This is a genomic window from Mycobacterium sp. E787 (assembly GCF_001668725.1).
Taxonomy (GTDB): Bacteria; Actinomycetota; Actinomycetes; order Mycobacteriales; family Mycobacteriaceae; genus Mycobacterium.
In genome coordinates, this window is record NZ_LZKL01000055.1 from 1 (window position 1) to 56,859 (window position 56,859).

A 56,859-nucleotide genomic window follows, 5' to 3' on the forward strand; every position below is an offset into this window, starting at 1 on the left:
CGCGGGCGTGGCGGCTGCCCTGGCCCGACGGCACGACGGTGTACGAACTCGACCAGCCCCGGGTGCTGGAGTTCAAGCTGGCGACGCTGACCGAGCACGACGCCCAGCCCGCGTGCGACCGGGTCGCCGTCGCGGTGGATCTGCGCCAGGACTGGCCGAAGGCGTTGCGGCGGGCGGGATTTGACCCGTCGGCGCCCAGCGTCTGGTCGGCGGAGGGGCTGATGCCCTACCTGCCCGCCGCGGCCCAGGAACTGCTGTTCGAACGCATCCAGGAGCTCACCGCCGCGGGCAGTAGGGTCGCCGTCGAGGCCCTGGGACCGAAGTTCCTCGACCCCGAGCTACGCGCCCGGCGGCGCGATCGGATGGAGCGGATTCGCGCGCTGATGGCCAAGATAGACCCCGGCCGCGAGATTCCCCGCACCGACGAGCTGTGGTACTTCGAGGAGCGCGAGGACGTCGGCGACTGGTTCCGCCGCCACGGGTGGGACGTGACGGTGACGCCATCCGACGAGCTGATGGCCGGCTACGGCCGCAAGGCCGCCAAAGAGGTCGAGGACCAGGTGCCGGGGAACCTCTTCGTCGCGGCGCAGCGGACGGGGAGCTAGCCGGCGAGGCGACACACTGTGCCGACGCCGGCGCCGGCCGGCTGAACGTCAGCGCGTGCCGCGGGCCTGCTCGCGCCATTTCCGCAACCCGCGCCGCGCCGCGAACGCCCCGACGATGGCGCTCACGCACCACACCGCAATCGCCGCATACGCCAGCGGCGAGGACAGGTGCCTGATGGAGGCGCCCAGCGCGGTGTAGGCGAACGCCCGCGGCGCCGAACCGATCAGGGAGCCAAAGGCCATCTGCCACAACGGGACCCCGAACGCCCCGAACGCATACGAGGCCAGCGCATCGGAGATCCCGGGGACGAACCGTTGGCCCACGACGCCCCACAGCCCGCGCCGTTCGATCAGCCCGTCGATGCGGTCGGCGCGCCGGGTCCCCAGCAGGGCCCGCGCGCTGTCCCGGCCGGCCCGGCGGCCGATGCGGCTGGCAACCATGGCGGTGCCGACCGTCGCGCCCAGCGTCACGAAGAGGCCCAAGAGCGGACCGAACAGCATTCCGCTGCCGGCGGCCAGGATCGAGCCGGGCACGAACAGCGTGCCCAGGATGGCCGACACCGCGACGTAGGTCAGGGGCGCCGCCGGCCCGGTCGCGGAGACCGCGCGCCGTATCGCGTCGATGTCGATGACCCGCGCCACGGCCACCAGGTAGAACATCACGGCCAGGAAGGCGGCGAACACCGCGAGCCGCGCGATGTGTCGCCGCCGGGATACGGGCGCGGGTTCTTCGTCGTCTGCCATGGTGACCGCGATTCTAGGGCCGCCGAGCGTGGGGCCTACGTATGTGATCGGCCTCGATTTCGTACCTGGGCCCCACGCTCGGCGGCATCAGACACCTGCAACCGCTGCCGCAGGCCGCTCGCGCGCAGCGCCCGCCGCCCGATCGCGGCGCGCACCGACGCCTCGGATCCGACGACCCGCACCTTGGCCTTGGCGCGGGTCACCGCGGTGTAGAACAGCTCCCGGGTCAGCAGCCGCGAATCCTCCGGTGGCATGAGGACGGTCACCTCGACGGCCTGGCTGCCCTGGCTCTTGTGGATGGTCATCGCGTGCATGGTCTCGACGTCGGACAGCCGGCTCGTCGAAAAGTCCAGCGGCCCTGCGGCACTGGCGATGACGGCGCGCAGCCCCTCAGGGCCGGCGACCGTCACGCCGGTGTCGCCGTTGTACACCCGCAGCCCGTAGTCGTTGGCCGTCACCAGCAGCGGCCGCCCCGGGTACCACTCCGACCACGATGGCTGGCCGGTTTCTTCGGAGAGCCAGATCTCCGCCTGCCGGTTCCAGTGCCGCACCCCGAACGGCCCCTTGCGGTGCGCGCACAGCAGCCGGTGCTCGTCCAACGCCGCCACGGCCTCGTCGACCGCCCCCAACAGCGCCGCCTGCCGAAGCCGAAGCGCGTGCGGCATCAGGACCGAGCGCAGCCGATCGGTCGGGTCCTCCGCCTCGACGAACTCGATGTGTTCATCGCCGGACCGCAGCAGCCTCAAGGCGGCCTCGGTGTCGCCGACCCGAATCGCCTCGGCCAGGGCACCGATCGACTTCCCGAAGCGGTGCGATGTGTGCAACGCCGCCACCCGCACGTCCGCGCGCGCCGACAGGCCGTCCACCAGGTCGGCCAGCACGGCGCCGGCTTCCACCGACGCCAACTGGTCGGCGTCGCCGACCAGAACCAGCCGGGTGCCGGGGCGTACCGCTTCGAGCAGCCGCGCCATCATCGTCAACGACACCATCGACGTCTCGTCGACCACGATCACGTCGTGCGGCAACCGATTTGCGCGATCGTGCCGAAACCGCGAGGACGAGCCCGGCCTGCGGCCCAGCAGCCGGTGCAGCGTCATCGCCTCCAGCCCGTCCAGCCGCGCGCGGTCGGCCGCGTCGAGCCGGGCCACCTCCAGCTGCACGGCCTCGGCCAGCCGGGCCGCCGCCTTGCCCGTCGGCGCCGCCAACGCGATCCGCGGCCGGGCCGATCCGGCGAGCTCCGCCTGCTCGGCCACCAGCGCGAGCAGGCGCGCGACCGTTGTCGTCTTGCCGGTGCCGGGACCGCCCGTGAGCACCGTAACACCCTGTGAGAGAGCGATTTCCGCGGCCTTGCGCTGCTCCTGGTAGTCCGGCGGGAAAAGCCGCCCCGGGACGGGCGCCGTGGTCGCCGGCCTCGCCGCCAGCAGGGCGAGCAGGTCGTCGCACACCTGCTTTTCCTCGCGCCAATACCTGTCCAGGTAGAGCAACCGCTCGTCGTAGAGGCGCAGCACCGGCGGGTCGCGCAGCAGCACGCTCGCCCGCACGGCGGTCTGCCACCGCACCGGCTCCGGCCACGGCAGCGCATCCGGGCCGACAGCCTCCGCGATCGTCGCCAGGTCGACGCACACCGAACCGGCCCGCAGCGCGCGCACCAGCAGTGCCACCGCCAGTGCCACCCGCTCGTCGGGCTCCCGCGCCAACTCGCAAACCCGTTCGGCCACATGCACATCCGCGAGGTCCAGCACGCCCGCCTCGTTGAACGCCAGCAGCACGCCGGCGGCTCCCACGGCGACCTCGACCTCGGAGACCGTCATGCTGCTCGCCCTCCCTCGTCGAGCAGATCCGAGATCGCCACCACCAACGGCGCCGGCGGCCGCCAGCTGAACACCCCGCACGGCCGGCCGTCGATCACCGGCGTGCCGGAACCGCACATGCCGCGCACGAACAGATAGAGCACCCCGCCGAGATGCCGCGCCGGGTCATACTCGGGCAGCCGCCACCGCAGGAACCGGTGCAGCACAACGGTGTACAACATGGCCTGCAGCGGATAATCCGAATGCAGCATGGCCTCGGTCAACCGGTCGCGGCAGTAATCGGCCGCCGTGTCGCCGAGATAATTGGTCTTGTAGTCCACCACGAGGAAGCGCCGGTCGGGCAAGCGCAGCACCGCGTCGATCGACCCGGCCAGATATCCGCGCAGCGGCTGGCCGCCCATTCCGGGCGATGTCAGCCGCTCGGCGTATGCGGCCAGCGGGTCACCCGAAGGCAGCTGCGCCCGCAGCAACCGGCCCACGTCGGACAGCGACACGTCCGGGGCGGCCCCGCGCACGTCGCCGCCGGCCAGCGGGATCTCGAAGTCCAGTTCCCGCAGGCGATCCCGCAGGCCGATCCGGCGCAGCGTCATGCCGGGCGCGAGCGGTCCCAACGGCGTGTCGAACATCGGGACCAGCGCGACGGCCAGCTCGGGCGCGGTGACGCCGACCGGCCACCACGCCAGGGCGCGCCGCACCTGCTCTTCGAGCTCGGCGGCCAGGTCGGCGGCGCCTGGGTCGGCGGTCTCGAGCACCGCGTGCACCAACGAGCCGAACGCCGCGCCCGCCGGCAGCGCCGCCATCGGCGAGACGACCGTCGCGTCGGGGCTGGGTGTCGTGACTGCGGTGTCCACCTCGTCGTCGCGCGTGCCGACCTCCGGCTCGCTTTCCACCCCGGCCGCCTCGCCGCCCGTTTCCATGCCGCGGACCAGCGCCGAGTACGAGGTCCGCCGCCACCGGGTGTCGATCGCCCGATGAAAGTGCCGCACGCCGAAATCGGCCGATTCGCTAATTGTTTCGACCGCGGCGGGGGCGACGACGGCCGATTCCTCCACCGCGGGCCCGCCGGCGTCCTCCCATCCCTTGAACACCGCCCAGGCGTCCTCGTCGGTGAGGGTGGCCGCGTCGCACCTGCCGGGCACCCCGGCCTCGTCCGCGCCGCGGCCGCGCAACAGCCGCGACAGGCCGCCGTTGCGCTCGTCCCACGACGGCGCCCACCAGGCGACCACCTGCGACTCGGCGCGGGTCAGCGCCACATACGTGACCCGAATGTTGTTGCGGGCCTCTTCGGTTCGGTGCAATTCGTCGGCGCGGCGACGGTCGCGGTCGTTCTTGGCGCCGAGGTAGAGGCAGCGCTGTTCGTCCTCGTCGTGATAGAGCAGGATGTCGTCTTTGCGGATGTTGCGGTTGAACGCGAACGGCAGGTACACGATCGGGAACTGCAGGCCCTTGGCCACATAGACCGTCATGATCTGCACGGCGGCGGCATCGCTGTCCAGGCGGCGGTTGTGTTCGGTGGCGCCGTTGCGGCGGTCGCATTGGCGGCGCAGCCAATCGCGCAACGACGGCAGGCCGTAGTGCTCGCGATGGGCGGTGTCGTGCAGCAGTTGCGCGATGTGCGCCAGGTCGGTCATGTGCCGCTCGCCGCCGAACTGCGAGAGCACCCGACGACCCATGCCGCCCAGCTGCGCGGCCTCGAACACCGCCGCGATGCCGCGCTGCCGCGCGTAGTTCGCCCATTCCCGCAGCGTGTCCGCGACCCGGTCGGTGAGTACATCCCCTTCGGCGGCCAGGGTTTCGGCGGTGGCGCCGAAGAACATGGTGCAGGCGGCGGCGCGGACCAGCCCGCTGCGGTGCGGCGCGTCGAACGCTTCGAGCAGGCACAGCCAGTCTTTGGCGGCCTGGGATTCGAACACGTCCGTGTCGCCCGTGTAGATCGCCGCAATGCCGGCCGCCGCCAACGCATCACGGCATGCCCGCGCTTCCTCGTGCCGTTCGACGATCACCGCGATGTCACCGGCGCCGACCGCGGAGCCGTCATGGGTGGCACCGCTCGCCAGCAGCGCCCCGATATCGGCGGCCAGGTCGGCGGGGATGTGGCGCCGCAGCACCCCGATCGGGATGGTGTCGGTGCCGGCGAAGCCGAGCCCGGCCCGCTTGACCACGCGCAGCCGAAACGGCGCATTGTGCGGCGCACCGGCCAGTCGATGTCCGTCGTGGTGGGCCTTGATGTCGCGTACGACGATCTCGGGATGGCCCAGCGCCGCGCCCCGCAGGACCGTCTGCAGCCGCGAGACCAACGCGCTGTCGCTGCGCCAGTTGACGCTCAGCGTGTACCGGGCATCGGCGCTGCGGGCCGCCTCCAGGTAGGTGAAGATGTCGCCGCCGCGGAAACCGTAGATGGCCTGTTTCGGATCGCCGATCAGAACCAGCGTCGAGTGGCCGCTGAACGCGCAGTTGAGCACCCGCCACTGGATGGGGTCCGTGTCCTGGAACTCGTCCACCATCACGATCCGCCAGCGACCCCGCATTCGCTCGCGGGCCGGGGAGCCTTCCTGCTCAAGGGCTTTGGCGAGCCGGGTGAGCAGGTCGTTGAAGCCGAGGATGCGTAGCCGGCGCTTGCGGTGCTCGAGTTCCTCGCGGACCGCCGCGGCGAAGCGCAACCGCACCCCGGCCTCGCTGTCCGGGTCGGGGTCCAGCGGCCGCCAGTCGGCGCAGGGGTCGTTGACGACGGCGCGGGACAGTTCGAGTGCCTGCCGGTAGCTCAACACCGGGTCGCCTTCTTCTCGCCCGAACCGGGCGAGGTAGCGGTCGTCGACGATCTCGGTGACCAGGTCGTCGAGGTCTTCCTCCAGCCTGACGTCGGAGCCGGTGTCGCCGGCCACGCCCAGCGACCGCAGCACCGACCCGCAGAACTCGTGCGTCGTGGCGATGGTGGCCGCGTCGAAATTCGCCAGCGCATCCCGCAGCCTGGCCCGTCGGCAACGGCGTTCCTCGGCGCTGCCGCGCAGCAAGTGCTCGACCAACTCGGAGCCGGCCGGGGCGCGGCCCTCCAGCGCCGCCACCGCGGCGACGATCTGACCGCGGACGCGCTCGCGCAACTCCCGACTTGCGTTGCGGTTGAACGTGATCAGCAGCATCTCGCCGAGCGTCACGCCGGTCTCGGCGAGAAACCGGGTGACCAGACCGGCCAGCGCGAACGTCTTACCGGTGCCGGCGCTGGCTTCCAGCACGGTGGTCGAGCCGTGTCGGGGCAGCGGGCCCAGGAGGTCGAAGCGATCCATCAGCCGAGGTGTCCCTCGGCCGCCAGCACCGGCGACCACAGCCGTGCGGCCAGCGCGCCCAACCGGGTGTCCTCCCCGGGCATTTCCTCGCCCGGTCGGGGTGGCCGCAACAGCACGGACAGCGGTGCGCGTTCCCCCCAGACCCGCACGTGCGCACGGTCGGCGTCGTCACCGGGACTGAACTTGCTGCCCGCCCACCTGGCCTGCGCGGCCGCGCGCGGGTCCTCGCCGTTCCGGCGGGCCTCGGCCCAGGCATACGAGGTTTTCAGCGGCAGCGGCAGCGGCTCGCGGCGGCCCGCGTCGTACAGCGCCACCAAGCCCTGCAACACCGTGAGCGGATCCGGCGGCGGCGCGAAAACCCGTTGTGCGATTCGGTTTTGGCTCTGGCCGCGGCCGATGCACAGCGCCGTCCAGGGGTGGCCGGGCATTCCGGCGGCCAGCGCGACCAAGCAGATCCACGATGCCAGCACATGCTTGGGCGCCAGCTTCGAGTAGCTCACCGACACCGTCCGCTCGGCGAACACCGGGGTGACCGTGCCGGTGAGCCGCCGACCGGCGCCGAGGTCGATCGCCAGGTCGTGCGCTTCGCCGTCGACGGTGCGGTGCCGCAGCGCGGTCAGCGCGAGTTCGCGTGCGCGGTCGCGGATGTCCTTCGCCTTGCGCACGCCGAGCCGCCCGGGCGGCAGCGTCCCGCGGCGCCACTCGGCGTTGGCGGCGGTGTCCGGGTGCATGCCGCCGAGCATGTCGTGCAGCATCCGGTCGCCGACGGCCCAGGCCTCCAGGGCGTCGATCTCCACCGGCATCGCGTCGCTGATCTCGTCGACGTCCCACGGCAGTGTGCAATCCAGCGCGCGGAAGAAGCCCTTGACCGGGTCTTTGAAGAAGTCGAGCAGATCGGCGAGGGCCACGTCCGTCTTGGGCGGCGGCGGCAGCAGGTCGGTGATGAAAGGCGCCGGGGGGCAACGTTTCCCGGTCGCGGCCCGGGCGGCGGCCAGCGCGGTCGGGTCGAAGGTGAACGGCTTGCCGGGCACCACGACGCCCGGGGTGACGTTGCGGCGGTCGAACGGCTGCAACGGGTGCTCGGTCACCACGTGGGAGCGCACCGGGACCGGCGTCGTCTGGTCCAGCGCATCGAGCAACTCGTCGAGCGGCACCGCGGGCGGGCGCGGGTAGCCGGCGTACGGGTCGGCGCCGGTGTAGGTGATCACCAGCGTCTCGGTGGCCGCGCACACCGCGTCGAGCAGCAATTGCCGGTCCTCCGAACGGACGTCGCGGTCACCGGTCATCGGGTGGCGCGCCAGCGCGTCGTCACCGTCTGCGACCAGCAGGCGCGGGAACACGCCGTCGTCCAGGCCGACCAGGCACACCACCCGGTGCGGCACCGAGCGCATGGGCACCATCGTGCACACCGTGAGCGTCCCCGTGCGGAAATTCGCGCGGGTGGGCCGCCCCGCCAGGTGGGCGGAAAGCAGCGCCCGCACGTCGGGCAGCCGCAGCGGCGTGGAGCTGCGCGCGCCGGCCTGCTCGACGACCTTGGCGAACTCCCGCTGCAGCTGCGCCTCCTGCCAGGCGTCGTCGGAGTGGGTCAATCCCGCGACGCCCTCCGCCAACGTCGACAGCCATTCGGTCAAAGGCTTTGCACCGCCGAGATTTTGGACGACGCCGTGCAGCCGGGCCACGTATTCGGCCAGCCGCCCGGCCAGTTGCACCTTGTCGCTGCCGACGTCGTCGAGCGGCAGCGCGGTGTCCAGCCAGGCCCGCGAGTCGTCGGACATCGCAACGCCGGTGAGGATGCGGTCCAGGCCGAAGCGCCAGGTGTTGTGGACGATGTGGTCCAGCCCGTACGGCGCGCGATCCTCCTTGTCGAAGCCCCATCGGATGTTGGCCTCCCGGACCCAGTCGGTGATCGCCTCCAGGTCGTCGTCGCTGAACCGGAAGCGGGACCGGATCGGGGCGGCCTGCGCGAGGTTGAGCACCTGGCTGGCGGTGGCGCGGGTTCCGGCCAGCGAAAGCAATTCGGCCGCCACCGCGAGCAGCGGGTTGGTCTGCGTGAGCGCCCGGTCGGCCAGGCGAACCCGCAGCTGGTGCGCCGGATGGCTGTCGCCCGCGGTCTCGCCGAGCCCGAACCCGGCGACGATCAACGAGGCGTAGGTCTCGATGTCGGGGCACATCACCACGATGTCGCGTGGCTCCAGCGTCGGGTCGTCCTGCAGCAGTCCGAGCAGAACCTCGCGCAGCACGTCGATCTGGCGGGCCGGCCCGTGACAGCTGTGCACCTGCACCGAGCGGTCGCCGGGCGCGAGCGCGCGTCCTTCGGGCCGCACCGCGTTGGCGGCGATGTCCGATTGCAGCCAGCCCAGCAGCGTGCCGGGAGTGCTTGCGCGCGTGAGGTATTCGTCGCTGGCGGGGTGGGCGGGCAGCATGCGTTGCAGCTCGCGAAGGTCGCGGCCCAGGGTTTCCAGCAACGGGTGACGGGCGGCGTGGCGGCTGCCGTCCTCGTCGCGGGGGACCGCGCCGTGCAGATTGGCGAGCGCCTGCCACAGGTCGTCGCTGGGGTGCGGCAGCCACAGGTGCAGATCGTGGTGGGTGGCCAGCGCGTCGAGCAGTTCCACCTCGGTCCGGGCCAGCCGGGTGTGCCCGAACAGCGACAGCCGCGACGGCAGCTCGGTCGGGCCCTCGCGCAGCCGGGTCACGGTCTTCTCGTGCCGGACATGCGGTGGATCGGCGTCGACGCGTTCGACCAGCGCGCGCCACAGCTGCGGCTGCCAGTCCAGGTCGGCGTCGAGGCCGCCCTCCCGGCCGTCCAGCCAGTCGGCCAGCAGGTGCGGGCGTTGCCGGGCGTAGGAGGCGAACAGCCCGGCCAGCCGGCGGGCCACCGAGTAGCGCCGCCCGCGGCGCAACTCGGCTTCCAGATCGCCCAGGCCGTGACCCAAATGCGTTGCCAGCGTTGCACACCACGGCTCGTCGAGGCTGCAGTCGATGACCTCCAGCAGCGGCCACGTCATCGCCTCCGGCGACCAGGGATCCTCGTCGGCCGTGCCGGTGATTTCGGCGATCAACGAGGCCGGGCTGCGGAACGCCACCCCCGCACACACCCCGTCGCCGGCGCCGGGCCGGCGGCCCAGGACGTGTGAGAGCCGCTGGCTGAGCCAGCGTTCCACGCCGCGCGCCGGGACCAGCACCAGCTCCTCGGCGAACGGGTCGGCGAGCGGGTTGGCCAACAGCGCGCCGAGACCGGCGGCGAGTAGGTCGGTGCGTTCGGCACGGTGGAGATGGAGGGCCATTGCGCTGCCACCATAGAACGCCGCACCGACAGGCGGGGATGATTCCGCGCCGACATGCCGTTCGGTGGTGGTGGCAGCATGGGCAGAAAACAAAGGAACGGGGCGAACATATGGAAGCGTGGGACGCGATCTGTGCGCGGCGCAATGTGCGGCAATACCAGCCGGAGCCGGTGCCCGAGGCCGACCTCGACCGCATCGCCGAGGCCGGCTGGCGGGCGCCGTCGGCGAAAAACCGGCAGCCGTGGGACTTTGTGATCGTCACCGACCGGGCCCAGCTTCAAGAGCTGTCGACGGTCTGGCGAGGCGCCGGCCACATCGCCGCGGCCGCGGCCGCGATCGCGATCGTGGTGCCGGTGCCGCCGGATGAGCGTCGGCTCGTCACCGACAACTACGACGTCGGCCAGGCCACGATGGCGATGATGATCGCCGCGACCGACTTGGGCATCGGGACGGGCCATTCCTCGGTGGGGGACCAGGAGAAGGCGCGCGCCATCCTGGGTGTGCCCGACGGCCACCAGGTCGCTTTCCTGCTGGGGATCGGCTACCCCGCCGACCGTCCGCTCGCCCCGATCCGCAAGCCGGATCGGCGGCCGTTTTCCGAGGTCGTGCATCACGGAGGGTGGTGACCTCCGTGCATGATCACCGCGGCGACTACGGGACCGACGGCTCGTTCAAGACCATCTCGGCACGCGGGCAGGCGATCGGCATCGTCGCCCAGGCGGCCGCCCTGGCGGCGTGGGCCGGGCTCAGCTGGGCGCGCGGCAGGCGGGTGACGGCCGCGCTGACCGCGGGATGGGCCATTGCGCTGCTCGCCGCGCTGGCGTCCTACGTCTATGCGACGCGCTCGGGCAAGTTCGTCGTGTGGGACCGGGTGCTCGACGAGCTGCGGCTGCGCGGTGACGAAACGGTGCTCGACATGGGCTGCGGACGCGGCGCGGTGTTGCTGGCCGCGGCCAAGCGGTTGCCGCGGGGCCGCGCGATCGGTGTCGACCTCTGGCACGCCGACCAGACCGGCAACTCCCGGGACGCCACGCTGGCCAACGCCGCGCTGGAGAACGTTGCCGACCGCATCGAGGTGCGCACCGCCGACATGACGGCCCTGCCGCTGGCCGACGAGAGCGTGGACGTGGTCGTCAGCAACCTCGCCATCCACAACATCCCGACCCGCGCCGGCCGGCGGCAGGCGCTGATCGAAGCGGCTCGCGTGCTGCGGCCGGGTGGCCGCCTTGCCATCGCCGACCTGTGGGAGACCCGGCAGCACGCCGCCCGGCTGCGGGAGATGGGATGGCGAAACGTGAAGCGCCGCAACGTCGGATGGCGGATGTGGTACGGCGGTCCGTGGTTTTCGACGCGCCTGGTCACGGCGACGAAACCGGCGTGAGGCCCGCGCCCGGCGCCGACGGCCCGGCGGTGCCATGCTGTTCGCATGACGAGAAACGAACTCACCGAACAGATCGTCGTCGCACGGCTGGCGAAAGGGCTGACCTGGCAGGAGTTGGCCGACGCGATCGGCAGGCCGGTGCTGTGGACCACGTCGGCGTTGCTGGGTCAGCACCCGGTACCCGCCGAGCTCGGCAAGGTTCTCGTCGAGATGCTCGGCCTCGACGAGTCGGCGGTGCCCGTGCTGGCGGCGCCGCCCATGCGCGGTGGCCTGCCGACGGCCGTCCCGACGGATCCGACCATCTACCGCTTCTACGAAGCGCTGCAGGTGTACGCCGGCGCCATCAAGGAACTGATCCACGAGCAGTTCGGCGACGGCATCATGAGCGCGATCAACTTCAGCGTCGACCTGCAGAAGAAGCCGCACGAGTCGGGCGACCGCGTCGTGGTGACGTTCGACGGGAAGTTCCTCCCCTACCAATGGGTCTCGGCAGAAGGGTGAAGTGACCGCACCCCGCGTGCGTGTCACACTGGCCACGAGGAGGCGAGCAACGCGGTGGCCAGGGACTTTTCCCGGTCACCGCGTTCGCACGATCAGCGCCCGAACTCGGCCTCCAGCCCGTCGATTCCGGCACGGATCGCCTTCAGCGCGTCGGCCCGGGCGCGCAGCTTGGTCGCGGCGTGGGCGTGCTGGTGCAGGCCGGCGAATTCGCGCGCGGCCTCCTCGGCGCGGTCGACGACCATCTCGGGCAACACGATCTCGTCGACAAAGCCTGCGGCAAGCGCGGTTTCACCGAAGAACGTCTTGGCCAGCCCGACGGCCTGCTGGTACGCCGACTGCGTCAGGCGCAGCTTCATGATCTCCAGCGCGGCGTACGGGATCACCATCCCGATCGCCACCTCGTTGGCCTGGATGTTGTAGGCGTGCGCGGCCACCCGGTGGTCGCCCGACGACAACAGGAACGCCCCCATCGCGATGGCGTGGCCGGTACAGGCCATCACCACCGGTTTGGGATGGGACAACAGCCGGTAAGCCAGCTCGAAGCCGCCCCGCAGCATGTCGATCGCGGGTTGCACCTCGCCGGAGGTGAGGATCTTCAGGTCGAATCCGCCGCTGAAAACCCGCTCGTTGCCGGTGATCACCAACGCACCGGCGTTGTCGCTGTCGGCCCGGTCGATCGCCTCGCCCAGGGCCTGCTGCATCGTCGGGCCCAACGCGTTGACCTTGCCGTCGTCCATCCTGATGACCGCGATCGAGTCCTTCAGGGTGTAGGCGACCGGGCCGCTCATAGTTGCTCCTTCGATCCTGGGTCAGACGTGCTGGCTGCGGTGCTTGGCCAGGTCGGCTTCGGCGTTGCCCCAGCGCAGGCTGACGTCGGTGGGCTGGTCGAGCAGCCGGGTGCGCCACCGGTCCTGCGTCTCCTGCACGGCGCCGTTGATCCGTTCGATCTCGCTGCGGAACACATCGGGGCGCGTTTCCTTGCTCGCGTAGTGGAAGTAGGTGAGCAGCCCCCGCAACAGCTCCAGCTTCTGCTTTTCCCGCTTCGCCAAGTCGTGGGTGGTCATCAACTCGATGCGCTGAACGGGCGGCAGCGCGTCCCAGTCCAGCACCACGTTGGTCTGCAGCACGGGCCGGTCGCCCTGCCAGAACCGCCAGCCGCGCGGCTTGTCGGGACGGTCGTGATAGATCACCGACCCGGTGAAGCGCGACTCGATGCCCGTTCCGATCTCGGCGCGATCCAGCGCCGAGTCCCACACCATGCGCCATTCCTGGCCGGGCGCCAGCACCGGCAACTCGCGCGGAAGCTGCAGTTCGACGACGTCGGCGTAGCCGTCGGCGGCGTTCTCGTATTCGGCCACCGTCGGCGGGTTGGGAAACGCGAACCGGATGTCATACGCCGCGGTCTGCCCGAAATTTCGGACGACGAGTTCGATCACGTGCCAGTCGGCGGGATGCGGCTCCATGAACATCGCGACTTGGGGCCTCGTTCGCTCGGCGGCCAGCCGGCGATTGAGTCCGAGTTGCCGGCTGATGAAGATCAGCGTGACGACACCCAGCAAAATCGCGGCCCACGCCGCCCACGCCAACCAGGTGTCGGACCCAACATGGGTGACCCCCTGCCAGGCGCTCTGGATCCACCCCATGAGACCCACCCTTCCGCTCATATCACAGCGGGCTTCCGCAGAGATTCGCTGGCCCGATACTAAAGGCGTGCGGCGCTTGTCGCCGACCCGGGACTATTCAGCGGTAACTGAGCGGAAATGGCCGCCGAGTCGCTTAGCCGCCCATCAACATTCGCCACTGATCGAGATCGGCGGCGCGATACACGTAGTTCGAGCGCTTGACCTCCGATAGCGAAGCGCTCGGCTCGGCCGAATACCAATGTCCGGGAAACACGGTCGGGTCACCCGGCAGCGCGGCGAGCCGCTGCAGGCTGCGATACATCTCATCGGAGTCGCCACCGGGGAAATCGGTGCGTCCGCAGCCGTCGAGAAACAGCGTGTCACCGGCCACCAGGCGGTCCCCCAGCAGGAAGCACTGGCTGCCCGGCGTATGGCCGGGGGTGTGCAGCAGCTCGATTTCGATGTCCCCGACGCTGACCTTGTCGTGGCCTTCATGGGTGGTGAGATCACCCATGCCGATTCCGGTGACCCGCGAAACCCAAAGGGCCTCATGCGTGTTCACATGGACGGGCACGGGTGCTCGCTCGAGCAACTCCGCCAGGCCCTTCAGCTGGAAGCCCATCATCGAACCGCCCACGTGGTCGGGGTGATGATGCGTCACCAGCACCCCGGACAGGTGCATGCCGTCGGCCTCGAGCGCGTCGAGCAGATCGCCGGCGGCGTAGGCGGGATCGACCACGAGGCAGTCCCCGGTTTGCCGGTCCCCGATGAGATAGGAAAAGTTGCGCATCTGCGTCGCGAACATGTCGCCGGCGGCGAAATCGCGACCGGACAGCAGCTGGCGGAAGTACAGCCGGTCCTCAGGCACCCGACCAGACTAGTGCCGATCGCGAGCGCGGCGTAGCCGGGCGATGCGGGTCGGCACCGTCGGGTCGGGTGCCGATCGCGAGCGCGGCGTAGCCGGGCCCCAGTTTGCCGGGGGGCCGTCGCGCATCGGTTGGGCCCCTGCCTGATGGGTATTGTTGGCCCATGAAGAAGAGGGTCGAGATCGAGATCGACGACGATCTGGTCCAAGAAATAATTCGTCGGTTTCATGTGGCCGACACGCGCGAGGCCGTACATCTCGCGTTGCGGACGTTGGTGGGCGAGTCGGACGCGGCGGACGAGCAAGGTGACGAGTACGACGAGTTCAGCGATCTCAGCGCGTGGCAACCCCGCCATGACGAAAACTAGTCGAGGAGCGGAGCCGCCCCGGGTCACTCCGTGGTTTGGTGACGTTGTGCGCCAGGTTGTACCCTCTTTTAGGCCCGCGGCACGACTGTCGCTTGGCTGAACGGCCCCCTTAGCTCAGTCGGTAGAGCGTTTCCATGGTAAGGAAAAGGTCAACGGTTCGATTCCGTTAGGGGGCTCGGCGGACGCCGAGCTGGCAGGCGGCGCGTAGCAGAGGCGATGTAGCTCAGTCGGTTAGAGCGAACGACTCATAATCGTTAGGTCGCCGGTTCGAGTCCGGCCATCGCTACAGCACAACAACGTGAGTTTTACAGAGCAGAGAGAACGGACATGGCTTCCAGTACCGACGTGCGGCCGAAGATCACCTTGGCATGCGAGGTGTGCAAGCACCGTAACTACATCACCAAGAAGAATCGCCGCAACGACCCCGACCGGATGGAGCTGAAGAAGTTCTGCCCGAATTGCGGCAAGCACCAGCCGCACCGGGAGACCCGCTAGGCGCGTCCCGCCGGCAGTTATCGAGACCGACTAGGTAGGTTCAAAAGCCGTGTCGTTGAGCGCGAACATCGTTGGGATGCACTATCGCTATCCCGACCATTACGAGGTGGAACGGGAGAAGATCCGCGAGTACGCGGTGGCCGTGCAAAACGACGACCCTTACTTCTTCGAGGAGGACGCGGCGGCCGAGCTGGGCAACAAGGGTCTGCTGGCCCCGCTGACGTTCATCTGCGTGTTCGGCTACCAGGCGCAGTCGGCGTTCTTCAAGCACGCCAAGATAGCCGTCGAGGACGCGAAGATCGTCCAGGTCGACCAGGTGCTGAAGTTTATGAAGCCGATCGTGGCGGGCGACAAGCTGTACTGCGACGTGTGGGTGGACTCGATGCGTGAGTCGCACGGCACCCAGATCATCGTGACCAAGAACATCATCACCGACGAGTCCGGTGACGTTGTACAGGAGACCTACACGACCCTGGCGGGCCGTGCCGGCGAGGATGGAGAAAAGGGATTTTCTGATGCCACTGCGTGAGTTCAGTTCGGTCAAGGTGGGCGACAAGCTGCCGGAGAAGACTTATCCGCTGACCCGTCAGGATCTGGTGAACTACGCGGGGGTGTCCGGCGACCTGAACCCGATCCACTGGGACGACGAGATCGCCAAGGTGGTCGGGCTGGATACCGCGATCGCCCACGGCATGCTGACCATGGGGCTGGGCGGCGGCTACGTCACCTCGTGGGTCGGCGACCCCGGCGCGGTGACCGAGTACAACGTGCGGTTCACCGCCGTGGTGCCGGTTCCGAACGACGGCAAGGGCGCCGAGCTGGTGTTCAGCGGACGGGTGAAGTCGGTCGATCCCGACAGCAAGTCGGTGACCATCGCGCTGACGGCGACCACCGGCGGCAAGAAGATTTTCGGACGGGCGATCGCGTCGGCAAAACTGGCGTAGGCGGGGGCTTGCTTTTATGGCTTTGAAAACCGACATCCGCGGGATGATCTGGCGGTACCCGGACTACTTCGTCGTGGGCCGCGAACAGCTCCGCGAGTTCGCCCGCGCCATCAAATGTGACCATCCCGCCTATTTCGACGAGGACGCTGCCGCCGAGCTCGGCTACGACGCGATAGTCGCGCCGCTGACGTTCGTGACGATCCTCGCCAAGTACGTGCAGCTGGATTTCTTCCGGAACGTTGACGTGGGCATGGAAACGATGCAGATCGTCCAGGTCGACCAGCAGTTCCTCTTCCACAAGCCGGTGCTGGCCGGCGACAAGCTGTGGGCCCGGATGGACATCCACTCGGTGAGCGAGCGCTTCGGCGCTGACATCGTCGTCACGAAGAACATCTGCCACAACGACGACGGCGAACTCGTGCTGGAGTCCTACACCACGCTGATGGGCCAGCAGGGCGAAGAATCCGCCAGGCTCAAGTGGGACAAAGAGTCGGGGCAGGTCATCAGGACGTCGTGATCAGCGTCGGGATTTCTGCCCTCGAGGGGTATCGAGTACACTCGAACCTCGGGGTTTTCCCAGCATCAGCGCGCTTTCCGGGATTCGAAACAATCGGGGAGCGCGCGTGTCATGTAAGCCCCGGCAGGTAAGCGCAGGTTGGCCTGCCAACCGCGAAGGGGCGTAGCTCAACTGGCAGAGCAGCGGTCTCCAAAACCGCAGGTTGCAGGTTCAAGTCCTGTCGCCCCTGCAGAGACGGACCATCGAGGTGGTGCCATGGTGGACACTAGAAGAAGTGCACGATCCACAGTGGGACGGCTCGCGGGACACTAGCAAACAAAGGAGCATGCGGTGAGCGACGAGGGCGACGCAGCCAACGACGCCGCACGCGACGGCGGCGACACCGAGGAGAGCCGCGACAGCGGCGGTCGGACGGCCCTGGTGACCAAGCCGGCGCGGCCGACAGGCAAGCGGTCGCGGCTGCGCGTGGCCGAGGCCGACGACGACGTCGAGGCGGAGTCGCCGGACGAGGTCGAGGCCGCCGAGGAGGACAAGGGCAAGAAGGGTCGCGCCGCCAGGAAGGCCAAGGCCGGCAAGAAGCCGCGGAAGCCCGGCGACCGCTCGGCCAACCCGTTCGTGTTCGTCTACAACTACCTCAAGCAGGTGGTTGCGGAGATGCGGAAGGTGATCTGGCCGAACCGCAAGCAGATGCTCACCTACACCTCGGTGGTGCTGGCGTTTCTCGCCTTCATGGTGGCGCTTGTCGGCCTGGCGGACTTCGGCCTGGCCAAGCTCGTGCTGCTGGTGTTCGGCTGAGCTTTGACAGTGATAGAGAGGACTGAAAACCGTGACTACCTTCGACGGTGACACGTCCGCGGGTGAAGCGGTCGACGTGCAAGAGGTCACTGAAACCTCAGAGACCCCGGAGACCACCGAGATCGCGGTGCAGGCGGAACCGGCCGAGCAGGTGGAACCGGCCGAGGAGGTCGATCCCGCCGCCGCGCTCAAGGCGGAGCTGCGCAGCAAGCCCGGCGACTGGTACGTCATCCACTCGTACGCGGGATACGAGAACAAGGTGAAGGCCAACCTGGAAACGCGCGTGCAGAACCTGGACGTCGGCGACTACATCTTCCAGGTCGAGGTGCCCACCGAAGAGGTCACCGAGATCAAGAACGGCCAGCGCAAGCAGGTCAACCGCAAGGTGCTGCCCGGCTACATCCTGGTGCGCATGGACCTGACCGACGATTCGTGGTCCGCGGTGCGCAACACCCCGGGGGTCACCGGCTTCGTCGGCGCGACGTCGCGCCCGTCGGCGCTGGCCCTCGACGACGTGGTGAAGTTCCTGCTGCCGCGGGGGGCGGCGAAGAAGGCCGCCAAGGGCGCGGCCAGCACCGCGGCCGTCGCCGAGGCGGGCGGCCTGGAACGTCCGACCGTCGAGGTCGACTACGAGGTCGGCGAGTCGGTGACGGTGATGGACGGACCGTTCGCCACGCTGCCCGCCACCATCAACGAGGTCAACGCCGAACAGCAGAAGCTCAAGGTGCTGGTGTCGATCTTCGGCCGCGAAACCCCCGTCGAGCTGACCTTCAGCCAAGTCTCCAAGATCTAGTCCCCTTTAACCCCCAAGAGAAGGAACCGCAACATCTCATGGCCCCGAAGAAGAAAGTCGTCGGGCTGATCAAGCTCCAGATCCAGGCCGGGCAGGCCAACCCTGCCCCGCCCGTCGGGCCTGCCCTCGGCCAGCACGGCGTGAACATCATGGAGTTCTGCAAGGCCTACAACGCCGCCACGGAAAACCAGCGCGGCAACGTGATCCCGGTGGAGATCACGGTCTACGAGGACCGCAGCTTCACCTTCGCGCTCAAGACACCGCCGGCCGCCAAGCTGCTGCTCAAGGCAGCCGGCGTGGGCAAGGGCTCCGCGGAGCCGCACAAGACCAAGGTCGCCAAGGTCAGCTGGGATCAGGTTCGCGAGATCGCCGAGACGAAGAAGGCCGACCTCAACGCCAACGACATCGACGCCGCCGCGAAGATCATCGCCGGCACCGCGCGGTCGATGGGCATCACCGTCGAATAGCAAGTCAAGCCGTGGGAGGGCCAGCTTCGGCCCGCCGACAACCACGACCCCAACATCGGATTGGATGAATCAATGAGCAAGAACAGCAAGGCATTCCGCGCCGCCGCCGAGAAGGTGGACCGCAGCAACCTGTACACCCCGCTGCAGGCGGCCAAGCTCGCCAAGGAGACCTCGTCGACCAAGCAGGACGCGACCGTCGAGGTGGCGATCCGGCTCGGTGTCGACCCGCGCAAGGCCGACCAGATGGTCCGCGGCACGGTCAACCTGCCGCACGGCACCGGCAAGACGGCCCGGGTGGCGGTGTTCGCCGTGGGCGACAAGGCCGAGCAGGCGCAGGCCGCCGGCGCCGACATCGTCGGCAGCGACGACCTGATCGAGAAGATTCAGGGCGGGTTCCTGGACTTCGACGCGGCGATCGCCACCCCGGACCAGATGGCCAAGGTCGGTCGCATCGCCCGCATCCTGGGCCCGCGCGGCCTGATGCCGAACCCGAAGACGGGCACCGTCACCCCCGACGTCGCCAAGGCCGTGTCCGACATCAAGGGCGGCAAGATCAACTTCCGGGTGGACAAGCAGGCCAATCTGCACTTCGTCATCGGCAAGGCGTCGTTCGACGAGAAGAGCCTGGCGGAGAACTACGGCGCCGCGATCGACGAGGTGCTGCGGCTCAAGCCGTCGTCGTCGAAGGGCCGCTACCTGAAGAAGATCACGGTGTCGACGACCACTGGGCCCGGCATTCCGGTGGACCCGGCCGTCACCCGCAACTTCGCCGAGGCCTAGTCCCGGGCTGTCACCCCCCGCACTCGGCGATGCGCCGCCGCAGGAATTCGCGGCCGGGCTCGGAGCCGTTGGACTCCAACGCCATGCGGTACCACCCCGCCGCCTCCCCGGGCCGCCCGGCGCGCCGCAACAGGTCGGCGCGCACCGTCGCGACGAGGTTCGACCGACCCAGCCGGGGGTCGTGCGCGACCATGTCCAGGGCGGCCAGGCCGGCGTCGGGTCCGTCGCGGAAGCCGAGCGCCAGCGCCCGGTTGGCGCGCACCACCGGCGAGTCGGTGATCTCCACCAGCCGGTCATAGGCCGCGCAGATGGTGGCCCAGTCCGTCTGCTCCCAGGACGGCGCGGTGGCGTGCAGCGCGGCGATCACCGCCTGCGGCAGATAGGGGCCCGGGGATCCCTGGGCCTGCCGCAGCCGGTCCAGCCCACGGGCGATGCGGCCGCGGTCCCAGCGGCGACGGTCCTGTTCGTCGAGGGGCACCAGCATCCCCTCGGCGTCCACCCGGGTCGCGCGCCGCGAATCGTGCAACAGCACAAGGGCGGCCAACGCGTGGGCCTCCCGCTCGTGCGGCATCAGCCCGCACAGCTCCTGCGCCAACCGGACCCCCTCATCGCACAGTTCGTCCCGGATCGCCGACGGCCCCGCCGTCGACCAATAGCCCTCGGTGAACACCGAGTAGATGCAACTGAGCACGTGCGGTGTGCGTTCGGGCAGCAGCTCGGGTGGTGGCACCCGCAGCGGGATGTTGGCGTGGCGAACCTTGTTCTTGGCGCGCGTGATTCGCTGCCCGACGGCCGCCTCGCTCTGCAGCAGCGCACGGGCGATCTCGCCGACGGTCAACCCGGACACCAGCCGCAGCGTGAGCGCCAGTTGCGACGGGCGGTCGAGCGCCGGGTGCGCGCAGGTGAACATCATCCGCAGCTCGTCGTCGCGAACCGGATGCGGGTCGGTGCCGTCGGTGCGCGCCAGGATATCGTCCATCACGGCCGCCAATTCCTTTCCGGGGCGCACGGATTCGCGGCGCAGCCGGTCGCGGGCGCGGTTGCGCGCGACGGTCACCAGCCACCCGCCGGGACTGTCCGGCACACCATCGCGAGACCAGGTGCGCAACGCCTCGGCGCAGGCCTCCTGGACGGCGTCCTCCGCGATCGTGAGGTCGCCGGACCACCGCGCGAGCGCGGCGACCGCGGGGCCCCACTCCCGACGGAAGACGCCGTCCAGGTCGGTCATTCGCGCATCTAGAGCGCGGAGACCCCGGCCAGGTGCCGCAACTCCACGGCCGAGGCGGGGATCATCGCGGCCACCTTGACGGCCTCGTCGCGATCCGTGGCGCCGAGCAGATAGAAGCCGGTGGCCACCTCCGCACCCTCCGCGTAGGGGCCGTCCGTGATGAGGGCCTCGCCGTCGCGCACCCGTACCGTCGTCGCCGTGGACCGGTCGTGCAGGGCGGCGCCGCCGAGCAAGTGATCGCCCGCCGCGGCCATGAACTCCCCGTGGCGCCCGGCCATCGCCTCCCACTCCGGCGTGCCCGGCGTGTGCGCGGACGCGGGGGGCTCGAGCAGCAGCGCGAGCCAGTCGTCGCCGGTGAGCTTGCGCGACGGTTCAAACGAGTGGAACATCGGCCAGACCTCCACGGCCCCGTACTGCGCCACCGGGACGCCACGCGCCAGCGCCAGCGCCTCGTCGAGGTTCTCGGCCTCGAACACGTAGTAACCGCACGCCACCTCGGCGGCCTCGGCGAACGGGCCGTCGGTGGTCACCGGCGCGTCCGGGCCCCCGCTGATGCGCACCGCGGAACCGGGCTGAGCCGTCGGGAGCAGGGCGTCGCCGGCGCGGATCGCCGACTCCGCCTTCGCGTGGAACTCCTCGAAGGCCGTCATGACCTCAGCCCGCTCGTCGGGCGTGAGGTCGCGGTCGCTTTCCCTGCTGATCAATAGGGCGAAGTACTGCATTTGTCGTCACCTCCGGTAGTGAGCGAAACCTGCTGTTCCACTCTCTACCGATTCGACGAACGGCGCAGCCCCGATCCGACAGTCAGGCCGCGCCCGGCTTGAGGTAGGTCACCAGGCGCACGTCAAGCATCTCGTCGGTGAAGTAGTGCTCGCAGCCGCGCAGGTACTTCATGTACCGCTCGTAGACCTCTTCGGAGGTGACCTCGATGGCTTTCTCCTTATTGGCTTCCAGCGCGTCGCCCCAGATGTGCAGCGTCTTGATGTAGTGCGGCCGCAGCGAAAGTGATTCGGGGACAACAAAACCCGCTTTTTCACCATGCTCGATCATCATCTCGGCGGACGGCAGGCGCCCGCCGGGGAAGATCTCGGTGATGATGAACTTGATGAAGCGCGCCGTCTCGAAGCTCAGCTTCTTTCCGCGGGCGGCCATGTCGAAGGGGTGGTAGCCGACGCTGCTCTGAATGGTCATCCGGCCGTCGTCGGGCATGATGTCGAAGCACCGCTTGAAGAAGTCGTCGTAGTTCTCGTGCCCGAAGTGCTCGAAGGCCTCGATCGACACGATCCGGTCGACCGGCTCGTTGAAGTCCTCCCAGCCGTGCAGGCGGATCTCGTGTGAGCGGCCGGTGTCGAGCGCCCCCAGCACCTGCTCGCAGCGGGCCCGCTGATTTTTGGACAGCGTCAGGCCGATGACGTTGACGTCGAACCGCTCCACGGCGCGTTTCATCGTGGTGCCCCACCCGCAGCCGATGTCCAGCAGCGTCATGCCCGGCTTGAGGTCGAGCTTGTCCAGGTTCAGGTCGATCTTGGCGTACTGGGCCTCTTCCAGCGAGATGTCCCACGGCTCGAAATACGCGCAGCTGTAGGTGCGGGTCGGATCCTGGAACAGCGCGAAGAAATCGTCGGAGACGTCATAGTGCGCCTGGATGTCTTCGAATTGGCGCGTCCGCGTCTTCGTCGGGCCAGTCGGTTGATCAGCCATTTTCCGTCTTGTTCTCCTGGAAGTTCACTGCGGCGATAACGCGGGCACACGTCGTCGCGATAACTGACGTACCACCGTACCGAAGTTCACTTCTCCAACGTGAACTGGTTGCAGTCGATGTAGCCCATGCGGAACGCCTTGGCGCAGCCGGTCAGGAACTTCATGTACCGCTCGTAGACCTCTTCGGACTGGATCGCGACGGCCTCGTCCCGGTGGGCCTCGAGCGCCTCGGCCCAGAAGTCCAGGGTCTTGCCGAAGTCCTGCCGCAGCGACTGTATGCGGGTGACCTTGAAGCCGACCTTCTCCGAGTGTTCCTCGACGGTCTCGATCATCGGCAGCCGCCCACCCGGGAAGATCTCGGTCACGATGAACCGGATGAACTTGGCCATCTCCATCGTCAGGGGGATGCCGCGCTCCATGACCTGCTTCACGTGCAGCCCGGTGATCGCGTGCAGCGCCATCACCCCGTCCGCGGGCATCGCCTCGTAGGCGAACTTGAAGAAGTCGTCGTAGCGGTGGAAGCCGAAGTGCTCCAACGCCTCGATGACGACGATGCGGTCCACCGGATCGCTGAACTCGGCCCAGTCGCGCAGCAACACCCGGCGCGAGCGCGGGCTGTCGACCCCGTCGAGCACCTGCTGGCAATAGGCGTGCTGGTTGCGCGACAGGGTCAGCCCGACGACGTTGACGTCGTAACGCTCGATGGCCCGCTTCATCACCGAGCCCCAGCCGCAGCCGACGTCGAGCAGCGTCATCCCGGGCTGCAGTCCGAGCTTGTCCAATGTGAGGTCGATCTTGGCGACCTGGGCCTCCTGCAGGGTCATCCCCTCGCGCGGGAAGTAGGCGCAGCTGTAGGTGCGGGTCGGATCCACGAACAGCGCGAAGAACTCGTTCGACAGGTCATAGTGCGCCCGCACGTTGTCGGAATCAGACCGCATCCGCGTGGCCCCCACTCGATTTTCAGCCATGTGTCCTCCCGACTGGACAGGCACCTGCACCAGGTGGCCATCCCCGGCACCCTACACGGGGCGGGACGCATCCTATGCATTTAAGGTCGCATGCCCCTGGGTTTTTCGGTCGAGTCCCCCACCTCAGTGTGACGGGTGCTACCGCTATTTCTCCAGGGTGAACTGATTGACGTCGATGTAGCCGGTCCGGAACGCGTCGGCACAGCCGGTCAGGTACTTCATGTACCGCTCGTAGACCTCTTCGGATTGGATCGCGACGGCCTGGTCCCGGTGCGCCTGCAGGGCCTGCGCCCACAGGTCGAGCGTCCTGGCGTAGTGCGGCTGCAGCGACTGCCTGCGGGTCAGCGTGAAACCCGCCTTCGCCGAGTGGTCCTGCACCATCTCGATCGACGGCAGCCGGCCCCCCGGGAAGATCTCGGTGACGATGAACTTGATGAACCGGGCCATCTCGAACGTCAGCGGTATGCCGCGCTCGATACATTGCGGCCCCGTCAGCCCGGTGATGGTGTGCAGCAGCATCACTCCTGGATCGGGCCGGCCGGGCAGGATGCGCCGCGCCATCGCGAAGAAGTCGTCGTAGCGATCGTGGCCGAAGTGCTCGAACGCGCCGATCGACACGATGCGGTCGACCGGCTCGTCGAACTGTTCCCAGCCGGCCAGCAACACCCGCTTGGTGCGGGGGCCGCCCATCGCGTCGAAGGACTTCTGCACGTGGGCGGCCTGGTTCTTCGACAGCGTCAGGCCGACGACGTTGACGTCGTAGCGTTCGACCGCCCGGCGCATCGTGGCACCCCAGCCGCAGCCGACGTCGAGCAGCGTCATGCCGGCCCGCAGCCCAAGCTTGCCCAGCGCCAGGTCGATCTTGGCGAGCTGCGCCTCCTCCAAGGTCATGTCGTCGCGCTCGAAGTACGCGCAGCTGTAGGTCTGGGTGGGGTCCAAAAACAGGCGGAAAAAGTCGTCGGACAGGTCGTAGTGCGCCTGCACGTCGTCGAAGTGCGGCGTCAGATCCTTGGCCATGGCCAGGTAGCCTCCCTCGGCCGTGTCACTTCGTGAGGGTGAATTGCGCGACGTTGATCAGCCCTCGGCGGAACCGCACGGCGCACCCGGTGAGGTAGTGGATGAAGTTGTTGTAGACCTCTTCGGACTGGATGGCGATGGCCCGATCCCGGTTGGCCTCCAGGTTGGCGGCCCAGGTGTCCAGGGTTCGCGCGTAGTGCTGCTGCATCAGCTGGATCTGCCCGACGGAGAACCCCGCGGCGCGCGCGTTGTCGACGATGTCGGGCTCGGAGGGCAGTTCACCCCCGGGGAAGATCGACTCGCGCAGGAACTTCAGGAAGCGCAGGTCGCTCATCGTCAGCGCGATGCCCTGCTCGTGCAACCAGCGACGGTCGTAGGTGAACAAGCTGTGCAACAGCATCCGGCCGTCGCCGGGCAGGATGTCGTAAGACCGTTCGAAGAACGCGCCGTACCGCTCCTTGTGGAAGGCGTCGAAGGCCTCGAACGAGACGATCCGGTCGACCTTCTCCTCGAACTCCTCCCAGCCCTGCAGCCGAGCCTCGGCGCGCCGGCTCGTATCGAGCGCGGCCAGCCTGACTTTGCTGCGCTCATAGTGGTTGCGGCTCAAGGTAAGTCCGACGACGTTGACGTCGTACTTCTCGACCGCGCGCACCAGCGCACCGCCCCAGCCGCACCCGACGTCGAGCAGCGTCATGCCGGGCTCGAGCTCCAATTTGTCCAGCGCCAAATCCAATTTGGCGAGTTGCGCCTCTTCCAGCGTCATGTCGTCGCGCTCGAAGTAGGCGCACGTGTAGACCCAGGTCGGGTCGAGAAAGAGGCCGAAGAAGTCGTCCGAAATGTCGTACGCCGCTTGCGAGTCCTCGTAATAGGGTTTCAGCTCGGCCATTATTAGACATCCTCCCAACGCCAACCGTACAACGCGGCAAGTGCTCCGTGAAATCGACAGGGTGCTGAAGAAAGCCGCCCGACGCTGGCCTCAGCCGGCCTCGGCGAAGTTGCCGGTCAGCACGTTGATCAACCGATCCCACAGTTGCTGGGGCAGGTCGTGGCCCATGCCGTCGAATAAGAATAGTCGAGCGCCGTCGATGGCGCGTGCGACTGCGCGTCCGCCCGAGGGACGCATCAGTTTATCGGCCCGGCCGTGCAGGACCACGGTCGGTGCGACCGTCCGCCTGTTGTAGCCGAGCAGGCTGCCGCTCGCCATGATCGCGCTGAAGTGCCGGGCGACGCCCCACGGGTAGTAGCAGCGTTCGTAGCCCTCGATGGCCTCGGCGCGGACCTGCTGCTCGGGCGCCCGGTAGCGCGGGCTGCCGGTGATCTCGGTGACGCGCACGACGTTGTCGACGATCACGTCGCGCGGCGATCCGGGCGGCGGGCCTTTGAGGACCGCCAGCAGGGCGCGCGGCGCCGGCGGCGGCAGGAACGGGCGGTTGTTGCTGGAGAAGATGACCGCCAGGCTCCTGGTCCGCTCGGCGAAACGCCCCGCGAAGACCTGCGCGATCATGCCGCCCATCGACGCCCCGACGATGTGCGCGCGTTCGATGCCCAGGTGATCGAGCACCGCGGCGGCGTCGTCGGCCAGGTCCTCCAGCGCGTAAGCCGCCTCGCCGCGCAGCCCGAACCAGAACCGCAGCAGCCGCGGGACCATGGGCTGGCCGGCGCCCGCCTTGGGGGTCTTGCTGGACAGGCCGACGTCGCGGTTGTCGTAGCGGATGACCCGCAGGCCCTGGGCGACGAGCTTCTCGCAGAACCCCGTCCGCCACAGCAGCAGCTGGGCGCCCAAACCCATGATCAGCAGGACGGGCGGGTGGTCGACGTCGCCCATGTCCTCGTAATACAGCTTCAGGTCGCCCGAGATGGCATGCCCGTTACGGATTTCCATCGGGGCGCCCCTAGACCTCCACGTCGCTTTGGTGCTCGCGGCTGACCTCGACCATGAAATTGGCGAAGTAACCCGTCAGCTGCGGGTCCGACATCATCTGCCACTTCGGTGCCAGCAGCTTCATGTACCGCTCGACGTAGAGGAACTGCTTGCCGATCAACACCAGCTCCCGGGGCAGCTTGACGTCGTAGGCGTCGGCGAGCGCCGACAGCTGCCGCCCGATGTCGGCGTAGGACATGTCGCCCAGCGTCTGCATGGTCAGCGGGGTGGCGAACTTTTCCAGGTCCTTGGCGGCCTCGGCCTCTGGCCTCATGGTGCCGACGGCGCCCATCAGCACGACGATCTTGCCGGCCGAGGCGTGGTCCTTCTTCACCAGCAGCGCATACACCAGCTCGCGCAGCAGCCAGCGGGTGCGGGGGTCGATGCGGCCCATGATGCCGAAGTCGAAGAACACGATGCGGCCCTCGTCGTCGACGTACAGGTTCCCGGCGTGCAGGTCGCCGTGGAAGAGCCCGTGTCGCAGCCCGCCCTCGAAAAGCGAGAACAGCAGCGCCTTGACCAGCTCGGTGCCGTCGAAGCCGGCCTGGCGGATGGCCTTGACGTCGTCGATGCGGATGCCGTGCACCCGCTCCATCGTCAGCACCCGGTCGCTGGTGAAGTCCCAGAACACCTGCGGCACCCGGATGTTCTTGCCCAGCGGCGAGGCGTGCAGGTGGGAGACCCAGGCCTCCATCGACTGGGCCTCGAGGCGGAAATTCAGCTCCTCGGCCAGGTTGTCGGAGAAGTCGGCGACCACGTCCTGCGCCGACAGGCGGCGTCCCAGCTTGGCCAGCTCGACGGCCTGGGCGAACCGCTTGAGGATCTGCAGGTCGGCGGCGACCCGGCGCCGGATACCCGGGCGCTGGATCTTGACGACGACCTCCTCGCCGCTGTGCAGGGTCGCGTAGTGCACCTGCGCGATGGACGCCGACGCGAACGGAGTTTCGTCCCACTTGGCGAACAGGTCGGCGGGGTCGCCGCCGAGCTCCTCGACGAAGAGCTTGTGCACCTCTTTCGGGTCGGCGGGCGGCACCCGGTCGAGCAGCCCGCGAAATTCGCGGGACAGCGACTCGCCGAACGCGCCGGGACTCGAGGCGATGATCTGTCCGAATTTCACGTACGTCGGCCCGAGGTCGGCGAACGTGTCCGGGAGCTGCTTGATCACCTTCTGCTGCCACGGCCCCCTGCCGGGCAGCTTGGTGACGACGCGGGCGGCGGCGCGGGTGACCTGCCAACCGGTGGCTGCTACCCGGGCCGCTTCGACCGGCAGCGGCACCCGGTCGAGCTTGGCCACCTCGCGGTGTTTGGTAGTAGTCATTCCAGCAGTCTGCCAAATCGTGGCTGTCAAGTCCCAATTGCTGTGAGCGCGCTCACCGGGCCCCGGCGAGGGCGAAGTGCGCGGTCCGCTACTTCTTCCAGGGCCGGACCCATCCTTCGATCTCCCAGTTCTCCAGACCGGCGATCAACTCGTACATGGTGGCGCCGTCGATGGTCTCCCGGACGATGTCGGCGTGCCCGGCGTGGCGCGCCAGCTCGTTGATCACGTGCAGGATCACCCAGCGCACCGACCAGGCCTTCTGATTCTTGGGGAACCAGGGGATGTCCTGGGGAACGGGCACCGCGGCGTCGAGGTCGGCGGTGTCGACCAGCCGCAGCGATTCGGCGTTCTGGGCCTCGAAGGCGGCCAGCAGCCCGGCCAGCGTCTCGTCGGGCCGCATCACGTGCTGGTCGCCGAATTCCTTGGTGATCTCGTCGAACGGCCGCGGGTCCTTCGGCGGCGCCTCCGGTGCGGCGGCGACCCGCGCCATCCAGTTGCGCTGCATGGCGGTGACGTGCTTGATCAACCCGCCGACCGAGAGCGCGCTGGCCGACGGCGTCGAGCGGGCCTGTTCGTCGGTGAGGCCGTAAGAGACGGCGAAATAAGCGCTTTGGTGGAACGCCAGGAATTCGCGCAGGGCGTTGCGTTCGTCGGTGACGGGCGGGGCGAGGGCGGGCATGACCAGATCCTAGGTCCAGATGCCGACACCGCCGCCCCTCGCGTCGTAAGGTGCGGGGGTGCAGGTGATTTCGGCGGGCTCGACCGAGCTTTTCGTCGGGCCGCCGGACGCGCCGCTGCAGCTGGCGCGCGTGGACGTGGCGGGCTGCGCCGAGCCGACCCCGATCCGCATCGACGGCGACGGCCTGAGCGGCGAGGCGGTGGCCCCGGCCGGGGCCGGGGTCGTCGAGGTGCCGGTCACGGTCGACGGTGCGGCCGTCGGTCAGCGCCGGGCCGCGCGGGTGCGAGCCGGTTCGGTCACCGCGCCATTCGAGTTCACGGTCGCCGAGCCGGGGTGGACCATGTTCATGGTCAGCCACTTCCACTACGACCCGGTCTGGTGGAACACCCAGGGCGCCTACACCAGCGAGTGGGCCGAAGACCCGCCGGGGCGGCAGACCAACGGCTTCGAGCTGGTCCACGCGCACCTGGAGATGGCGCGCCGCGAGCCCGAATACAAGTTCGTGCTGGCCGAGGTGGACTACCTCAAGCCGTACTGGGACACCCACCCCGAGGACCGTGCCGACCTGCGCCGGTTCCTGGCCGAGGGCCGCGTCGAGGTGATGGGCGGCACCTACAACGAACCCAACACCAACCTCACGGGACCGGAAACCACCATCCGGAACCTGGTGCACGGCAGCGGGTTTCAGCGCCGCGTGCTGGGCGCCGACCCGGCCACCGCGTGGCAGCTCGACGTGTTCGGCCACGACCCGCAGTTCCCCGGCATGGCCGCCGACGCCGGCCTGACGTCGAGCTCGTGGGCCCGCGGGCCGCACCACCAATGGGGCCCGGGCGGCGGCATCGAACGCATGCAGTTCTGCAGCGAGTTCGAGTGGATCGCGCCGTCGGGTCGCGGCCTGCTCACCCACTACATGCCCGCGCACTACGGGGCCGGGTGGGGGATGGACGAGTCGGCCTCGCTCGCCGAGGCCGAGGCCGCCACCTTCGCGCTGTTCGATCGGCTCAAGAAGGTGGCCCTGACGCGCAACGTGCTGCTGCCCGTGGGTACCGACTACACCCCGCCGAACAAGTGGGTGACCGCCATCCACCGCGACTGGGCCGCGCGCTACACCTGGCCGCGGTTCGTGTGCGCGCTGCCGCGCGAGTTCTTCGCCGCGGTGCGCGCCGAGCTGGCGCAGCGCGGGCGCGAGCCGTCGCCGCAAACCCGCGACATGAACCCGATCTACACGGGCAAGGACGTGTCCTACATCGACACCAAGCAGGCCAACCGGGCCGCCGAGAACGCTGTGCTTGCCGGCGAGCGGTTCGCCGTGTTCGCCGCGCTTATGACGGGCGCCGAGTATCCGCAGCCCGCGTTCGCCAAGGCGTGGGTGCAGCTGGCCTACGGCGCGCACCACGACGCCATCACCGGCTCGGAGTCCGACCAGGTCTACCTGGACCTGCTGACCGGCTGGCGCGACGCCTGGGAGCTGGGGCGGGCGGCCCGCGACAACTCGCTGGCGCGCTTGTCGGCCCTGGTGGTCGGTCAGGTCCTTGGTGACCTCGTGGTGTGGAACCCCCTGGCGCACAGGCGCTCCGACGTCGTGACCGCCCGCCTCGACCCGTCGCCGGCCGCCGGGGTTCGGGTGCTCGACCCCGACGGTGTCGAGGTGCCCGCGCACGTCGAACACGACGGGCGCTCGGTCACCTGGCTGGCGCGCGACGTGCCGTCGCTGGGCTGGCGCGCCTACCGGCTGGCGCCTGCCGACCACGCGAACGGCTGGGAATCCATGGCGGGCACGGCGATCGGCAACGAGCACTACCGGCTGGAGGTCGACCCGCGCCGCGGCGGAGGGGTGGTGTCCCTGGTGCGGGAGGGCCGGCAGCTCATCGCCGCCGGCCGGGTGGGCAACGAGCTGGCGCTCTACGAGGAGTACCCGGCGCACCCGCAGCAGGGGGAGGGGCCGTGGCACCTGCTGCCCAAGGGCCCGGTCGTCTGCTCGTCGGAAGTGCCGGCGCGGGTGCGGGCGTACCGCGGCCCGCTCGGTCAGCGACTGGTGGTGCGCGGCCGCGTCGGCGGACTGCTGCGTTACACCCAAACCCTCACGCTGTGGCACGGGGTGGACCGGCTGGACTGCCGCACCGCCATCGACGAATTCACCGGTGCAGACACCTTGCTGCGGCTGCGCTGGCCGTGTCCGGTGCCGGGCGCCATGCCGGTCAGCGAGGTGGGCGACGCCGTCGTCGGGCGGGGCTTCGCGTTGCTGCATGACGGGGACCGCTCCGTGGACACCGCACAGCACCCGTGGACGCTGGACAACCCGGCCTACGGGTGGTTCGGGCTGTCCTCGGCGGTGCGCGTTCGGGTCGGCGACGACGTGCGGGCGGTGTCGGTGGCCGAGGTGGTGACGCCGGCCGAGTCGGTGTCCGGGCCGCTGGCCCGCGAGCTGATGGTCGCGCTGGTCCGCGCCGGCGTCACGGCCACCTGCAGCGGCGCCGACCGGCCGCGCTACGGCTGTCTCGACGTCGACTCCAACCTGCCCGACGTCCGGATCGCGCTAGGCGGCCCCGCCCGCAACTCCTTCGCCAAAGCCGTTCTGGCACAAGCAGATCCGCAATATACCGCCGAGCTCGATCGTCAGCTGGCGGCGACGGGTCGGGCCCGGGTCTGGGTGCCGGCCGAGGCCCCGCTGGCGGCGGCCTGGGTGCCCGGCGCGGACCTTCGATCGCCGCGGGCGCTGCCCGTCCTCGTGGTCGACGGTGACCCGGGGCTCCCCGACGACGGCCTGGCCGCCGCGATCGCGTCGGTGGTCGACGACCTCGGCGACTTCGAGATCGTGGTCGCCCAGGACCCGCGGCGGGCGCCGCCGGGCATGCAACGCTTCGAATCCCACACCGTCGCGCTGCTCAACCGCGGGGTGCCGAGCTTCGCCGTGGACACCGACGGCACCCTGCACACCGCGCTGATGCGGTCTTGCACCGGCTGGCCGTCGGGCACCTGGATCGACGATCCGCGCCGCACCGCCCCCGACGGATCCAACTTCCAGCTTCAGCACTGGACGCACGCCTTCGAATACGCATTGGTCAGCGGCGACGGCGACTGGCGTCAAGCCGAAATCCCAAGCCGCGCCGCACAATTCGCCGATCCGCTGCTGGCGGTCGTCCCGGGCGGGGCACGCGGGGGGCTGGCGCCGTGCGGTTCGCTGCTGCACGTGGAACCGGCCAACACGGTGCAGCTGGGCGCCCTCAAGGCGGCCGGCAACCCGCTGACGACCGGCAGCGCGCGGCCCGTCGACCCCGGCGCGGTAGCCCTGCGATTGGTGGAAACCACCGGAAACGGCGTCCGCGTCGACCTCGGCTCGGGGCCGGGCACGGTGCGCGGGCTGCAGTTCGCCGACCTGCTGGAAAATCCGGGCCGCGACACGACGTCGATAGACCTGCACGGCTACCAGATCGCCACCGTGCTGGCCCGTCTCGAAATACCCTCGTTTTCAACGGCTTCTGAGCGTTCGGCGCGGCTGGCGCCGGACGCGGAGGCCGCTCAGCCGCTGTACGCCCGTTACTGGCTGCACAACCGCGGACCCGCGCCGCTGGGGGGGTTGCCGGCCGTCGCGCACCTGCACCCCCGGCGGGTGACGGCCGTGCCGGGCGGCCAGGTGGCGCTGCGGCTCACCGCGGCCAGTGATTGCAGCGACGCCGCGCTCGCCGGCGCGGTGACCCTGGTGTGTCCGGACGGCTGGTCGGCCGCACCGGCCGAGCTGCCGTTCAGGCTGCGCGCCGGCGAGCACCGCGAGGCCGACCTGGTGCTGTCGGTCCCGCCGCGCGCGCGACCCGGCCTGTACCCGGTGCGCGCCCAGCTGGGCCTCACGGGGGACGACGTTTCCGCGGCCTGGCGGCAGGTGGTCGAGGACGTGTGCGTGGTCGAGGTGGGCGACTGTGCCGAGGCGGAGCTGCTCCACCTCGTCGACGGGCCGGTCGACGTCGAGCTCGCGGCGGGCGGGACGGCCCGGCTGGCCGTGACGGTGGGCACCCACGCCCGGGCCGACCTGGCGCTGGAGGGGCACTTGATCAGCCCCTGGGGCACGTGGGAGTGGATCGGCCCGGCCGCGCTCGGTGCGGTGCTGCCCGCCGGGGGCGCGGTCGAGCTCGGCTTCGACGTGGCGCCGCCGCCGTGGCTGGACCCCGGCCGGTGGTGGGCGCTGGTCCGGGTGGGCTGCGCCGGCCGGCTGCTCTATTCGCCGGCGGTGCGGGTGACGGTGACATGAGCGCCCGGGTGGTGGCGACCATCGCCGGGGAGCCGGTGCCCGTCGAGGAGGTCGACGCGGCCGAGGTGCGGCTGCGGGACCGCCCGGGCGCGGCCGCGCTGCCGGCGAGCGGCACCGCCGAGGGCCGGCAGCTGCGGCGCTGGCTCACCCAGCTGATCGTGACCGAGCGGGTGGTCGCCGCCGAGGCCGCCGCGCGCGGCCTGACCGCGCGGGGCGCCCCGGCCGAGGCCGAGCTGCTGCCCGACGTGACCGCCCGGCTGGAGATCGGCAGCGTCGCCGCCGCCGCGCTGGCCGACCCGCGGGCGCGGGCGCTGTTCGCCGACGTCACCGCCGCGGTCGGGATCGGCGACGACGACGTCGCCGCCTACCACACCCGCAACCCGCTGCGGTTCGCCGCGCCGCTTTCCGGCCCGCACGGCTGGCGGGCGCCCGCGCGGGTCGGGCCCCCGCTGGAGGAGGTGCGCCCGGCGATCGCCGAGCACCTGCGGGGCGCCGCGCGGCGCCGCGCCTTCCGGGTGTGGCTGGACGCCCGGCGGGCGGCGCTGGTCCGGCTCGCGCCCGGATACGAGCATCCCGGCGACCCGCGCCAACCCGACAACACCCACCGCCACTGATGACCGCGCTCACCCTTTGCCTGGACATCGGCGGCACAAAAATCGCTGCCGCCCTGGCCGATCCCGAAGGCACCCTGGTGCACACCGCCATCCGGCCCACGCCCGCCGGCGGCGCAGCCGAGGAGGTTTGGGCCGCGGTCGCGGCGAGCATCGCCGACGCGATGCGCGTCGCCGACGGTCCCGTCACGGCCGTCGGCATCGGTTCGGCCGGGCCCATCGACCTGCCCGGAGGGAGCGTCAGCCCGATCAATATCCGGTCCTGGCGCGGCTTCCCGCTGCGCGACCGGGTCGCCGCCGCGGTCCCGGGCGTGCCGGTCCGGCTCGGCGGCGACGGCGTGTGCATGGCGCTGGGTGAGCACTGGCGCGGTGCGGGCCGCGACGCGCGCTTCATGCTCGGCATGGTGGTGTCGACGGGCGTGGGCGGGGGATTGGTGCTCGACGGCGTCCCGTACACCGGGCGCACCGGCAACGCCGGCCACGTCGGGCACGTGGTCGTCGAACAGGACGGCCGGGCGTGCGCGTGCGGGGGCCGTGGCTGCGTCGAGACCGTCGCGGCCGGCCCGGCGCTGGTGCGCTGGGCGCGGGACAACGGCTGGTCGGCGCCGCCCGGAGCCGGCGCGAGGGACCTGGCCGCCGCTGCGGCGACCGGCGATCCGCTGGCGGTGCGGGCGTTCCGCCGGGGCGCCACCGCGCTCGCGGCGATGATCGCGTCGGTCGGGGCGGTGTGCGACCTCGACCTCGTCGTCATCGGGGGCGGCGTCGCCAAGTCCGGCGTCGTGCTCTTCGACCCGCTGCGCGCCGCGCTGGCCGATTACGCCGGGCTGGATTTTCTGGCCGCGCTCCGGGTGGTGCCGGCCGGGCTGGGTGGCGAGGCCGGCCTGGTCGGCGCGGCCCGGCTCGCGAGTTTTGGCTGACCGCGGGGCGTCACGCTATTGTGGTGGCGATCCACCGAAGACCGTCGGTCACCGAGCAATCGGTTGAAGGTCCGGGAACATCCCGGCGGCCCACGCAGGAGGACTGAGGCAACTTTCGCCGGCCCGTGCCGGCGCATCTCCACGCCCCGGCCGCTTCCTGCGCCGGGGCGTACTTCCTTCTCAGGCGTTCCTCCGGTGTATCGCGACGACTTTCACCGACAGGAGGTATGCATGGCCAGAGCTGACAAGGCCACCGCCGTTGCAGACATCACGGAGCAGTTCAGGGAGGCGACCGCCACCCTGATCACCGAGTACCGCGGCCTGACCGTGGCCAACCTGGCCGAGCTGCGCCGTTCGCTGGCGGGATCGGCCACCTACACCGTGGCGAAGAACACGCTGATCAAGCGGGCCGCGTCGGAGGCCGGGATCGAGGGCCTCGACGAGCTGTTCGCCGGCCCGACGGCCATCGCGTTCGTCAGCGGGGAGCCGGTTGACGCCGCCAAGGCCATCAAGACCTTCGCCAAGGACAACAAGGCCCTGGTCATCAAGGGCGGCTACATGGATGGCCACCCGCTGACGGTCGCCGAGGTCGAGCGCATCGCGGACCTGGAGTCCCGCGAGGTGCTGCTGGCCAAGCTGGCCGGAGCGATGAAGGGCAACCTCGCCAAGGCGGCCGGCCTGTTCGCCGCCCCGGCCTCGCAGATGGCCCGGCTCGCGGCCGCGCTGCAGGAAAAGAAGGCCACGGAGGCCCCCGCCGCCGCGGCCGAAGCCCCAGCCGAAGCCGCGCCCGAAGCCGAAGCCCCGGCCGAAGCCGAAGCACCGGCAGCAGCCGAATAACCCCCAAAACCCCAAACCAGGAAGGACCCACAATGGCAAAGATGTCTACCGACGACCTGCTCGACGCGTTCAAGGAAATGACGCTGCTCGAGCTCTCCGACTTCGTCAAGAAGTTCGAGGAGACCTTCGAGGTCACCGCGGCCGCCCCGGTCGCCGTCGCTGCGGCGGGCCCCGCCGCCGGTGGCGCGCCCGCCGAGGCCGCCGAGGAGCAGTCGGAGTTCGACGTCATCCTCGAGGCCGCCGGCGACAAGAAGATCGGCGTGATCAAGGTGGTGCGCGAGATCGTCTCCGGCCTGGGCCTCAAGGAGGCCAAGGACCTCGTCGACGGCGCCCCCAAGCCGCTGTTGGAGAAGGTCGCCAAGGAGGCCGCCGACGACGCCAAGGCCAAGCTCGAGGCCGCCGGCGCCACGGTCACCGTCAAGTAGTTCCGTTCACGAAACCCCCGGACCGCCCCGGCGGGCCCCGGGGGTTTCGTGCGCTCAGTGGCCGCCGAAGGCCGCGCGTCGTGACTTTTCGATGCGCTCTGGTGAATCCCCCAGAGCAACAAGGAAATTCGACGTCATCGAGCCGAGTACCGGCGCGACGGCCGCGCCGTCCTCTCCGTAGAAGCCGGCCAATTCGAGCATCACGAACCCGTGCACCAACGCCCAGAACTGCGCGGACGTGGTCACGATCGCTTCATCGGCCGCGATTTCGATTCGGCCCGCCCGCGCGCAGCGCCGCACGGCGCGCACCACGTGCGCGAAGCTGGGGATGTGCTGCTCGATCTCCTCGACCGTCAGCGTCAGTACGTTGCCCGCGGGTGCGGTGATGCCGTGTGCGCTGGTGCTGCCGAACATCAGCCGATACAGGTGCGGGCGCTCGATGGCGTAGCGCCGGTAGGCGGCCCCAAGGGTCAACAGGTCGGCGACCGGGTCGTCGGTCTGTGGCACCGTCAGCGCGGCGTCGAACTGCCGCAGGCCTTCCTCCGCGACCTCGGCGATGAGGCCCCGCATCCCGCCGAAATGGGTGTACACCGCCATCGTCGAGGTCCCCGCGGCGCCGGCCACCCTGCGGGTCTGCAGCGCGTCGGGCCCCTGCTCGTTGAGCAGGCCGACGGCGGCGTGCAGCATCTCGTCGCGAACGCTGCGCTGGGTCTCCGAAGTCATCTTGGGGAACATTATTGCCATGTTCTCATCGCGGGCGTAAGGTTCTCATAACGCTGAAATAACAATGTTATAGGAGCTTGGCAATGACTTCCACGCAGACCGCGCGGTCCCGGAATCCGTACCTCGAGGGCTTTCTGGCGCCGGTGGGCGCCGAGGTGACCGCCACCGACCTGCGGGTCACCGGGCACATCCCCGAGCACCTCGACGGCCGCTATCTGCGCAACGGCCCCAACCCGGCGGAAGAGGTCGACCCGGCCACCTACCACTGGTTCAGCGGCGACGGCATGGTGCACGGCGTCGCGCTGCGCGACGGGAAGGCCCGCTGGTACCGCAACCGCTGGGTGCGCAGCCTGTCGCTGTGCCGCACGCTGGGCGAGCCTGCGCCGGCCCGGCTCGACCCGCGGGCGGGCATGCTTTCGCTGGGCGCCAACACCAACGTCCTGACCCACGCCGGACGGACCCTGGCGCTGGTCGAGGGTGGCGTCGCCAACTACGAGCTGACCGACGAGCTCGACACCGTCGGGACGTGCGACTTCGACGGCACCCTGTCGGGCGGCTACACGGCACATCCGCACCGCGATCCGCGGACCGGCGAATTGCACGCGGTGTCCTATTCGTTTGCCCGCGGGCGCACCGTGCAGTATTCGGTGATCGACACCCGGGGGCGGGCCCGCCGCACCGTCGACATCAAGGTGTCCGGGTCGCCGATGATGCACGACTTCTCGCTGACCGACAAATATGTGGTGATCTACGACCTGCCGGTGACGTTCGACGTGGTGCAGGCGCTGCCGGCGGGCATGCCGGGCTGGCTGTCGATGCCGGCCCGCCTGGTGATGCAGTCGCTCATCGGACGCGTCCGGGTGCCGGGCCCGCTCAACGCGATGATGAACCGCGACCCGAAGCACTCCGACCGGATGCCGTACGCGTGGAACCCGAGCTACCCGGCGCGCGTCGGGGTGATGCCCCGCGAGGGTGACAGCTCCGACGTGCGCTGGTTCGACATCGAACCCTGCTACGTCTATCACCCGCTCAACGGCTATTCCGAAACGCGAGGCGGGGCCGAGGTTTTGGTGCTCGACGTGGTCCGCTATTCGCGGATGTTCGACCGCGATCGGCGCGGCCCCGGCGAGGCCCCGCCGACGCTCGAGCGCTGGACCGTCAACCTGGCCAGCGGCGCCGTGTCCACCGAATGCCGCGACGACCGGCCGCAGGAGTTCCCCCGCATCAACGAGGCCCTGCTCGGCCGGCAACACCGCTACGGCTACACCGTCGGTGCATCCTTCCAGGGCGACGAGCCGGCGCTGTACAAGCACGACTACGCGTCCGGGTCCTGCGAGGTCGCCGCGCTCGATCCCGCCCTTGTGCTCGGCGAGATGTCTTTCGTCCCGAACCCCGCGGACGGCCCCGGGGACCGAGCCGAGGACGACGGCGTCCTGATGGGCTACGGCTACCACCGCGACCGCGACGAAGGGCAGCTGGTGTTGCTGGACGCCCAGACCCTCGAATCGGTGGCTACCGTGCACCTGCCGCAGCGGGTGCCGATGGGGTTCCACGGCAACTGGGCGCCGGCTGGCTAACACCCGCGTCAAATAACCGCGCCCCGCGCCGGCGCTCCGATCTCAGGTCGGCCACTTTTTGCCGGCGGCGGCGTCCAACCCTGATGCGGCCCCGCGAGCGTGCGCTACAGTGACTCATGCCACAGAAAAGGGCAGGTGGCGGGCACAAGCGTCGACGGAAGGATCTCCCATGGGCGTCGCTATCGAGGTGAGGGGACTGACCAAGTCCTTCGGTCCCTCGAGGATTTGGGAAGACGTGTCGTTGGATATCCCCGCCGGGGAGGTCAGCGTGCTGCTGGGGCCGTCGGGTACCGGCAAATCGGTGTTCCTGAAGTCGCTGATCGGTCTGCTGCGGCCGGAGCGCGGCTCGATCATGATCGACGGCACGGACATCCTGGAATGCTCGGCCAAGGAGCTGTACGAGATCCGCACCCTGTTCGGGGTGATGTTCCAGGACGGCGCGCTGTTCGGGTCGATGAACCTGTTCGACAACGCGGCGTTCCCGCTGCGCGAGCACACCAAGAAGAAGGAAAGCGAGATCCGTGACATCGTCATGGAGAAGCTGAGCCTGGTGGGTCTGGGCGGCGACGAGAAGAAGTTCCCCGGTGAGATCTCCGGCGGTATGCGCAAGCGCGCCAGCCTGGCCCGGGCGCTGGTGATGGACCCGCAGATCATCCTGTGCGACGAGCCCGACTCGGGTCTGGACCCGGTTCGTACCGCCTACCTGAGCCAGCTGATCCTCGACATCAACGCCCAGATCGACGCCACCGTCCTGATCGTGACGCACAACATCAACATCGCCCGCACCGTGCCGGACAACATGGGCATGCTGTTCCGCCGCAAGCTGGTCATGTTCGGCCCGCGCGAGGTGCTGCTGACCAGCGACGAGCCGGTGGTGCGGCAGTTCCTCAACGGCCGGCGCATCGGCCCGATCGGCATGTCCGAGGAAAAGGACGAGGCGACCATGGCCGAGGAGCAGGCCCTGCTCGACGCGGGCCACCACGCCGGCGGTGTGGAGGAAATCGAGGGCGTGCCGCCGCAGATCGTCGCGACGCCGGGCATGCCGGAGCGCAAGGCCGTCGCGCGCCGCCAGGCCCGGGTCCGCGAAATTCTGCACACGCTGCCCAAGAAGGCCCAGGCGGCGATCCTCGACGACCTGGAGGGCACCCACAAATACCGCGCGAACGAGTTCGGCGGCGGCTAGCGGCCCGGCGGCGGCCTGGCCCGGCGGTGTCATCTGAGAAATTTGCGATAACTCAGTGCAACTTGCCGCCCCGCCCCCTTGACGACAGGGCGTAAACGGGTCAGTCTGTTGGGCAGCATGTGCTCACGGGAAAGTCGATATGCCAGCCAGCGCCGATGTCCCTGGGCAGTTTGTTGTGGGTAGTTGAGGAATGCGCGCGCCTGCGCTATTGTTGGACGTTGCGCTGGCTACCTCCTGCCCACCTCACCCGCCACTTGACACTGTGGTCTTAGCCTGAGCCCCCACCCCGCGGCTTAGCTACTTAGTTGCGCGCGTGAGATCCGGGCAGTTCGTTCGCCGGCCATACCGAAGAAATTGATGCGGCGAGCAGACCGGTGTTCCCGGTTCCCGTGAGTCGCACGAGGTGCTGGAAGGATGCATCTTGGCAGATTCCCGCCAGAGCAAGCGTCGCCAACAGAGTTCCGAAAACTCAAGTTCCACCAATGGCTCCGTGCCCGGGGCACCTAACCGAGTTTCCTTCGCCAAGCTCCGCGAACCGCTCGAGGTTCCGGGGCTTCTCGACGTGCAGACCGACTCCTTCGAGTGGTTGATCGGCTCGTCGCACTGGCGCGAGGCCGCCGCGGCTCGCGGAGAGGCCAACCCGGTGGGCGGCCTGGAAGAGGTCCTCTACGAGCTCTCGCCGATCGAGGACTTCTCGGGCTCGATGTCGCTGTCCTTCTCCGACCCGCGCTTCGACGAGGTCAAGGCGCCGGTCGACGAGTGCAAAGACAAGGACATGACCTACGCGGCCCCGCTGTTCGTCACGGCCGAGTTCATCAACAACAACACCGGCGAGATCAAGAGCCAGACGGTGTTCATGGGCGACTTCCCGATGATGACCGAGAAGGGCACGTTCATCATCAACGGGACCGAGCGCGTCGTCGTCAGCCAGCTGGTGCGCTCGCCCGGCGTGTACTTCGACGAGACCATCGACAAGTCCACCGAGAAGACGCTGCACAGCGTCAAGGTGATCCCCAGCCGCGGGGCCTGGCTGGAGTTCGACGTCGACAAGCGCGACACCGTCGGCGTGCGCATCGACCGCAAGCGCCGGCAGCCGGTGACCGTGCTGCTCAAGGCGCTCGGCTGGACCGCCGAGCGGATCACCGAGCGGTTCGGTTTCTCCGAGATCATGATGTCGACGCTGGAGAAGGACAACACCGCCGGCACCGACGAGGCGCTGCTGGACATCTACCGCAAGCTGCGTCCGGGCGAGCCGCCGACCAAGGAGTCCGCGCAGACCCTGCTGGAGAACCTGTTCTTCAAGGAGAAGCGCTACGACCTGGCCCGGGTGGGCCGCTACAAGGTCAACAAGAAGCTGGGCCTGAACGCGAAGGATTCCGCGAACCCGATCACGACGACGACGCTGACCGAAGAGGACGTCGTCGCGACCATCGAGTACCTGGTCCGCCTGCACGAGGGCCAGGCCACGATGACCGTCCCCGGCGGCGTCGAGGTGCCGGTGGAGACCGACGACATCGACCACTTCGGCAACCGCCGGCTCCGCACGGTCGGTGAGCTGATCCAGAACCAGATCCGGGTCGGCATGTCCAGGATGGAGCGCGTCGTCCGGGAGCGGATGACGACTCAGGACGTCGAGGCGATCACGCCGCAGACGCTGATCAACATCCGGCCGGTGGTCGCCGCGATCAAGGAGTTCTTCGGCACCAGCCAGCTCTCGCAGTTCATGGACCAGAACAACCCGCTGTCGGGGCTGACCCACAAGCGCCGCCTGTCGGCGCTGGGCCCGGGCGGCCTGTCCCGTGAGCGCGCCGGCCTCGAGGTCCGCGACGTGCACCCGTCGCACTACGGCCGCATGTGCCCGATCGAGACCCCGGAGGGCCCGAACATCGGCCTGATCGGTTCGCTGTCGGTGTATGCCCGGGTCAACCCGTTCGGGTTCATCGAGACGCCGTACCGCAAGGTGGTCGACGGAGTGGTCAGCGACGAGATCGTCTACCTGACCGCCGACGAGGAGGACCGCCACGTGGTGGCGCAGGCCAACTCGCCGATCGACGCCGACGGCCGGTTCGTCGAGGGCCGCGTGCTGGTCCGCCGGAAGGCGGGCGAGGTCGAGTACGTGCCCTCGTCCGAGGTGGACTACATGGACGTCTCGCCGCGCCAGATGGTGTCGGTGGCCACCGCCATGATCCCGTTCCTCGAGCACGACGACGCCAACCGTGCCCTGATGGGCGCCAACATGCAGCGTCAGGCGGTTCCGCTGGTGCGCAGCGAGGCGCCGCTGGTGGGCACCGGCATGGAGCTGCGCGCCGCGATCGACGCCGGCGACGTCGTCGTCGCGGACAAGGCCGGGGTGATCGAGGAGGTCTCCGCCGACTACATCACCGTGATGGCCGACGACGGCACCCGGCACACCTACCGGATGCGCAAGTTCGCCCGGTCCAACCACGGCACGTGCGCGAACCAGTCGCCGATCGTGGACGCCGGTGACCGCGTGGAGGCCGGCCAGGTCATCGCCGACGGTCCGTGCACCGAGAACGGCGAGATGGCGCTGGGCAAGAACCTGCTCGTGGCGATCATGCCGTGGGAGGGCCACAACTACGAGGACGCGATCATCCTCTCCAACCGCCTGGTCGAAGAGGACGTGCTCACCTCGATCCACATCGAGGAGCACGAGATCGACGCCCGCGACACCAAGCTGGGCGCCGAGGAGATCACCCGGGACATCCCGAACGTCTCCGACGAGGTGCTGGCGGACCTGGACGAACGGGGCATCGTGCGCATCGGCGCCGAGGTCCGCGACGGCGACATCCTGGTCGGCAAGGTCACGCCCAAGGGTGAGACCGAGCTGACCCCGGAGGAGCGGCTGCTGCGGGCGATCTTCGGCGAGAAGGCCCGCGAGGTTCGCGACACCTCGCTGAAGGTGCCGCACGGCGAGTCCGGCAAGGTCATCGGCATCCGGGTGTTCTCCCGCGAGGACGACGACGAGCTGCCGGCCGGGGTCAACGAGCTGGTCCGCGTGTACGTGGCCCAGAAGCGCAAGATCTCCGACGGCGACAAGCTCGCCGGCCGGCACGGCAACAAGGGCGTGATCGGGAAGATCCTGGCGCAGGAGGACATGCCGTTCCTCCCGGACGGCACCCCGGTGGACATCATCCTGAACACGCACGGTGTGCCGCGACGGATGAACATCGGCCAGATCCTGGAAACGCACCTCGGCTGGTGCGCGCACAGCGGCTGGAAGGTCGACAGTGGCAACGGCACCCCGGAGTGGGCCGCCAACCTGCCCGAGGACCTGCTGCACGCGGAGCCCAACGCCATCGTGTCGACGCCGGTGTTCGACGGCGCGCAGGAGGCCGAGCTGCAGGGCCTGCTGTCCGCCACGCTGCCCAACCGCGACGGCGACGTGCTGGTGAACGGCGACGGCAAGGCGGTGCTGTTCGACGGCCGCAGCGGCGAGCCGTTCCCGTACCCGGTGACCGTCGGCTTCATGTACATCATGAAGCTGCACCACCTGGTGGACGACAAGATCCACGCCCGCTCCACCGGCCCGTACTCGATGATCACCCAGCAGCCGCTGGGTGGTAAGGCGCAGTTCGGTGGCCAGCGGTTCGGCGAGATGGAGTGCTGGGCCATGCAGGCCTACGGCGCCGCGTACACGCTGCAGGAGCTGTTGACCATCAAGTCCGACGACACCGTCGGCCGGGTCAAGGTCTACGAGGCGATCGTCAAGGGCGAGAACATCCCGGAGCCGGGCATCCCCGAGTCGTTCAAGGTGCTGCTCAAGGAGCTGCAGTCGCTGTGCCTCAACGTCGAGGTGCTGTCGTCCGACGGCGCGGCCATAGAGCTGCGCGAGGGCGAGGACGAGGACCTGGAGCGGGCCGCGGCCAACCTGGGAATCAACCTGTCCCGCAACGAATCCGCCTCCGTAGAAGATCTGGCTTAGTGGACTTGGCAACACAATTACTAAACCCGCAAGGGGAAAGGGAGTTACGTGCTCGACGTCAACTTCTTCGATGAACTCCGTATCGGCCTGGCCACCGCGGAGGACATCCGGCAATGGTCTTACGGCGAGGTCAAGAAGCCGGAGACGATCAACTACCGCACGCTGAAGCCGGAGAAGGACGGCCTGTTCTGCGAGAAGATCTTCGGACCGACTCGCGACTGGGAGTGCTACTGCGGCAAGTACAAGCGCGTCCGCTTCAAGGGCATCATCTGTGAGCGCTGCGGCGTCGAGGTGACCCGCGCCAAGGTGCGCCGCGAGCGGATGGGCCACATCGAGCTCGCCGCCCCCGTCACGCACATCTGGTACTTCAAGGGCGTGCCGAGCCGGCTGGGGTACCTGCTCGACCTGGCCCCGAAGGATCTCGAGAAGATCATCTACTTCGCGGCGTACGTGATCACCTCGGTCGACGACGAGATGCGGCACAACGAGCTGTCCACGCTCGAGGCCGAGATGATGGTGGAGCGCAAGGGTGTTGAGGACCAGCGCGACGCGGAGCTGGAGGCCCGGGCCCAGAAGCTGGAGGCCGACCTGGCCGAGCTGGAGGCCGAGGGCGCGAAAGCCGATGCGCGGCGCAAGGTTCGCGACGGCGGCGAGCGGGAGATGCGCCAGATCCGCGACCGCGCCCAGCGCGAGCTGGACCGGCTGGAGGACATCTGGAGCACCTTCACCAAGCTGGCTCCCAAGCAGCTGATCGTCGACGAGAACCTCTACCGCGAGCTCGTCGACCGCTACGGCGAGTACTTCACCGGCGCCATGGGTGCGGAGTCGATCCAGAAGCTGATCGAGAACTTCGACATCGACGCCGAGGCCGACTCGCTGCGTGAGGTGATCCGAAGTGGCAAGGGGCAGAAGAAGCTTCGCGCGCTCAAGCGGCTGAAGGTGGTCGCCGCCTTCCAGCAGTCGGGCAACTCCCCGATGGGCATGGTGCTCGACGCGGTCCCGGTGATCCCGCCGGAGTTGCGCCCGATGGTCCAGCTCGACGGCGGCCGGTTCGCCACGAGTGACCTCAACGACCTGTACCGCCGCGTGATCAACCGCAACAACCGCCTCAAGAGGCTGATCGACCTCGGCGCGCCCGAGATCATCGTCAACAACGAGAAGCGGATGCTGCAGGAGTCGGTGGACGCGCTGTTCGACAACGGCCGCCGCGGCCGCCCGGTCACCGGGCCGGGCAACCGCCCGCTGAAGTCGCTGTCCGATCTGCTCAAGGGCAAGCAGGGCCGGTTCCGCCAGAACCTGCTCGGCAAGCGCGTCGACTACTCCGGCCGTTCGGTCATCGTGGTCGGCCCGCAGCTCAAGCTGCACCAGTGCGGCCTGCCCAAGCTGATGGCGCTGGAGCTGTTCAAGCCGTTCGTGATGAAGCGGCTCGTCGACCTCAACCACGCGCAGAACATCAAGAGCGCCAAGCGGATGGTCGAGCGCCAGCGTCCCCAGGTGTGGGACGTGCTGGAGGAGGTGATCGCCGAGCACCCGGTGCTGCTGAACCGCGCGCCCACCCTGCACCGGCTGGGCATCCAGGCCTTCGAGCCGATGCTGGTGGAGGGCAAGGCGATTCAGCTGCACCCGCTCGTGTGTGAGGCCTTCAACGCCGACTTCGACGGCGATCAGATGGCCGTGCACCTGCCGCTCTCCGCCGAGGCGCAGGCCGAGGCCCGCATTCTGATGCTGTCGTCGAACAACATCCTGTCGCCGGCATCCGGCCGTCCGTTGGCCATGCCGCGACTGGACATGGTCACCGGGCTGTACTACCTGACCACCGAGGTCCCTGGCGACAAGGGCGAATACTCGCCGGCCGCCAAGGACACCCCGGAGGTCGGCGTGTACTCCTCGCCGGCCGAGGCGATCATGGCGTCCGACCGCGGGGTGCTCTCGGTGCGCGCCAAGATCAAGGTGCGGCTGACGCAGCTGCGTCCGCCGGCCGAGATCGAGGCCGAGCTGTTCGGCGCCAACGGCTGGCAGCAGGGCGACGCCTGGATGGCCGAGACCACGCTGGGCCGGGTGCTGTTCAACGAGCTGCTGCCGGTGGGCTACCCGTTCGTGAACAAGCAGATGCACAAGAAGGTCCAGGCCGCCATCATCAACGACCTGGCCGAGCGCTACCCGATGATCGTGGTCGCGCAGACCGTCGACAAGCTGAAGGACGCCGGCTTCTACTGGGCGACCCGCAGTGGTGTCACGGTCTCGATGGCCGACGTGTTGGTTCCGCCGCGCAAGAAGGAGATCCTCGACCACTACGAGGAGCGCGCCGACAAGGTCGAAAAACAGTTCCAGCGTGGCGCTTTGAACCACGACGAGCGCAACGAGGCGCTGGTGGAGATCTGGAAGGAAGCCACCGACGAGGTGGGTCAGGCGCTCCGCGAGCACTACCCCGCCGACAACCCGATCATCACGATCGTCGACTCGGGCGCCACGGGTAACTTCACCCAGACCCGGACGCTGGCCGGCATGAAGGGTCTGGTGACCAACCCGAAGGGTGAGTTCATCCCGCGTCCGGTCAAGTCGTCGTTCCGCGAGGGCCTGACGGTGCTGGAGTACTTCATCAACACCCACGGCGCCCGGAAGGGCTTGGCGGACACGGCATTGCGCACCGCCGACTCGGGCTACCTGACCCGTCGTCTGGTGGACGTGAGCCAGGACGTCATCGTGCGCGAGCACGACTGCGAGACCGAGCGCGGCATCGTCGTCGAGCTGGCCGAGCGCCAGCCGGACGGCACGCTGATCCGCGACCCGTACATCGAAACCTCGGCGTACGCGCGGACTTTGGGCACCGACGCGGTCGACGAGGCCGGCAACGTCGTCGTCGCGCGCGGCGAGGACCTGGGCGACCCGGAGATCGACGCCCTGCTGGCGGCGGGCATCACGTCGGTCAAGGTGCGCTCGGTGCTGACCTGCACCACCGGCACGGGTGTCTGCGCGACCTGCTACGGCCGCTCGATGGCCACCGGCAAGCTGGTCGACATCGGCGAGGCCGTCGGCATCGTGGCGGCCCAGTCCATCGGTGAGCCCGGCACGCAGCTGACGATGCGTACCTTCCACCAGGGTGGTGTCGGTGAGGACATCACCGGCGGTCTGCCCCGGGTGCAGGAGCTGTTCGAGGCCCGCGTCCCGCGCGGCAAGGCCCCGATCGCCGACGTCACCGGTCGCGTCCGCCTCGAGGACGGTGAGCGCTTCTACAAGATCACCATCGTCCCCGACGACGGTGGCGAGGAGGTTGTCTACGACAAGCTGTCCAAGCGGCAGCGGCTGCGGGTGTTCAAGCACGAGGACGGCTCCGAGCGGGTGCTGTCCGACGGCGACCACGTCGAGGTGGGCCAACAGCTGATGGAGGGCTCGGCCGACCCGCACGAGGTGCTGCGCGTGCAGGGCCCGCGCGAGGTGCAGATCCACCTGGTCCGCGAGGTCCAGGAGGTGTACCGGGCGCAGGGTGTGTCGATCCACGACAAGCACATCGAGGTGATCGTTCGCCAGATGCTGCGCCGCGTCACCATCATCGACTCGGGCTCGACGGAGTTCCTGCCCGGCTCGCTGATCGACCGCGCGGAGTTCGAGGCGGAAAACCGCCGGGTGGTCGCCGAAAGCGGCGAGCCCGCCGCCGGCCGTCCGGTGCTGATGGGTATCACGAAGGCGTCGCTGGCCACCGACTCGTGGCTTTCTGCGGCGTCGTTCCAGGAGACCACGCGAGTGCTGACCGATGCGGCGATCAACTGCCGCAGCGACAAGCTCAACGGTCTGAAGGAGAACGTGATCATCGGAAAGCTGATCCCGGCCGGTACCGGCATCAACCGGTACCGCAACATCCAGGTGCAGCCCACCGAGGAGGCCCGCGCCGCGGCGTACACGATCCCGTCCTACGAGGATCACTACTACAGCCCGGACTTCGGCCAGGCGACTGGCGCCGCGGTCCCGCTGGACGACTACGGCTACAGCGACTACCGGTAGTCAATCGAGAAAGAGCCCCGGGTTTCGCCCGGGGCTTTTTCGTTCGCGCCCCAGGGCTCAGTGCCGGTTGCCGTACAGGCGAGGCTCGTCGATCACAGGCCGATCTCGAGCTCGGTCGTGCTTCGCCGATGACGTTCGTGTCGGCTGCGTATACCGGTACGTCTCGGGAATATCTGACGGGTGCTCGGGGAGACTGTCGCGCGGGAAGCCGAACCACCAAATGGTGTCGGGCTCGCCTGGCCGGCGAAGAGATGAGGAGGGTTGATTCTCCTCAAAGTCAACCAGGTAGTAGTAAAGCACCGCCTCGTCCAGGTCCGGCCACGGGCCGGGGTCGATGATCGAGTCTCTGGTGTCGCGAACAAGTCCCCAAGTTCTGTCCGATGGCGGTGCGGTGTACACCAAATACATCATCGGTCCATCTGTCCAAGCATGGGAAACAAGAAACGGCTCGTGTCCTGCGCAGTTCTGACGGTGGATGTGGCGCAACAGATTTCGCAATACATCTACCGCGAACTCGCGTTGGGCGTCGGTAGCTTCAGTTGATGGGCACATTTTTATTCACCCATGGCGGGCACAGTGTCCAGCCCGGTTCCACTTCGACCACTCCACTTCCGCCCGCGACGGGATACATCGAGATAACGCCTTTCTGACCCCCGTCGGGGATGCCGCCGCGCCCTTCGTTGATATTTGCCACGATCCTCATCGTCACCTGTTCGCCAGTATCCTCGCAGTCGGTGAGTCCCAACGGCCCTTGTGTGCAGTGGACGCGGTTGATCGGAACCTCATAAACGAGAGTGCCATCATCATTGCTGATCGGCCGACTATGTGAGATCAGATCTTTGAACACGTTGGGGTTGACCACATGATGCCTCCAATAAGCCTTGTCCCACCCAAACCCCTGTTGCGTGCGCTCGTCGTAGTAGCCGCGCCGAAGCACAACATAGTTGCCATCTAGGTCCGTAGCCTGGGCGATCACGTCGTTGATCGGGTATGGCGGAGGCGATGGGTCTTGTTTGAAAGTGTGGTTGTCGACGGTTTGTATCATCGGTTTCAGCGACGGCGTGTCGGAGGCGCGGCTTTGCGGCGGGAAGGTTTCCCGAATTCCGGCCATGGCTGCGGCGACTTTGCCGGCGACCTGTTGATCGAGCGCGACCAGTTGAGCGGCACGCTGGCGGATGTCTGCGGCCAGGGTTTGCGCCTGAGCTTGCCGCGCGGCGCGCTGCGCGGCCGATCCGCCAGTGGAGCGGTCGGTCACCGACATGTCTTCACCCACATCGAATCCCGCCGTATTCGCGTCTTCGATCGCGTAGCGCACCCGCGATCGCGCCGCGTAGAGATCTGAGGCGCCGCTGCGGGCCACCTTGGCCGCCGTTTGCAACTGGTCGGCGGCTGCGCTGGTCGTCAGCATGTCGGCATGCGTCGCGGTACGCAGCGCCTCGGCGCCCTCGCCGTGCCAATCCGTCGATAGCGCGTCGCGCCACACCTGACTGGCCACCGCGTAGCTGCGCCCGGCCACCGCTTCCCAGTGCTCGGCGGCCTCGGTGAGATGCTCCGTGGGCCAGGCCGCCAGCTCCGAGAGGCCGGCAATTCCCGCAACCGATGCCATGGCTACGCGGAGGTGAAGGGAGGCATCATTGCCGTCATCGCGTGCGTGGCATCGGCTTCGTTGGCCAGGTAGGCGGCGTCGGCATCGCCGACTCGGGTGGCGTGGCCGCCGACCCGGATGGCCAGCCCTGCAGTGAACGCCGCGACGTCGGCACGGGCGGCTGCTACCGCCGCGGCGCTGGCTTGACACGACAAGCCGACCCCGGTCGGAGCCACGGTGGCCGTAAGTTCGCCCGCGGCGGCGGCCCACCGGTCGGACATCGCCTGCACAGCGCCGGTATCCACCCGCACTAGCTGCATGAGAAAAAAGTCTATTCGCTCAGGCATACAGCGAAAGTCAGCCAGGTATCGCGGCACATCCGTCGCATCAGCACCACGCGGGCCCACCACTCAATCCGCGAATGCGATAGCGCCGGTGCTACCGCTTTTGAAAGTCACCTATCGGTGCGTGGGCGGTCCATGGCGTCGCCACTCCTCACTAGACTGGCCACCGTGCTCATCGGTTCGCACGTCCACAGCGACGATCCCCTGGCCGCCGCGCAGGCCGACGGCGCCGACGCGGTGCAGTTCTTCCTCGGCAACCCGCAGAGCTGGAAGAAGCCCAAGCCGCGCGACGACGCCGACGCGCTGAAGGCGTCGACGATCCCGCTGTACGTCCACGCGCCCTACCTCATCAACGTGGCGTCGGCCAACAACCGCATCCGCATCCCGTCGCGCAAGATCCTGCAGGACACCTGCGACGCGGCGTCGGAGATCAACGCGACAGCGGTGATCGTGCACGGCGGCCACGCCGACGACAACGACATGGAGGCCGGCTTCGAGCGGTGGGTCAAGGCGCTGGACTACCTCGAAACCGACGTGGCGGTCTATCTGGAGAACACCGCCGGCGGCGACCACGCGATGGCCCGCTACTTCGACACCATCGGCAGGCTGTGGGATCGCATCGGCGACAAGGGCATCGGCTTCTGCCTGGACACCTGCCACGCGTGGGCCGCGGGCGAGGAGCTGATCGACGCGGTCGACCGGATCAAGGCGCTGACGGGCCGCATCGACCTGGTGCACTGCAACGACTCGCGGGACGCGGCGGGCTCGGGCGCCGACCGGCACGCCAACTTCGGCACCGGCCAGATCGATCCCGAGCTGCTGGCCGCGGTCGTCGAGGCCGCCGACGCGCCCGTCATCTGCGAAACCGCCGACGAGGGCCGCAAGGACGACATCGCGTTCCTGCGGGAAAAGACCGGCGGCTGACCCGCGGCCCATGCTCGGTCGGCTGGCGACGCTGTTCGGGGTGGTTCTCCTGGCCGCGGGTTGCTCGCCGTGGCCCGAGCCGCCGTCGGGCTTCGTCAACGGGACCAGCCTGCACCACCTCAGTGTCGGCGGGCGGGATCGCACCTATCGGCTGTACAAGCCCCCGGCAGCGTCCACGCCGGCCCCACTGGTGGTGGTTCTGCACGGCTATTCCGGCAGCGCCAGGCAGGCCGAAAGGGATTACCACTGGGACGGTTTGGCCGATTCGGGCAAGTTCATCGTCGCCTATCCCGACGGCCTGGGCCGGGCCTGGAACGTCGACGGGGAAACCTGCTGCGGCCGGCCGGGACGTGAGGGCGTCGACGACGTCGGGTTCGTCAGCGCCGCCGTGGCCGACGTCGCCAAGAACCTCGGCATCGACCCCGCCAAGGTGTATGCCACCGGCATGAGCAACGGCGCCATCATGTCCTTCACGCTGGCGTGCGCCACCGACATCTTCGCGGCGATCGGCCCGGTCGCCGGGACGCAGCTGAACGCGTGCGGCGCCCCGCGTCCGACGTCGGTCATCCACGTTCACGGCACCACCGACCGCCTCGTTCCGTACAACGGCGGGCAGGGCTTCAGCGTCATCAACGGTCCGTCGGTGCCGGAGGTGAATGCGTTCTGGCGCAACGTCGATCGATGCGGCGCCCCGACGGCCACCACCAGCGGCCCGGTCACAACATCGACGGCCGGATGTGCCGACGGCCGCGGCGTCGTGCTCGTCACCGTCGACGGGGGCGGTCACGAGTGGCCGCCTTTCGCGACCCAGACGCTGTGGCAATTCTTCGCGGCCCACCCACGCTGAGCATTACAGGTCTTGTGCGGCTGTCGCAAAAATGTAACATGGGGTGCATGCCGGAGACCCACGTCGTCACCAACCAGGTTCCCCCGCTGGAAAACCACAACCCAGCGACGTCCGTTGTGCTCGTCGAGGCCCTGATCCGCGAGGGCGGGCAGTGGGGCGTCGAAGAGGTGACCGAGCTCGGGGCGCTTGCGGGCACCCGCGAAGCTCAGCGTTGGGGCGAGCTGGCCGATCGCAATCGGCCCGTGCTGCACACCCACGACCAATACGGGCACCGCGTCGACGAGGTGGAGTACGACCCGGCCTACCACGAGCTGATGCGCGCGGCGATCGCGCACGGCGTCCACGCCGCCCCATGGGCCGACGAGCGGCCGGGGGCCCACGTGGTGCGCGCCGCCAAGATGTCGGTCTGGAACGTCGAGCCCGGCCACACCTGCCCCATCTCGATGACGTATGCCGTAGTCCCGGCGCTGCGCCACAACCCCGAACTCGCCGCGGTGTACGAGCCGTTGCTGACCAGTCGGGTGTACGACCCCGAGCTCAAGCCGGCCACCACGAAGGCGGGCATCACCGCGGGCATGTCGATGACCGAGAAGCAGGGCGGCTCTGACGTGCGCGCCGGCACCACGCAGGCGATCCCCATTGGCCCCAACGGTGACGGCAGCTACAGCCTGACCGGCCACAAATGGTTCACCTCGGCGCCGATGTGCGACATCTTCCTGGTGCTGGCGCAGGCCCCGGGCGGGCTGTCGTGCTTCTTGTTGCCGCGGGTGCTGCCCGACGGCACCCGCAACCGAATGTTTTTGCAGCGCCTCAAGGACAAGCTCGGCAACCACGCCAACGCCTCCAGCGAGGTCGAGTACGAGGGCGCCGTCGCGTGGCTGGTGGGCGAGGAGGGCCGCGGCGTCCCGACGATCATCGAGATGGTCAACCTCACCCGGCTGGACTGCACGCTGGGCAGCGCGACCAGCATGCGCACCGGCCTGACCCGCGCCATCCACCACGCCCAGCACCGAAAGGCGTTCGGCGCCTACCTGATCGACCAGCCGCTGATGCGCAACGTCCTGGCGGACCTGGCCGTGGAGGCCGAGGCGGCCACGATCGTGGCGATGCGGATGGCCGGCGCCACCGACAGGGCGATCCGGGGTGATGCGAGCGAGGCGCTGCTGCGCCGGATCGGCCTGGCGGCCAGCAAGTACTGGGTGTGCAAGCGCGCGACCCCGCACGCCGCCGAGGCGCTGGAATGCCTGGGCGGCAACGGATATGTCGAGGATTCCGGGATGCCGCGCCTCTACCGCGAGGCACCGCTGATGGGCATCTGGGAGGGCTCGGGCAACGTCGGCGCGCTGGATACGTTGCGCGCCATGGCGACTCGTCCCGAATGCATCGAGGTGCTGTTCGCCGAATTGGCGGACGGCGCCGGACAGGACCCGCGGCTGGGCGGCCACGTCGATCGGCTCCGACAGGACCTGGGCGAGCTGGACACGATCCAATACCGGGCCCGCAAGGTCGCCGAGGACATCTGCCTCGCGCTGCAGGGCTCGCTGCTGGTGCGCCACGGGCACCCCGCCGTGGCCGAGGCGTTCCTGGCCACCCGGCTCGACGGCCGGTGGGGCGGCGCGTTCGGCACCATGCCCACCGGCCTGGACCTGGCGCCGATTCTGGAGCGAAGCCTGGTAAAGGGCTGAGCCGAAACATGACTCACGCCATCAGGCCGGTCGACTTCGACAACCTGAAGACGATGACCTACGAGGTCACCGACCGGGTTGCGCGCATCACCTTCAACCGGCCCGAGAAGGGCAACGCGATCGTCGCGGACACGCCGCTGGAGCTCTCGGCGCTGGTCGAGCGCGCCGACCTCGATCCCGCCGTGCACGTCATCCTGGTTTCGGGCCGGGGTGAGGGTTTCTGCGCGGGGTTCGACCTGAGCGCCTACGCCGATCGCACCGGCTCGGCCGGGGGGACCGGCGCGTATCAGGGCACGGTGCTGGATGGCAAGGCCCAGGCGGTCAACCATCTGCCGAACCAGCCGTGGGACCCGATGATCGACTACCAGATGATGAGCCGCTTCGTGCGGGGCTTCTCCAGCCTGATGCACGCCGACAAGCCGACGGTGGTCAAGATTCACGGTTACTGCGTGGCCGGCGGCACCGACATCGCGCTGCACGCCGACCAGGTGATCGCGGCCGCCGACGCCAAGATCGGCTACCCGCCCACGCGGGTATGGGGAGTGCCGGCGGCCGGCCTGTGGGCGCACCGGCTCGGTGATCAGCGCGCCAAACGACTGCTGCTCACCGGCGATTGCATCACCGGTGCGCAGGCCGCGGAGTGGGGCCTCGCCGTCGAGGCGCCGGCTCCCGAGGACCTCGACGAGCGCACCGAGCGGCTCGTGGAGCGCATCGCGGCGGTGCCCGTCAACCAGCTGATCATGGTCAAGCTCGCGCTCAATTCCGCTCTGCTGCAACAGGGTGTCGCCACCAGCAGGATGGTCAGCACGGTGTTCGACGGCGTCGCCCGGCACACGCCCGAGGGGCACGCCTTCGTGGCCGACGCGGTCGAGCACGGCTTTCGGGAGGCGGTGCGGCATCGCGACGAGCCGTTCGGGGACCACGGCCGCAAAGCGTCGGGGGTATGAGCCATGCCGGACATGACGGCCCGGTCGGTGGTGCTCAGCGTGCTGCTCGGCGCCCACCCGGCATGCGCCACCGCCGGCGAATTGATCAGGCTAACAGCTGATTTCGGAATCAAGGAGTCGGCGCTTCGGGTGGCGCTGACTCGCATGGTCGGCGCGGGCGACCTGATCCGCTCCGCCGGCGGCTACCGGCTCTCAGATCGCTTGCTGGCCCGTCAGCGCCGGCAGGACGATGCCATCGACCCGCAGGTGCGGCGGTGGCGCGGGGAGTGGGTCGTGCTGATCGTGACCAGCGTGGGTGGTGACGCCCGCACCCGGGCGGCGCTGCGAACCGCCATGCACGACAAGCGCTTTGGCGAATTGCGCGAAGGAGTCTGGATGCGGCCCGACAACCTCGGCGTCGACCTGGGTGACGACGTGTCGAACAGGGGGCGCATCCTCACGGCTCGCGATCCGGCCCCCGCCGACCTGGCCGCCCAGCTGTGGGACCTGACCGCCTGGTCGCGTACCGGCCACCTCCTGCTCGACGAGATGGCCGCCGCCGCCGACGTTCCCGCCCGTTTCGTGGCAGCCGCGGCCACCGTGCGCCACCTGCTCACCGACCCGGTTCTGCCCGAGGAGCTGTTGCCGGCCGACTGGCCCGGCAAGCGGCTGCGCGCCGCGTACCACGACTTCGCCACCGAACTGCTCGAACGACGTGACCCGAACCTATTGGAGGTGACATGAGCGATCCAGTGCGCGTCGAGCGCAACGGCGCCGTGACCACGGTGATCCTCGACCGGCCGGGGGCGCGCAACGCCGTCAACGGCCCGACGGCCGCCGCGCTCTATGCGGCGTTCGAGGAATTCGACCGCGACGACAAGGCCTCGGTGGCCGTGCTGTGGGGCGACAACGGAACCTTTTGCGCCGGAGCCGATCTGAAGGCGTTCGGCACGCCCGACGCCAACGCCGTGCACCGGACGGGTCCCGGCCCGATGGGGCCGACGCGGATGGTGCTGTCCAAACCTGTGATCGCCGCGGTCAGCGGCTACGCCGTCGCCGGTGGCCTGGAGCTGGCCCTGTGGTGTGATCTGCGGGTGGCCGAGGAGGACGCCGTGTTCGGGGTGTTCTGCCGGCGCTGGGGCGTGCCGCTCATCGACGGCGGCACCGTGCGGCTGCCCAGGCTGATCGGGCAGAGCCGCGCGATGGACATGATCCTCACCGGCCGCGGCGTGCAAGCCGACGAGGCGCTGGCGATGGGCTTGGCCAACCGCGTCGTGCCCAAAGGCCAAGCGCGCCAGGCCGCCGAGGAACTGGCGGCCCAATTGGCCGCCCTGCCGCAGCAGTGCCTGCGGTCGGACCGGCGCTCGGCGCTACACCAATGGGGGACACCGGAACCCGAGGCCATCGACTTCGAATTCGCAAGCATCGCAAGGGTTGCTGCGGAAGCCGCGGAAGGGGCCGGGCGATTTGCCGCGGGCGCGGGCCGGCACGGAGCGCCGGCGAGTTAGCCCTTGCTGATGGTGTTGCTCGAGCCGAGGTTGTCGACCTTGGGATCGCCGTCTTTGTAGGTGACGGTGTTGTTCAGCCCGACCACGGTGATGCGCGTATTGACCTTGTCCAGGGTGATCTTGTTGCCGGCACCGCCGATGGTCACCGTCTCGCAGGTGCCGGTGATGGTCAGCGTGTTGTTCGAGCCGCCCACGTTCAGCGACTTGCCGCTGGCGCAATCGAGGGTGGCTGTGGTCCCCATCGACCCGTAGTTCAGCGTGTTGCCGATCTCGACCGACGCCGTGGTGCTCGCCCCGCTGGTGCTCGTCGGGCCCGCCGCGGCGCTCGTGCTCGTGCTGGTGCTCTTCGTCGTCGTCGCGGTGGAGCCCCCGGGCGGGTTGGCGGTGGAACTGCAGCCCGCCAGCACTAACGCCGCGGCCGCCGGCGCCCAGGCGAGCGCGGCCAGCCGGGACGGGCGGTCGGTGATGTGGTCACGCATTGATCCTCGATTCCCTCGGTTCGGTGCGTCAGCCCGGCACCTGCTGGAGCCGGTTGGTCATGCCCAGTTCGCGGCCGCGGTCCCACAGGATCGGGTCGCCGCCGTGAAAGAACACGGTCTCGTCGTAGCCGTACACGGTGATGTCGTGCGTGACCGAATCGGCGATCACGGTGTTGCCCGAGCCCATGACCGTCACCGCCCAGCAGTTGCCCTTCGCGTTGACGACGTTCGCCGTGCCGTTGACGATCAGCGTGGCATCGTTGCAGTCCAGCGTCTGCTCGAGGCCCTGCCCGGTGACGCGGGTGTCGCCGTTCTTGGCGTGCGCGGGCGGGAAGGGGGCGACGATGACGAGCGCGCAGGTGACCAGCGGCCCCGCGGCGGTTGTCCACTTCACTGCGAGCCCCCTTACGGCGTGCGGATCGGCCTGGAAAGAGATTACGTGCATCCGCCCAGTCGACGGCAGGGTTATCGGCTGACCGGTTTTGCGCCCATCGTCAACTAGAGTCATTAGTCAACCAACCCGGACCACTCGAAGGGCGATCGCCATGGCAGCTCCAGAACCGCCGCCGGCGGCGGGGCGCCAGCGCGCCGGGAAGTCGGGTTCGCGCCCGGCCAAGCTGAGCCGCGAGGGCATCGTCGACGGCGCCCTGACCTTCCTGGACCGCGAGGGCTGGGACTCGCTGACGATCAACGCGCTGGCCACCCAGCTCGGGACCAAGGGACCGTCCCTGTACAACCACGTGGACAGCCTGGAGGACCTGCGCCGCGCCGTGCGGATCCGCGTCATCGACGACATCATCACGATGCTGAACAGGGTCGGCGAGGGCCGCGCCCGGGACGACGCGGTGCTGGTGATGGCCGGCGCCTACCGCAGCTACGCCCATCACCACCCCGGTCGGTACTCGGCGTTCACCCGGATGCCGCTGGGCGGCGACGACCCCGAGTACGCGGCCGCCACCAGGGGCGCGGCCGCGCCCGTGATCTCCGTGCTGGCGTCCTACGGCCTGGGCGGCGAGGAGGCCTTCCACGCCGCGCTGGAATTCTGGTCCGCGCTGCACGGCTTCGTGCTGCTGGAGATGACCGGGGTCATGGACGACATCGACACCGACGCGCTCTTCTCCGACATGGTGTTGCGGCTGGCGACAGGTCTGGACAGGCGCACCGCGCAGCATCACCCTGCGCCGAACTAGTCTGCCGCCGCTTTGACCTGCGAGACCGGCGACGGGTATTGTGGTGGCTCGTGCCTGGCGGCTTACGGCGCCTGACGTAAGGAAGCGGATGCCGGGCGACTTCGCATGTCCCCGACGCACCGGATCGACGCCCGTGCCGAGCGCTTGCGACACACCCGGCCGCGGGGTACTGGAGTCATCCCGGGGCGGGGCAAAACTGCAGTACACAGACTTAACAGCTTGACCAGAACACGAACCTCAACACAGAAAGCCGGTAGATGCCAACCATTCAGCAGCTGGTCCGAAAGGGTCGCCGCGACAAGATCGCCAAGGTCAAGACCGCGGCCCTGAAGGGCAGCCCGCAGCGCCGTGGCGTATGCACCCGCGTGTACACCACCACCCCGAAGAAGCCGAACTCGGCGCTTCGGAAGGTCGCGCGCGTGAAGCTGACGAGCCAGGTCGAGGTCACCGCCTACATCCCGGGCGAGGGTCACAACCTGCAGGAGCACTCGATGGTGCTGGTGCGTGGGGGCCGGGTCAAGGACCTGCCGGGTGTCCGGTACAAGATCATCCGCGGTTCGCTCGACACCCAGGGGGTCAAGAACCGCAAGCAGGCTCGCAGCCGCTACGGCGCCAAGAAGGAGAAGAGCTGATGCCGCGCAAGGGGCCCGCACCCAAGCGTCCGCTGGTCAACGACCCGGTCTACGGGTCGCAGCTGGTGACCCAGCTGGTGAACAAGGTTCTGCTCAAAGGGAAGAAATCGCTCGCCGAGCGCATTGTTTATGGTGCGCTCGAGCAGGCCAGGGAAAAGACGGGCACCGACCCGGTGATCACGCTCAAGCGTGCTCT

General features: G+C 68.9%; 51 protein-coding genes, 3 tRNA genes and 1 pseudogene (1 of these 55 only partly in view). 34 read left to right on the plus strand and 21 right to left on the minus strand.

All coding sequences use genetic code 11. The features are described from left to right. A partial coding sequence (locus tag A5705_RS11015) for an SAM-dependent methyltransferase (RefSeq protein ID WP_156763095.1) occupies positions 1-605 on the plus strand: 605 nt, incomplete at its 5' end. 48 nt (positions 606-653) lie between these two features. On the opposite strand, the gene A5705_RS11020 is transcribed toward A5705_RS11015, so the two are convergent. From A5705_RS11020 to recC, 4 genes are read right to left on the minus strand one after another with little or no spacing between them, the layout of a single operon-like run. Beyond that, positions 654-1,349: a TVP38/TMEM64 family protein gene (locus A5705_RS11020; protein ID WP_068277461.1), complete on the minus strand. Its 696-nt coding sequence runs from the start codon at positions 1,347-1,349 to the stop codon at positions 654-656. A gap of 35 nt (positions 1,350-1,384) precedes the next feature. Further along, a complete protein-coding gene (gene recD, locus A5705_RS11025; protein ID WP_068277468.1) occupies positions 1,385-3,160 on the minus strand; it encodes an exodeoxyribonuclease V subunit alpha in 1,776 nt (591 codons plus the stop codon). After that, the gene (gene recB / locus A5705_RS11030; protein WP_068277471.1) at positions 3,157-6,441 is read right to left on the minus strand and encodes an exodeoxyribonuclease V subunit beta; all 3,285 of its coding nucleotides are present in this window, start codon (positions 6,439-6,441) and stop codon (positions 3,157-3,159) included. The genes recD and recB overlap by 4 nt, the downstream gene beginning before the upstream one ends. Continuing rightward, positions 6,441-9,725: an exodeoxyribonuclease V subunit gamma gene (gene recC, locus A5705_RS11035; protein ID WP_068277473.1), complete on the minus strand. Its 3,285-nt coding sequence runs from the start codon at positions 9,723-9,725 to the stop codon at positions 6,441-6,443. The genes recB and recC overlap by 1 nt, the downstream gene beginning before the upstream one ends. A 110-nt stretch (positions 9,726-9,835) precedes the next feature. Here recC and A5705_RS11040 point away from each other — a divergent pair, with 110 nt between their 5' ends. From A5705_RS11040 to cynS, 3 genes are read left to right on the plus strand one after another with little or no spacing between them, the layout of a single operon-like run. After that, positions 9,836-10,351, plus strand: coding sequence for a nitroreductase family protein (locus tag A5705_RS11040; RefSeq protein ID WP_067877214.1), 516 nt, complete (start codon positions 9,836-9,838; stop codon positions 10,349-10,351). A gap of 5 nt (positions 10,352-10,356) precedes the next feature. Continuing rightward, entirely contained in the window at positions 10,357-11,106 is a 750-nt protein-coding gene (locus tag A5705_RS11045) for a class I SAM-dependent methyltransferase (protein ID WP_068277705.1), read from the plus strand. A 45-nt stretch (positions 11,107-11,151) separates the two neighbouring features. Further along, a complete protein-coding gene (gene cynS, locus A5705_RS11050; RefSeq protein WP_068277475.1) occupies positions 11,152-11,607 on the plus strand; it encodes a cyanase in 456 nt (151 codons plus the stop codon). Between the two features lie 92 nt (positions 11,608-11,699). On the opposite strand, the gene A5705_RS11055 is transcribed toward cynS, so the two are convergent. The 3 genes and pseudogenes from A5705_RS11055 to A5705_RS11065 form a co-directional block, all read right to left on the minus strand. Continuing rightward, positions 11,700-12,395: a crotonase/enoyl-CoA hydratase family protein gene (locus A5705_RS11055; protein WP_067877208.1), complete on the minus strand. Its 696-nt coding sequence runs from the start codon at positions 12,393-12,395 to the stop codon at positions 11,700-11,702. 13 nt (positions 12,396-12,408) lie between these two features. After that, a pseudogene (locus A5705_RS11060) lies at positions 12,409-13,271 on the minus strand (hypothetical protein); the annotation flags it as partial. A gap of 112 nt (positions 13,272-13,383) precedes the next feature. Continuing rightward, on the minus strand, positions 13,384-14,097 hold the full coding sequence (locus A5705_RS11065) for an MBL fold metallo-hydrolase (RefSeq protein WP_067877200.1): 714 nt from the start codon (positions 14,095-14,097) through the stop codon (positions 13,384-13,386). 161 nt (positions 14,098-14,258) lie between these two features. Between A5705_RS11065 and A5705_RS11070 the strand changes: the two genes are divergently transcribed. The 12 genes from A5705_RS11070 to rplA all read left to right on the plus strand — a co-directional run bounded on the left by A5705_RS11070 (position 14,259) and on the right by rplA (position 19,253). Next, the gene (locus tag A5705_RS11070) at positions 14,259-14,462 is read left to right on the plus strand and encodes a type II toxin-antitoxin system VapB family antitoxin (protein ID WP_067877197.1); all 204 of its coding nucleotides are present in this window, start codon (positions 14,259-14,261) and stop codon (positions 14,460-14,462) included. Positions 14,463-14,565: 103 nt separating this feature from the next. Next, positions 14,566-14,638, plus strand: a tRNA-Thr gene (locus A5705_RS11075). Positions 14,639-14,674: 36 nt separating this feature from the next. Continuing rightward, positions 14,675-14,748: transfer RNA gene (locus tag A5705_RS11080), tRNA-Met, on the plus strand. A 41-nt stretch (positions 14,749-14,789) separates the two neighbouring features. Continuing rightward, positions 14,790-14,957, plus strand: a complete 168-nt coding sequence (gene rpmG / locus A5705_RS11085; RefSeq protein ID WP_066907182.1) for a 50S ribosomal protein L33 — start codon at positions 14,790-14,792, stop codon at positions 14,955-14,957. 49 nt (positions 14,958-15,006) lie between these two features. Further along, positions 15,007-15,486 carry a (3R)-hydroxyacyl-ACP dehydratase subunit HadA gene (gene hadA, locus A5705_RS11090; protein WP_067877194.1) on the plus strand — a complete coding sequence of 160 codons (480 nt, stop codon included), beginning with the start codon at positions 15,007-15,009 and terminating at the stop codon, positions 15,484-15,486. Next, positions 15,473-15,901, plus strand: a complete 429-nt coding sequence (hadB, locus tag A5705_RS11095; RefSeq protein ID WP_067877192.1) for a (3R)-hydroxyacyl-ACP dehydratase subunit HadB — start codon at positions 15,473-15,475, stop codon at positions 15,899-15,901. Before hadA ends, hadB begins: the two co-directional genes overlap by 14 nt. Before the next feature lie 16 nt (positions 15,902-15,917). Beyond that, positions 15,918-16,418 (plus strand): (3R)-hydroxyacyl-ACP dehydratase subunit HadC, encoded by a 501-nt coding sequence (gene hadC / locus A5705_RS11100; protein WP_068277477.1) that lies wholly within the window; start codon positions 15,918-15,920, stop codon positions 16,416-16,418. Positions 16,419-16,574: 156 nt separating this feature from the next. Next, positions 16,575-16,647: transfer RNA gene (locus A5705_RS11105), tRNA-Trp, on the plus strand. Between the two features lie 101 nt (positions 16,648-16,748). Beyond that, positions 16,749-17,213 carry a preprotein translocase subunit SecE gene (gene secE / locus A5705_RS11110; protein WP_067877186.1) on the plus strand — a complete coding sequence of 155 codons (465 nt, stop codon included), beginning with the start codon at positions 16,749-16,751 and terminating at the stop codon, positions 17,211-17,213. 121 nt (positions 17,214-17,334) lie between these two features. Beyond that, positions 17,335-18,006, plus strand: a complete 672-nt coding sequence (nusG, locus tag A5705_RS11115; RefSeq protein WP_156763099.1) for a transcription termination/antitermination protein NusG — start codon at positions 17,335-17,337, stop codon at positions 18,004-18,006. 38 nt (positions 18,007-18,044) lie between these two features. Then, positions 18,045-18,473: a 50S ribosomal protein L11 gene (gene rplK / locus A5705_RS11120; RefSeq protein WP_067877180.1), complete on the plus strand. Its 429-nt coding sequence runs from the start codon at positions 18,045-18,047 to the stop codon at positions 18,471-18,473. Positions 18,474-18,545: 72 nt separating this feature from the next. Beyond that, complete coding sequence (rplA, locus tag A5705_RS11125) at positions 18,546-19,253, plus strand: 50S ribosomal protein L1 (RefSeq protein WP_067877177.1); 708 nt, start codon at positions 18,546-18,548, stop codon at positions 19,251-19,253. A gap of 10 nt (positions 19,254-19,263) precedes the next feature. On the opposite strand, the gene A5705_RS11130 is transcribed toward rplA, so the two are convergent. From A5705_RS11130 to A5705_RS11170, 9 genes are all read right to left on the minus strand, one after another. Continuing rightward, positions 19,264-20,481 (minus strand): RNA polymerase sigma factor, encoded by a 1,218-nt coding sequence (locus A5705_RS11130; RefSeq protein WP_067877174.1) that lies wholly within the window; start codon positions 20,479-20,481, stop codon positions 19,264-19,266. Positions 20,482-20,489: 8 nt separating this feature from the next. Further along, positions 20,490-21,203: a YciI family protein gene (locus tag A5705_RS11135; RefSeq protein ID WP_068277483.1), complete on the minus strand. Its 714-nt coding sequence runs from the start codon at positions 21,201-21,203 to the stop codon at positions 20,490-20,492. 82 nt (positions 21,204-21,285) lie between these two features. Beyond that, on the minus strand, positions 21,286-22,182 hold the full coding sequence (gene mmaA4, locus A5705_RS11140; RefSeq protein WP_068277487.1) for a hydroxymycolate synthase MmaA4: 897 nt from the start codon (positions 22,180-22,182) through the stop codon (positions 21,286-21,288). Between the two features lie 86 nt (positions 22,183-22,268). Next, positions 22,269-23,150 (minus strand): cyclopropane mycolic acid synthase family methyltransferase, encoded by an 882-nt coding sequence (locus tag A5705_RS11145; protein ID WP_068277490.1) that lies wholly within the window; start codon positions 23,148-23,150, stop codon positions 22,269-22,271. Positions 23,151-23,294: 144 nt separating this feature from the next. Next, the gene (mmaA2, locus tag A5705_RS11150) at positions 23,295-24,167 is read right to left on the minus strand and encodes a cyclopropane mycolic acid synthase MmaA2 (protein WP_067877162.1); all 873 of its coding nucleotides are present in this window, start codon (positions 24,165-24,167) and stop codon (positions 23,295-23,297) included. 25 nt (positions 24,168-24,192) lie between these two features. Continuing rightward, positions 24,193-25,053, minus strand: a complete 861-nt coding sequence (gene mmaA1, locus A5705_RS11155; protein WP_068277493.1) for a mycolic acid methyltransferase MmaA1 — start codon at positions 25,051-25,053, stop codon at positions 24,193-24,195. 90 nt (positions 25,054-25,143) lie between these two features. Continuing rightward, positions 25,144-26,049 (minus strand): alpha/beta fold hydrolase, encoded by a 906-nt coding sequence (locus A5705_RS11160; protein ID WP_067877156.1) that lies wholly within the window; start codon positions 26,047-26,049, stop codon positions 25,144-25,146. A gap of 10 nt (positions 26,050-26,059) precedes the next feature. Beyond that, positions 26,060-27,406 (minus strand): AarF/ABC1/UbiB kinase family protein, encoded by a 1,347-nt coding sequence (locus A5705_RS11165; protein WP_067877153.1) that lies wholly within the window; start codon positions 27,404-27,406, stop codon positions 26,060-26,062. A gap of 88 nt (positions 27,407-27,494) precedes the next feature. Next, positions 27,495-28,085: a DinB family protein gene (locus A5705_RS11170; RefSeq protein WP_068277495.1), complete on the minus strand. Its 591-nt coding sequence runs from the start codon at positions 28,083-28,085 to the stop codon at positions 27,495-27,497. Positions 28,086-28,143: 58 nt separating this feature from the next. Here A5705_RS11170 and A5705_RS11175 point away from each other — a divergent pair, with 58 nt between their 5' ends. The 5 genes from A5705_RS11175 to rplL all read left to right on the plus strand — a co-directional run bounded on the left by A5705_RS11175 (position 28,144) and on the right by rplL (position 35,118). Next, positions 28,144-32,328, plus strand: coding sequence for an NEW3 domain-containing protein (locus A5705_RS11175; protein ID WP_068277498.1), 4,185 nt, complete (start codon positions 28,144-28,146; stop codon positions 32,326-32,328). Continuing rightward, the gene (locus A5705_RS11180; protein WP_068277500.1) at positions 32,325-32,942 is read left to right on the plus strand and encodes a malonyl CoA-ACP transacylase; all 618 of its coding nucleotides are present in this window, start codon (positions 32,325-32,327) and stop codon (positions 32,940-32,942) included. Before A5705_RS11175 ends, A5705_RS11180 begins: the two co-directional genes overlap by 4 nt. Beyond that, positions 32,942-33,856 (plus strand): ROK family protein, encoded by a 915-nt coding sequence (locus A5705_RS11185; RefSeq protein WP_067877142.1) that lies wholly within the window; start codon positions 32,942-32,944, stop codon positions 33,854-33,856. The genes A5705_RS11180 and A5705_RS11185 overlap by 1 nt, the downstream gene beginning before the upstream one ends. 231 nt (positions 33,857-34,087) lie before the next feature. Next, positions 34,088-34,693, plus strand: a complete 606-nt coding sequence (gene rplJ, locus A5705_RS11190) for a 50S ribosomal protein L10 (protein WP_067877139.1) — start codon at positions 34,088-34,090, stop codon at positions 34,691-34,693. A 32-nt stretch (positions 34,694-34,725) separates the two neighbouring features. Next, positions 34,726-35,118 (plus strand): 50S ribosomal protein L7/L12, encoded by a 393-nt coding sequence (gene rplL / locus A5705_RS11195; RefSeq protein WP_067877137.1) that lies wholly within the window; start codon positions 34,726-34,728, stop codon positions 35,116-35,118. Positions 35,119-35,172: 54 nt separating this feature from the next. Here rplL and A5705_RS11200 read toward each other — a convergent pair whose 3' ends face one another. Further along, a complete protein-coding gene (locus A5705_RS11200) occupies positions 35,173-35,841 on the minus strand; it encodes a TetR/AcrR family transcriptional regulator (protein WP_067877398.1) in 669 nt (222 codons plus the stop codon). Positions 35,842-35,924: 83 nt separating this feature from the next. On the opposite strand from A5705_RS11200, the gene A5705_RS11205 reads away from it, so the two are divergent. The 4 genes from A5705_RS11205 (at position 35,925) to A5705_RS11220 (ending at position 46,543) form a co-directional block, all read left to right on the plus strand. Next, on the plus strand, positions 35,925-37,418 hold the full coding sequence (locus tag A5705_RS11205; protein ID WP_068277503.1) for a carotenoid oxygenase family protein: 1,494 nt from the start codon (positions 35,925-35,927) through the stop codon (positions 37,416-37,418). Positions 37,419-37,587: 169 nt separating this feature from the next. Beyond that, positions 37,588-38,601 (plus strand): ABC transporter ATP-binding protein, encoded by a 1,014-nt coding sequence (locus A5705_RS11210; protein ID WP_067877130.1) that lies wholly within the window; start codon positions 37,588-37,590, stop codon positions 38,599-38,601. Positions 38,602-39,022: 421 nt separating this feature from the next. Then, complete coding sequence (locus tag A5705_RS11215) at positions 39,023-42,544, plus strand: DNA-directed RNA polymerase subunit beta (RefSeq protein WP_156738322.1); 3,522 nt, start codon at positions 39,023-39,025, stop codon at positions 42,542-42,544. Positions 42,545-42,592: 48 nt separating this feature from the next. Continuing rightward, a complete protein-coding gene (locus tag A5705_RS11220) occupies positions 42,593-46,543 on the plus strand; it encodes a DNA-directed RNA polymerase subunit beta' (protein ID WP_067877124.1) in 3,951 nt (1,316 codons plus the stop codon). Between the two features lie 535 nt (positions 46,544-47,078). Here A5705_RS11220 and A5705_RS11225 read toward each other — a convergent pair. Further along, positions 47,079-48,149 (minus strand): hypothetical protein, encoded by a 1,071-nt coding sequence (locus A5705_RS11225; RefSeq protein WP_067877121.1) that lies wholly within the window; start codon positions 48,147-48,149, stop codon positions 47,079-47,081. Positions 48,150-48,151: 2 nt separating this feature from the next. Continuing rightward, on the minus strand, positions 48,152-48,448 hold the full coding sequence (locus A5705_RS11230) for a hypothetical protein (RefSeq protein ID WP_068277708.1): 297 nt from the start codon (positions 48,446-48,448) through the stop codon (positions 48,152-48,154). 192 nt (positions 48,449-48,640) lie between these two features. Between A5705_RS11230 and A5705_RS11235 the strand changes: the two genes are divergently transcribed. The 6 genes from A5705_RS11235 to A5705_RS11260 are packed head-to-tail and all read left to right on the plus strand — an operon-like array spanning position 48,641 to position 54,362. After that, positions 48,641-49,396: a deoxyribonuclease IV gene (locus A5705_RS11235; protein WP_067877118.1), complete on the plus strand. Its 756-nt coding sequence runs from the start codon at positions 48,641-48,643 to the stop codon at positions 49,394-49,396. Between the two features lie 10 nt (positions 49,397-49,406). Then, the gene (locus A5705_RS11240) at positions 49,407-50,243 is read left to right on the plus strand and encodes a PHB depolymerase family esterase (RefSeq protein ID WP_068277507.1); all 837 of its coding nucleotides are present in this window, start codon (positions 49,407-49,409) and stop codon (positions 50,241-50,243) included. 47 nt (positions 50,244-50,290) lie between these two features. Beyond that, positions 50,291-51,928 carry an acyl-CoA dehydrogenase family protein gene (locus tag A5705_RS11245; protein ID WP_068277510.1) on the plus strand — a complete coding sequence of 546 codons (1,638 nt, stop codon included), beginning with the start codon at positions 50,291-50,293 and terminating at the stop codon, positions 51,926-51,928. A gap of 8 nt (positions 51,929-51,936) precedes the next feature. After that, positions 51,937-52,875 (plus strand): crotonase/enoyl-CoA hydratase family protein, encoded by a 939-nt coding sequence (locus A5705_RS11250; RefSeq protein ID WP_067877109.1) that lies wholly within the window; start codon positions 51,937-51,939, stop codon positions 52,873-52,875. A 3-nt stretch (positions 52,876-52,878) separates the two neighbouring features. After that, on the plus strand, positions 52,879-53,598 hold the full coding sequence (locus tag A5705_RS11255; RefSeq protein WP_067877106.1) for a PaaX family transcriptional regulator C-terminal domain-containing protein: 720 nt from the start codon (positions 52,879-52,881) through the stop codon (positions 53,596-53,598). Next, positions 53,595-54,362, plus strand: coding sequence for a crotonase/enoyl-CoA hydratase family protein (locus A5705_RS11260; RefSeq protein WP_067877103.1), 768 nt, complete (start codon positions 53,595-53,597; stop codon positions 54,360-54,362). Before A5705_RS11255 ends, A5705_RS11260 begins: the two co-directional genes overlap by 4 nt. Here A5705_RS11260 and A5705_RS11265 read toward each other — a convergent pair. Together A5705_RS11265 and A5705_RS11270 are read right to left on the minus strand one after the other, a co-directional pair. Continuing rightward, positions 54,359-54,841: a DUF3060 domain-containing protein gene (locus tag A5705_RS11265; RefSeq protein ID WP_067877100.1), complete on the minus strand. Its 483-nt coding sequence runs from the start codon at positions 54,839-54,841 to the stop codon at positions 54,359-54,361. The genes A5705_RS11260 and A5705_RS11265 overlap by 4 nt on opposite strands. 28 nt (positions 54,842-54,869) lie before the next feature. After that, on the minus strand, positions 54,870-55,235 hold the full coding sequence (locus tag A5705_RS11270; RefSeq protein WP_068277513.1) for a DUF3060 domain-containing protein: 366 nt from the start codon (positions 55,233-55,235) through the stop codon (positions 54,870-54,872). A 151-nt stretch (positions 55,236-55,386) separates the two neighbouring features. On the opposite strand from A5705_RS11270, the gene A5705_RS11275 reads away from it, so the two are divergent. The 3 genes from A5705_RS11275 to rpsG form a co-directional block, all read left to right on the plus strand. Beyond that, a complete protein-coding gene (locus A5705_RS11275) occupies positions 55,387-56,031 on the plus strand; it encodes a TetR/AcrR family transcriptional regulator (RefSeq protein ID WP_067877094.1) in 645 nt (214 codons plus the stop codon). Positions 56,032-56,288: 257 nt separating this feature from the next. Further along, a complete protein-coding gene (gene rpsL / locus A5705_RS11280) occupies positions 56,289-56,663 on the plus strand; it encodes a 30S ribosomal protein S12 (RefSeq protein ID WP_007167812.1) in 375 nt (124 codons plus the stop codon). Beyond that, positions 56,663-56,859 carry the 5' portion of a 30S ribosomal protein S7 gene (gene rpsG / locus A5705_RS11285; protein WP_067012878.1) on the plus strand. The gene runs 274 nt beyond the window's last position, so 197 of the gene's 471 nt are visible here — the first part of the coding sequence; the start codon lies at positions 56,663-56,665; its stop codon lies off the right edge, out of view. Before rpsL ends, rpsG begins: the two co-directional genes overlap by 1 nt.

Bases quoted from the DNA above. Each gene is read 5' to 3' on its own strand.
- A5705_RS11020 (WP_068277461.1), bottom strand. From the start codon at position 1,349: ATGGCAGACGACGAAGAACCCGCGCCCGTATCCCGGCGGCGACACATC.
- recD (WP_068277468.1), bottom strand. From the start codon at position 3,160: ATGACGGTCTCCGAGGTCGAGGTCGCCGTGGGAGCCGCCGGCGTGCTG.
- recB (WP_068277471.1), bottom strand. From the start codon at position 6,441: ATGGATCGCTTCGACCTCCTGGGCCCGCTGCCCCGACACGGCTCGACC.
- recC (WP_068277473.1), bottom strand. From the start codon at position 9,725: ATGGCCCTCCATCTCCACCGTGCCGAACGCACCGACCTACTCGCCGCC.
- A5705_RS11040 (WP_067877214.1), top strand. From the start codon at position 9,836: ATGGAAGCGTGGGACGCGATCTGTGCGCGGCGCAATGTGCGGCAATAC.
- cynS (WP_068277475.1), top strand. From the start codon at position 11,152: ATGACGAGAAACGAACTCACCGAACAGATCGTCGTCGCACGGCTGGCG.
- A5705_RS11055 (WP_067877208.1), bottom strand. From the start codon at position 12,395: ATGAGCGGCCCGGTCGCCTACACCCTGAAGGACTCGATCGCGGTCATC.
- A5705_RS11070 (WP_067877197.1), top strand. From the start codon at position 14,259: ATGAAGAAGAGGGTCGAGATCGAGATCGACGACGATCTGGTCCAAGAA.
- rpmG (WP_066907182.1), top strand. From the start codon at position 14,790: ATGGCTTCCAGTACCGACGTGCGGCCGAAGATCACCTTGGCATGCGAG.
- hadB (WP_067877192.1), top strand. From the start codon at position 15,473: ATGCCACTGCGTGAGTTCAGTTCGGTCAAGGTGGGCGACAAGCTGCCG.
- hadC (WP_068277477.1), top strand. From the start codon at position 15,918: ATGGCTTTGAAAACCGACATCCGCGGGATGATCTGGCGGTACCCGGAC.
- rplK (WP_067877180.1), top strand. From the start codon at position 18,045: ATGGCCCCGAAGAAGAAAGTCGTCGGGCTGATCAAGCTCCAGATCCAG.
- rplA (WP_067877177.1), top strand. From the start codon at position 18,546: ATGAGCAAGAACAGCAAGGCATTCCGCGCCGCCGCCGAGAAGGTGGAC.
- A5705_RS11130 (WP_067877174.1), bottom strand. From the start codon at position 20,481: ATGACCGACCTGGACGGCGTCTTCCGTCGGGAGTGGGGCCCCGCGGTC.
- A5705_RS11135 (WP_068277483.1), bottom strand. From the start codon at position 21,203: ATGCAGTACTTCGCCCTATTGATCAGCAGGGAAAGCGACCGCGACCTC.
- mmaA4 (WP_068277487.1), bottom strand. From the start codon at position 22,182: ATGGCTGATCAACCGACTGGCCCGACGAAGACGCGGACGCGCCAATTC.
- A5705_RS11145 (WP_068277490.1), bottom strand. From the start codon at position 23,150: ATGGCTGAAAATCGAGTGGGGGCCACGCGGATGCGGTCTGATTCCGAC.
- mmaA2 (WP_067877162.1), bottom strand. From the start codon at position 24,167: ATGGCCAAGGATCTGACGCCGCACTTCGACGACGTGCAGGCGCACTAC.
- mmaA1 (WP_068277493.1), bottom strand. From the start codon at position 25,053: ATGGCCGAGCTGAAACCCTATTACGAGGACTCGCAAGCGGCGTACGAC.
- A5705_RS11160 (WP_067877156.1), bottom strand. From the start codon at position 26,049: ATGGAAATCCGTAACGGGCATGCCATCTCGGGCGACCTGAAGCTGTAT.
- A5705_RS11165 (WP_067877153.1), bottom strand. From the start codon at position 27,406: ATGACTACTACCAAACACCGCGAGGTGGCCAAGCTCGACCGGGTGCCG.
- A5705_RS11170 (WP_068277495.1), bottom strand. From the start codon at position 28,085: ATGCCCGCCCTCGCCCCGCCCGTCACCGACGAACGCAACGCCCTGCGC.
- A5705_RS11180 (WP_068277500.1), top strand. From the start codon at position 32,325: ATGAGCGCCCGGGTGGTGGCGACCATCGCCGGGGAGCCGGTGCCCGTC.
- A5705_RS11185 (WP_067877142.1), top strand. From the start codon at position 32,942: ATGACCGCGCTCACCCTTTGCCTGGACATCGGCGGCACAAAAATCGCT.
- rplJ (WP_067877139.1), top strand. From the start codon at position 34,088: ATGGCCAGAGCTGACAAGGCCACCGCCGTTGCAGACATCACGGAGCAG.
- rplL (WP_067877137.1), top strand. From the start codon at position 34,726: ATGGCAAAGATGTCTACCGACGACCTGCTCGACGCGTTCAAGGAAATG.
- A5705_RS11200 (WP_067877398.1), bottom strand. From the start codon at position 35,841: ATGACTTCGGAGACCCAGCGCAGCGTTCGCGACGAGATGCTGCACGCC.
- A5705_RS11205 (WP_068277503.1), top strand. From the start codon at position 35,925: ATGACTTCCACGCAGACCGCGCGGTCCCGGAATCCGTACCTCGAGGGC.
- A5705_RS11210 (WP_067877130.1), top strand. From the start codon at position 37,588: ATGGGCGTCGCTATCGAGGTGAGGGGACTGACCAAGTCCTTCGGTCCC.
- A5705_RS11225 (WP_067877121.1), bottom strand. From the start codon at position 48,149: ATGGCATCGGTTGCGGGAATTGCCGGCCTCTCGGAGCTGGCGGCCTGG.
- A5705_RS11230 (WP_068277708.1), bottom strand. From the start codon at position 48,448: ATGCAGCTAGTGCGGGTGGATACCGGCGCTGTGCAGGCGATGTCCGAC.
- A5705_RS11240 (WP_068277507.1), top strand. From the start codon at position 49,407: ATGCTCGGTCGGCTGGCGACGCTGTTCGGGGTGGTTCTCCTGGCCGCG.
- A5705_RS11245 (WP_068277510.1), top strand. From the start codon at position 50,291: ATGCCGGAGACCCACGTCGTCACCAACCAGGTTCCCCCGCTGGAAAAC.
- A5705_RS11250 (WP_067877109.1), top strand. From the start codon at position 51,937: ATGACTCACGCCATCAGGCCGGTCGACTTCGACAACCTGAAGACGATG.
- A5705_RS11255 (WP_067877106.1), top strand. From the start codon at position 52,879: ATGCCGGACATGACGGCCCGGTCGGTGGTGCTCAGCGTGCTGCTCGGC.
- A5705_RS11260 (WP_067877103.1), top strand. From the start codon at position 53,595: ATGAGCGATCCAGTGCGCGTCGAGCGCAACGGCGCCGTGACCACGGTG.
- A5705_RS11265 (WP_067877100.1), bottom strand. From the start codon at position 54,841: ATGCGTGACCACATCACCGACCGCCCGTCCCGGCTGGCCGCGCTCGCC.
- A5705_RS11275 (WP_067877094.1), top strand. From the start codon at position 55,387: ATGGCAGCTCCAGAACCGCCGCCGGCGGCGGGGCGCCAGCGCGCCGGG.
- rpsL (WP_007167812.1), top strand. From the start codon at position 56,289: ATGCCAACCATTCAGCAGCTGGTCCGAAAGGGTCGCCGCGACAAGATC.